The 55493-nt window shown below is 64.8% G+C and carries 58 protein-coding genes and 1 tRNA gene (2 of these 59 cut by a window edge); 27 read left to right on the top strand and 32 right to left on the bottom strand.

All coding sequences use genetic code 11. The features are described from left to right. The 4 genes in view from fba to L6637_RS09435 are tightly spaced (at most 28 nt apart) and all read right to left on the bottom strand, a layout consistent with a single transcriptional unit that may run on beyond the window. Nucleotides 1-312: the 5' portion of a class II fructose-bisphosphate aldolase gene (gene fba / locus L6637_RS09450; protein WP_237870263.1), read on the bottom strand. Its footprint begins 774 nt before the window's first position; only the first 312 of its 1086 coding nucleotides appear in the window; it begins with the start codon at nucleotides 310-312; the stop codon falls past the left edge of the window. A 14-nt stretch (nucleotides 313-326) separates the two neighbouring features. Then, the gene (gene tkt / locus L6637_RS09445) at nucleotides 327-2348 is read right to left on the bottom strand and encodes a transketolase (RefSeq protein WP_237863421.1); all 2022 of its coding nucleotides are present in this window, start codon (nucleotides 2346-2348) and stop codon (nucleotides 327-329) included. 28 nt (nucleotides 2349-2376) lie between these two features. Then, entirely contained in the window at nucleotides 2377-3252 is an 876-nt protein-coding gene (locus L6637_RS09440; RefSeq protein WP_237863420.1) for a phosphoribulokinase, read from the bottom strand. 12 nt (nucleotides 3253-3264) lie between these two features. Further along, complete coding sequence (locus tag L6637_RS09435; RefSeq protein ID WP_237870261.1) at nucleotides 3265-4302, bottom strand: class 1 fructose-bisphosphatase; 1038 nt, start codon at nucleotides 4300-4302, stop codon at nucleotides 3265-3267. Between the two features lie 119 nt (nucleotides 4303-4421). Between L6637_RS09435 and L6637_RS09430 the strand changes: the two genes are divergently transcribed. Continuing rightward, nucleotides 4422-5399: a LysR family transcriptional regulator gene (locus L6637_RS09430; RefSeq protein ID WP_237870259.1), complete on the top strand. Its 978-nt coding sequence runs from the start codon at nucleotides 4422-4424 to the stop codon at nucleotides 5397-5399. Nucleotides 5400-5617: 218 nt separating this feature from the next. Here the strand turns inward: L6637_RS09430 and L6637_RS09425 are convergent, their stop codons facing one another. The 5 genes from L6637_RS09425 to L6637_RS09405 form a co-directional block, all read right to left on the bottom strand. Beyond that, entirely contained in the window at nucleotides 5618-5815 is a 198-nt protein-coding gene (locus tag L6637_RS09425; RefSeq protein WP_237870257.1) for a hypothetical protein, read from the bottom strand. 136 nt (nucleotides 5816-5951) lie between these two features. After that, nucleotides 5952-6371, bottom strand: a complete 420-nt coding sequence (locus tag L6637_RS09420) for a DUF4118 domain-containing protein (protein ID WP_237863416.1) — start codon at nucleotides 6369-6371, stop codon at nucleotides 5952-5954. A 140-nt stretch (nucleotides 6372-6511) separates the two neighbouring features. Then, nucleotides 6512-7705 (bottom strand): MFS transporter, encoded by a 1194-nt coding sequence (locus L6637_RS09415; protein WP_237870255.1) that lies wholly within the window; start codon nucleotides 7703-7705, stop codon nucleotides 6512-6514. Between the two features lie 62 nt (nucleotides 7706-7767). Beyond that, complete coding sequence (locus tag L6637_RS09410) at nucleotides 7768-8322, bottom strand: TetR/AcrR family transcriptional regulator (protein ID WP_237870253.1); 555 nt, start codon at nucleotides 8320-8322, stop codon at nucleotides 7768-7770. Between the two features lie 215 nt (nucleotides 8323-8537). Beyond that, nucleotides 8538-9497 carry an N-carbamoyl-D-amino-acid hydrolase gene (locus tag L6637_RS09405; protein ID WP_237870251.1) on the bottom strand — a complete coding sequence of 320 codons (960 nt, stop codon included), beginning with the start codon at nucleotides 9495-9497 and terminating at the stop codon, nucleotides 8538-8540. A gap of 241 nt (nucleotides 9498-9738) precedes the next feature. On the opposite strand from L6637_RS09405, the gene L6637_RS09400 reads away from it, so the two are divergent. From L6637_RS09400 to L6637_RS09390, 3 genes are all read left to right on the top strand, one after another. Beyond that, nucleotides 9739-9963 (top strand): hypothetical protein, encoded by a 225-nt coding sequence (locus L6637_RS09400; RefSeq protein ID WP_237870249.1) that lies wholly within the window; start codon nucleotides 9739-9741, stop codon nucleotides 9961-9963. 211 nt (nucleotides 9964-10174) lie between these two features. Beyond that, nucleotides 10175-10501, top strand: a complete 327-nt coding sequence (locus tag L6637_RS09395) for a hypothetical protein (RefSeq protein WP_237863411.1) — start codon at nucleotides 10175-10177, stop codon at nucleotides 10499-10501. 133 nt (nucleotides 10502-10634) lie between these two features. Next, on the top strand, nucleotides 10635-10964 hold the full coding sequence (locus L6637_RS09390) for a hypothetical protein (protein ID WP_237870247.1): 330 nt from the start codon (nucleotides 10635-10637) through the stop codon (nucleotides 10962-10964). A 280-nt stretch (nucleotides 10965-11244) separates the two neighbouring features. Here the strand turns inward: L6637_RS09390 and L6637_RS09385 are convergent. After that, a tRNA-Pro gene (locus L6637_RS09385) sits at nucleotides 11245-11321 on the bottom strand. A 68-nt stretch (nucleotides 11322-11389) separates the two neighbouring features. On the opposite strand from L6637_RS09385, the gene L6637_RS09380 reads away from it, so the two are divergent. The 6 genes from L6637_RS09380 (at nucleotide 11390) to L6637_RS09355 (ending at nucleotide 17112) form a co-directional block, all read left to right on the top strand. Then, entirely contained in the window at nucleotides 11390-12379 is a 990-nt protein-coding gene (locus L6637_RS09380; RefSeq protein WP_237870245.1) for an L-threonylcarbamoyladenylate synthase, read from the top strand. A gap of 17 nt (nucleotides 12380-12396) precedes the next feature. Beyond that, nucleotides 12397-13824, top strand: coding sequence for an FAD-binding oxidoreductase (locus L6637_RS09375; protein ID WP_237870243.1), 1428 nt, complete (start codon nucleotides 12397-12399; stop codon nucleotides 13822-13824). A gap of 2 nt (nucleotides 13825-13826) precedes the next feature. Beyond that, nucleotides 13827-14258: a GNAT family acetyltransferase gene (locus tag L6637_RS09370; protein ID WP_237863407.1), complete on the top strand. Its 432-nt coding sequence runs from the start codon at nucleotides 13827-13829 to the stop codon at nucleotides 14256-14258. Nucleotides 14259-14267: 9 nt separating this feature from the next. Continuing rightward, nucleotides 14268-14849, top strand: a complete 582-nt coding sequence (locus L6637_RS09365; protein ID WP_237863406.1) for an NUDIX hydrolase — start codon at nucleotides 14268-14270, stop codon at nucleotides 14847-14849. Nucleotides 14850-14951: 102 nt separating this feature from the next. After that, nucleotides 14952-15881: a glycine reductase gene (locus tag L6637_RS09360; RefSeq protein ID WP_237863405.1), complete on the top strand. Its 930-nt coding sequence runs from the start codon at nucleotides 14952-14954 to the stop codon at nucleotides 15879-15881. 37 nt (nucleotides 15882-15918) lie between these two features. After that, nucleotides 15919-17112, top strand: a complete 1194-nt coding sequence (locus L6637_RS09355; RefSeq protein ID WP_237863404.1) for a CaiB/BaiF CoA transferase family protein — start codon at nucleotides 15919-15921, stop codon at nucleotides 17110-17112. Nucleotides 17113-17115: 3 nt separating this feature from the next. Here L6637_RS09355 and L6637_RS09350 read toward each other — a convergent pair whose 3' ends face one another. Next, on the bottom strand, nucleotides 17116-17676 hold the full coding sequence (locus tag L6637_RS09350; protein ID WP_237863403.1) for a TetR family transcriptional regulator: 561 nt from the start codon (nucleotides 17674-17676) through the stop codon (nucleotides 17116-17118). 105 nt (nucleotides 17677-17781) lie between these two features. Here L6637_RS09350 and L6637_RS09345 point away from each other — a divergent pair, with 105 nt between their 5' ends. Beyond that, nucleotides 17782-18198, top strand: a complete 417-nt coding sequence (locus tag L6637_RS09345) for a Tautomerase enzyme (protein ID WP_237863402.1) — start codon at nucleotides 17782-17784, stop codon at nucleotides 18196-18198. A 118-nt stretch (nucleotides 18199-18316) separates the two neighbouring features. Here L6637_RS09345 and L6637_RS09340 read toward each other — a convergent pair whose 3' ends face one another. Further along, nucleotides 18317-19081, bottom strand: coding sequence for an SOS response-associated peptidase (locus L6637_RS09340; protein ID WP_237870241.1), 765 nt, complete (start codon nucleotides 19079-19081; stop codon nucleotides 18317-18319). Nucleotides 19082-19142: 61 nt separating this feature from the next. Between L6637_RS09340 and L6637_RS09335 the strand changes: the two genes are divergently transcribed. From L6637_RS09335 to L6637_RS09320, 4 genes are all read left to right on the top strand, one after another. After that, entirely contained in the window at nucleotides 19143-19640 is a 498-nt protein-coding gene (locus tag L6637_RS09335; RefSeq protein WP_237863400.1) for a hypothetical protein, read from the top strand. Between the two features lie 17 nt (nucleotides 19641-19657). After that, nucleotides 19658-20092: an NUDIX hydrolase gene (locus L6637_RS09330; protein WP_237863399.1), complete on the top strand. Its 435-nt coding sequence runs from the start codon at nucleotides 19658-19660 to the stop codon at nucleotides 20090-20092. Nucleotides 20093-20138: 46 nt separating this feature from the next. Then, a complete protein-coding gene (locus L6637_RS09325) occupies nucleotides 20139-20516 on the top strand; it encodes a TIGR02301 family protein (protein WP_237863398.1) in 378 nt (125 codons plus the stop codon). Nucleotides 20517-20792: 276 nt separating this feature from the next. Then, complete coding sequence (locus L6637_RS09320) at nucleotides 20793-21059, top strand: hypothetical protein (RefSeq protein ID WP_057757219.1); 267 nt, start codon at nucleotides 20793-20795, stop codon at nucleotides 21057-21059. A 39-nt stretch (nucleotides 21060-21098) separates the two neighbouring features. Here the strand turns inward: L6637_RS09320 and L6637_RS09315 are convergent, their stop codons facing one another. From L6637_RS09315 to L6637_RS09295, 5 genes are all read right to left on the bottom strand, one after another. Next, the gene (locus L6637_RS09315) at nucleotides 21099-21413 is read right to left on the bottom strand and encodes a cupredoxin domain-containing protein (protein ID WP_237863397.1); all 315 of its coding nucleotides are present in this window, start codon (nucleotides 21411-21413) and stop codon (nucleotides 21099-21101) included. Between the two features lie 10 nt (nucleotides 21414-21423). Next, entirely contained in the window at nucleotides 21424-21957 is a 534-nt protein-coding gene (locus L6637_RS09310; RefSeq protein WP_237863396.1) for a DUF4142 domain-containing protein, read from the bottom strand. 85 nt (nucleotides 21958-22042) lie between these two features. Further along, nucleotides 22043-22732: an RNA polymerase sigma factor gene (locus tag L6637_RS09305; RefSeq protein WP_237863395.1), complete on the bottom strand. Its 690-nt coding sequence runs from the start codon at nucleotides 22730-22732 to the stop codon at nucleotides 22043-22045. Between the two features lie 97 nt (nucleotides 22733-22829). Further along, entirely contained in the window at nucleotides 22830-23699 is an 870-nt protein-coding gene (locus L6637_RS09300) for a sulfurtransferase (protein WP_237863394.1), read from the bottom strand. 155 nt (nucleotides 23700-23854) lie between these two features. Further along, nucleotides 23855-25189, bottom strand: coding sequence for a dihydroorotase (locus L6637_RS09295; protein ID WP_237863393.1), 1335 nt, complete (start codon nucleotides 25187-25189; stop codon nucleotides 23855-23857). Nucleotides 25190-25290: 101 nt separating this feature from the next. On the opposite strand from L6637_RS09295, the gene ygfZ reads away from it, so the two are divergent. The 6 genes from ygfZ to L6637_RS09265 all read left to right on the top strand — a co-directional run bounded on the left by ygfZ (nucleotide 25291) and on the right by L6637_RS09265 (nucleotide 31750). Beyond that, entirely contained in the window at nucleotides 25291-26166 is an 876-nt protein-coding gene (gene ygfZ, locus L6637_RS09290; RefSeq protein ID WP_237863392.1) for a CAF17-like 4Fe-4S cluster assembly/insertion protein YgfZ, read from the top strand. Further along, the gene (locus L6637_RS09285; RefSeq protein WP_237863391.1) at nucleotides 26163-26789 is read left to right on the top strand and encodes a DNA-3-methyladenine glycosylase I; all 627 of its coding nucleotides are present in this window, start codon (nucleotides 26163-26165) and stop codon (nucleotides 26787-26789) included. The genes ygfZ and L6637_RS09285 overlap by 4 nt, the downstream gene beginning before the upstream one ends. Further along, the gene (locus L6637_RS09280) at nucleotides 26786-27400 is read left to right on the top strand and encodes an HD family hydrolase (RefSeq protein WP_237863390.1); all 615 of its coding nucleotides are present in this window, start codon (nucleotides 26786-26788) and stop codon (nucleotides 27398-27400) included. The genes L6637_RS09285 and L6637_RS09280 overlap by 4 nt, the downstream gene beginning before the upstream one ends. Before the next feature lie 103 nt (nucleotides 27401-27503). Continuing rightward, entirely contained in the window at nucleotides 27504-28010 is a 507-nt protein-coding gene (locus L6637_RS09275; RefSeq protein ID WP_237863389.1) for a tyrosine phosphatase family protein, read from the top strand. A 16-nt stretch (nucleotides 28011-28026) separates the two neighbouring features. Next, a complete protein-coding gene (locus tag L6637_RS09270; protein WP_237863388.1) occupies nucleotides 28027-28989 on the top strand; it encodes an NUDIX hydrolase in 963 nt (320 codons plus the stop codon). A gap of 46 nt (nucleotides 28990-29035) precedes the next feature. Beyond that, nucleotides 29036-31750: a DUF2339 domain-containing protein gene (locus tag L6637_RS09265; protein ID WP_237870239.1), complete on the top strand. Its 2715-nt coding sequence runs from the start codon at nucleotides 29036-29038 to the stop codon at nucleotides 31748-31750. A 4-nt stretch (nucleotides 31751-31754) separates the two neighbouring features. On the opposite strand, the gene L6637_RS09260 is transcribed toward L6637_RS09265, so the two are convergent. The 6 genes from L6637_RS09260 to L6637_RS09235 form a co-directional block, all read right to left on the bottom strand. Further along, nucleotides 31755-33443: a methyl-accepting chemotaxis protein gene (locus L6637_RS09260; protein ID WP_237870237.1), complete on the bottom strand. Its 1689-nt coding sequence runs from the start codon at nucleotides 33441-33443 to the stop codon at nucleotides 31755-31757. Nucleotides 33444-33722: 279 nt separating this feature from the next. Then, the gene (locus tag L6637_RS09255) at nucleotides 33723-35828 is read right to left on the bottom strand and encodes a methyl-accepting chemotaxis protein (protein WP_237870235.1); all 2106 of its coding nucleotides are present in this window, start codon (nucleotides 35826-35828) and stop codon (nucleotides 33723-33725) included. A gap of 195 nt (nucleotides 35829-36023) precedes the next feature. Continuing rightward, nucleotides 36024-36275: a DUF6894 family protein gene (locus tag L6637_RS09250; protein ID WP_237863384.1), complete on the bottom strand. Its 252-nt coding sequence runs from the start codon at nucleotides 36273-36275 to the stop codon at nucleotides 36024-36026. Between the two features lie 165 nt (nucleotides 36276-36440). Further along, nucleotides 36441-37055 carry a hypothetical protein gene (locus tag L6637_RS09245; RefSeq protein ID WP_237863383.1) on the bottom strand — a complete coding sequence of 205 codons (615 nt, stop codon included), beginning with the start codon at nucleotides 37053-37055 and terminating at the stop codon, nucleotides 36441-36443. Between the two features lie 113 nt (nucleotides 37056-37168). Continuing rightward, nucleotides 37169-38155: an acrylyl-CoA reductase (NADPH) gene (gene acuI / locus L6637_RS09240; protein ID WP_237863382.1), complete on the bottom strand. Its 987-nt coding sequence runs from the start codon at nucleotides 38153-38155 to the stop codon at nucleotides 37169-37171. A gap of 40 nt (nucleotides 38156-38195) precedes the next feature. After that, entirely contained in the window at nucleotides 38196-39446 is a 1251-nt protein-coding gene (locus tag L6637_RS09235; RefSeq protein WP_237863381.1) for an MFS transporter, read from the bottom strand. A gap of 339 nt (nucleotides 39447-39785) precedes the next feature. Here L6637_RS09235 and nadA point away from each other — a divergent pair, with 339 nt between their 5' ends. The 3 genes from nadA to nadC all read left to right on the top strand — a co-directional run bounded on the left by nadA (nucleotide 39786) and on the right by nadC (nucleotide 43550). After that, on the top strand, nucleotides 39786-40886 hold the full coding sequence (nadA, locus tag L6637_RS09230; protein WP_237870233.1) for a quinolinate synthase NadA: 1101 nt from the start codon (nucleotides 39786-39788) through the stop codon (nucleotides 40884-40886). Nucleotides 40887-41055: 169 nt separating this feature from the next. Next, complete coding sequence (locus L6637_RS09225; RefSeq protein WP_237870231.1) at nucleotides 41056-42660, top strand: L-aspartate oxidase; 1605 nt, start codon at nucleotides 41056-41058, stop codon at nucleotides 42658-42660. A gap of 11 nt (nucleotides 42661-42671) precedes the next feature. Further along, nucleotides 42672-43550, top strand: a complete 879-nt coding sequence (gene nadC / locus L6637_RS09220) for a carboxylating nicotinate-nucleotide diphosphorylase (protein ID WP_237870229.1) — start codon at nucleotides 42672-42674, stop codon at nucleotides 43548-43550. Between the two features lie 8 nt (nucleotides 43551-43558). On the opposite strand, the gene L6637_RS09215 is transcribed toward nadC, so the two are convergent. Continuing rightward, on the bottom strand, nucleotides 43559-45019 hold the full coding sequence (locus L6637_RS09215; protein WP_237870227.1) for a cell wall hydrolase: 1461 nt from the start codon (nucleotides 45017-45019) through the stop codon (nucleotides 43559-43561). Nucleotides 45020-45233: 214 nt separating this feature from the next. On the opposite strand from L6637_RS09215, the gene L6637_RS09210 reads away from it, so the two are divergent. Continuing rightward, on the top strand, nucleotides 45234-45395 hold the full coding sequence (locus tag L6637_RS09210) for a hypothetical protein (RefSeq protein ID WP_237870225.1): 162 nt from the start codon (nucleotides 45234-45236) through the stop codon (nucleotides 45393-45395). A gap of 79 nt (nucleotides 45396-45474) precedes the next feature. On the opposite strand, the gene ppdK is transcribed toward L6637_RS09210, so the two are convergent. Both ppdK and L6637_RS09200 read right to left on the bottom strand, forming a co-directional pair. Then, nucleotides 45475-48402, bottom strand: coding sequence for a pyruvate, phosphate dikinase (gene ppdK, locus L6637_RS09205; RefSeq protein ID WP_237870223.1), 2928 nt, complete (start codon nucleotides 48400-48402; stop codon nucleotides 45475-45477). Nucleotides 48403-48497: 95 nt separating this feature from the next. Continuing rightward, the gene (locus L6637_RS09200) at nucleotides 48498-48653 is read right to left on the bottom strand and encodes a DUF3096 domain-containing protein (RefSeq protein ID WP_128953280.1); all 156 of its coding nucleotides are present in this window, start codon (nucleotides 48651-48653) and stop codon (nucleotides 48498-48500) included. A 223-nt stretch (nucleotides 48654-48876) separates the two neighbouring features. Between L6637_RS09200 and L6637_RS09195 the strand changes: the two genes are divergently transcribed. Further along, nucleotides 48877-49230 (top strand): DUF1236 domain-containing protein, encoded by a 354-nt coding sequence (locus tag L6637_RS09195; RefSeq protein WP_237863374.1) that lies wholly within the window; start codon nucleotides 48877-48879, stop codon nucleotides 49228-49230. 250 nt (nucleotides 49231-49480) lie between these two features. On the opposite strand, the gene glyS is transcribed toward L6637_RS09195, so the two are convergent. The 6 genes from glyS to L6637_RS09165 all read right to left on the bottom strand — a co-directional run bounded on the left by glyS (nucleotide 49481) and on the right by L6637_RS09165 (nucleotide 55121). Further along, complete coding sequence (gene glyS, locus L6637_RS09190) at nucleotides 49481-51580, bottom strand: glycine--tRNA ligase subunit beta (RefSeq protein WP_237870221.1); 2100 nt, start codon at nucleotides 51578-51580, stop codon at nucleotides 49481-49483. Beyond that, nucleotides 51580-52527: a glycine--tRNA ligase subunit alpha gene (locus L6637_RS09185; RefSeq protein WP_237863372.1), complete on the bottom strand. Its 948-nt coding sequence runs from the start codon at nucleotides 52525-52527 to the stop codon at nucleotides 51580-51582. Before L6637_RS09185 ends, glyS begins: the two co-directional genes overlap by 1 nt. Nucleotides 52528-52712: 185 nt before the next feature. Beyond that, nucleotides 52713-52904: a hypothetical protein gene (locus L6637_RS09180; RefSeq protein WP_212297600.1), complete on the bottom strand. Its 192-nt coding sequence runs from the start codon at nucleotides 52902-52904 to the stop codon at nucleotides 52713-52715. A 104-nt stretch (nucleotides 52905-53008) separates the two neighbouring features. Then, nucleotides 53009-53917 (bottom strand): S49 family peptidase, encoded by a 909-nt coding sequence (locus L6637_RS09175; protein WP_237870220.1) that lies wholly within the window; start codon nucleotides 53915-53917, stop codon nucleotides 53009-53011. Between the two features lie 216 nt (nucleotides 53918-54133). Further along, the gene (locus L6637_RS09170) at nucleotides 54134-54901 is read right to left on the bottom strand and encodes a tRNA1(Val) (adenine(37)-N6)-methyltransferase (protein WP_237870218.1); all 768 of its coding nucleotides are present in this window, start codon (nucleotides 54899-54901) and stop codon (nucleotides 54134-54136) included. Continuing rightward, a complete protein-coding gene (locus L6637_RS09165) occupies nucleotides 54894-55121 on the bottom strand; it encodes a putative signal transducing protein (RefSeq protein WP_057757173.1) in 228 nt (75 codons plus the stop codon). The genes L6637_RS09170 and L6637_RS09165 overlap by 8 nt, the downstream gene beginning before the upstream one ends. A 131-nt stretch (nucleotides 55122-55252) precedes the next feature. On the opposite strand from L6637_RS09165, the gene L6637_RS09160 reads away from it, so the two are divergent. Then, on the top strand, nucleotides 55253-55493 hold the 5' portion of the coding sequence (locus L6637_RS09160; protein WP_237870216.1) for a polyprenyl synthetase family protein. Its footprint extends 767 nt past the window's final position; 241 of the gene's 1008 nt are visible here — the first part of the coding sequence; its start codon is at nucleotides 55253-55255; its stop codon lies off the right edge, out of view.

The raw sequence follows: 55493 nt of genomic DNA, 5'->3' as shown, positions 1-55493 counted from the left end.
CATCATCACCGAGGTGAAGCCGTGCGCGATGGCGGAGGCGCAGGTCGCCTCGTCATTGCCGTGGTCCTGATGCATGCAGAGCGGGATGTCCGGATAGGTCCGCTCCAGCGCGTCGATCATATGCGAAAGCATGAGATCGCCGGCATAGCTGCGCGCGCCGCGCGAGGCCTGGATGATGACGGGCGCATCGACCTCGGCCGCCGCCTGCATGATCGCGATGCCCTGCTCCATGTTGTTGATGTTGAACGCCGGCACCGCGTAGCCGTGGGACGCGGCGTGGTCGAGCAATTGGCGAAGGGTGATACGGGCCACGGGACTTCCTCCTGTTATGGCTTGCTGACGCGGGCAATCGCCCGGCGGGCAGCTTCGGCGACGCTCTGCGGCGTGATGCCGAACTCGCGGTAGAGCACCGGTGCCGGCGCCGAGGCGCCGAAGCCGCGCATGCCGACGAACTCGCCGTCAGCGCCGATCCAGCGAAACCAATCACCGGCGACCGCCGCCTCGACGCCGACACGTGGCGCGGTGCCGAGAACGGCGGCGCGATAGTCATCCGGCTGCTCCTCGAACAGAGCGAAGCAAGGTGCGGAGACCACGGCCGCGCGGACGTACTCGGTCGCGAGCAGCCGGGCAGCCTCCAGCGCGATCGAGACTTCCGAGCCTGTGGCCATCAACGTCACGTCACGGCCGCCGTCCGGCGAAACGATCACATAAGCACCGCGTGCCACGCGGTTTCGGCCGCGGACATCGCTGCGGAAGGTCGGCAGAGCTTGCCGCGACAAGCACAGCACGGACGGACGATCTTCGCTCGCAAGCGCGCAGTCCCAGGCTTCCAGCGTCTCGACCGCGTCGGCGGGGCGGAACACGAGCAAGTTCGGAATGACGCGCAGCGCGGCGAGATGCTCGACCGGCTGATGCGTCGGCCCATCCTCGCCGAGCCCGATGGAGTCGTGCGTCATCACATGGATGACACGCAGCCGCATCAGGGCCGCAAGGCGGATTGCCGGCCGGCTGTAATCGGAAAACGCGAGGAATGTGCCGCCATAGGGAATGAAGCCGCCGTGCAGCGCGAGACCATTCATCGCAGCGGCCATACCGTGCTCGCGGATGCCGTAGTGGATGTAGTTGCCGGCGAACGCATCGCGCTTGACGGGCGTCTGGGCCTTGGCATGCGTCAGGTTTGAATGCGTCAGGTCTGCCGAGCCACCGACGAAGCCAGGGATGGTCCCCGCGATGCCATCGAGCACCTGTTGCGAGGCTTGCCGCGTCGCGAGCTTGGGACGCTCGGTGGCAAAGCGCTCGCGCAATTTCGCCGAGGCCTGGGCATAGGCGTTCGGCAGGGCAACCGACTTGCCCTCAATGAAGAGGTCGCGCTGGTCGGGCGTCGCGTCTTCGTAGCGGTCGAGCCAGGCGAGGCGTTCGACCTGCCCGCGCTGCCCGATCATCCGCCACGCCTTTGCGACAGGGATCGGCACCACGAAGGGCTGATAATCCCAGCCAAGCGTTCGCCTTGCTGCCGCGGCCTGCTCGGTGCCGAGCGGCGCGCCATGCGCCTTCTCGGTGCCCTGACGGTCCGGTGCGCCATAGCCGATGATGGTGCGGCAGGCGATCAGCGACGGCTTTCCGGTTTCGCGCTCTTCCGCGATCGCCTGAGCAACGGCTTCGGGATCGTGGCCATCAACGCGGCGCACCGACCAGCCTGAAGCCGCGAAACGTGCCAGCTGGTCATCCGAGGTCGCGAGCGACGTCGGCCCATCGATCGAAATGCCGTTGTCGTCGAACAGCACGATCAGGCGGCCGAGCCCAAGATGTCCTGCGAGCGAGATCGCCTCCTGACTGATGCCCTCCATGAGACAGCCGTCGCCTGCGATCACATAGGTGAAGTGGTCCACAAGACCATCACCATGCCGCGCATTGGCCATACGCTCGGCGAGCGCCATACCCACGGCAGTCGCGATCCCCTGCCCCAGCGGACCCGTCGTGGTCTCGACGCCGGGCGTGTGGCCATATTCCGGATGTCCCGGTGTCTTCGAGCCCCACTGCCTGAAGGCCTTGATGTCGTCGAGGCTGACATCACCGCCAGTGAGATGCAGCAACGCGTACAGCAGCATCGAGCCATGGCCCGCCGAGAGGACAAAACGATCGCGATCCGGCCAGTTCGGATGCGCCGAGTCGAATTTGAGGAAGCGCGAGAACAACACTGTCGCGACATCGGCCATGCCCATGGGCAGGCCGGGATGACCGGACTGCGAGGTCTCGATGGCATCGACCGCGAGGAAGCGGACGGCGTTGGCGAGATCGCTGTGCGCGACGGCCGTGAGGTCGGCGTCGGCATGAACCGAAATGTTCATCAGATCCTCCAATTGTTGATCTTGCAGATCACTTCAGGCTGCGCTTGCGCTCGATCAGCTGCATGATCAGCGGCGTCAGGATCAGCTGCATGGCGAGGTCGAGTTTCGCACCCGGACACACGATCGAATTCGCCCGCGACATCCAGCTGTGCGGCAGCATCGACAGCAGATAGGGAAAGTCGATGCCGCGTGGATTCTTGAAGCGGATCACGACCATCGATTCGTCAGGCGTCGGGATCCAGCGCGCGATGAACGGATTTGACGTGTCCACCGTCGGCACGCGCTGGAAATTGATGTCGGTCTCGGTGAATTGCGGGCAGATGTAGTGGATGTAATCAGGCATCCGCCGCAGGATCGTGTCGGTCACGGCCTCGGTCGAATAGCCCCGCGCGCTGCGGTCGCGGTGCAGCTTCTGGATCCACTCGAGATTGATGACGGGCACGACGCCGATCTTGAGGTCGGCATAGCGCGCGACATTGACCCTGTCGGTGACGACGGCCCCGTGCAGGCCCTCGTAGAACAAGAGGTCCGAGTTCTCCGCCAGTCGTTCCCATTCGGTGAAGGTGCCGGGCGCGGCGCCGTGCAGCGCGGACTCCTCCTCGTCGTGCACGTAGTGCCGCGTCACCGCCGTGCCGGTCTCGCCATAATCGCGGAAGGCACGCTCCAGCTCCTCGAACAGATTGGTCTCGGGGCTGAAATGGCTGAAATGCTTGTTGCCGCGTTCGGCCTCCGTCGCCATCTGCGCACGCATCTCGGCGCGGTCATAGCGATGGAACGCATCGCCCTCGATGTAGACGGCGTTGACCTTCTCGCGGAAGAAGATCTGCTCAAAGGTCTTCTTGACCGAGGTGGTGCCGGCACCGGACGAGCCGGTAATGGAGATGATGGGATGCTTCCTGGACATGGGTCACCTCGCTCACAGCCGGAAAAAGCCGCGCCGCGCGAACAGCGGTGCGGAGACGCTGGCGACCAGCAGCGGATCGCAGTGCAGCTCAGCGACGCGCCGCACCTCGTTGCTTGAGCCCATGATCAGGGGCACGCGCTGGTGCAGGCTTTGCGCTGACAGATCGAGGATGCGCTCGCGCCCGGTCGAGGCCGAGCCGCCGGCCTGCTCGATGATCATGGCCATCGGGTGGGCCTCGTAGACGAGGCGCAGGCGGCCGTCGCCATAACCAGGCCGCGCGTCCGAAGGATAGAGGAACACGCCGCCGCGGGTCAGGATGCGATAGGCTTCAGCAACCAGCGAGCCGATCCAGCGCATGTTGAAATTGTGGTTCGCGGGCCCGTCGATGCCGGCGAGACATTCGTCGATGAAGGCGCGCACCGGCGGGTCCCAATGGCGACGGTTGGAGACGTTGATCGCGAACTCCTCGCAAGTTTCGGAGATCTGTACGGCGCTCCGCGCGAGACGGAAGCAGCCGGCCTTGCGATCGAGGGTGAAGATGTCAACGCCATCGCCGAGCGTTAGCACCAGTGACACTTGCGGCCCGTAGGTGACGAAGCCTGCCGCCAGCTGCGCCGAGCCGCGCTGATGGAAGGCGAGGCCGAGATCGTCGGGTGCCGGCAGGATCGAGAAGATCGTGCCGACGGTCATGTTCAGGTCGATGTTGGAGGAGCCGTCGAGCGGATCGATCGCGACACAAATCTTGGCTGCGCGGTCGCCGATCTGCGGCTCGCGCATCTCTTCCGACGCCAGCGCCGCGATCGGCAGCTTGCCGAGGCAGCGGCGCAGGATCGCATCGGCCTGCACGTCGAGGTCGCGCTGGATGTCGCCGTCACTGTTGCAGCCGGTGGTCAGGCCGGAGGCGTCGGCGAGAGCGCCTGTGGCGATGAGGTCCGCGATCTCGATCGCGGCGGTTGCGATGGCGTCGACTGCGGCCGCGACGGCCAGCGCGTGCGGCGCCGTCTCGGAATAGCGTTGAAGGTGGTCGTCCAGCCTGAGTTGCCCGGTCATCTGCGTCCATCCCCTTGTGGGCATCGCATCCAGTTCCCTCCCTTCCGGAGGTCGGTGCGGTCTGTCCCAGCACGATGAGATTGACAGGGGCGGCTTAATAAGGAAAATTTCTAATCATAATGAGTGTCAAAGAATTTCCTTATAATGGTTCCAGCCATGCGGCGACCCAACTCCGGCATCTGACGATCCGGCAGTTGCGCTCGCTTGCCGCGCTCTCGGCCAAGGGCAGCGTGACGGCGGCCTCGACCCAGCTCGGGCTGACGCAACCGGCGGTGACGCAGCAACTCCGGCAACTTCAGGACCTTGCGGGTTTGCCGCTGGTGCAGCGGACCGGGGACGGCATGCTACTGACCGAGGCAGGTCGGGAGGTGCTGGCGCTCGCCGAACGCGTCGAAGCCGCGATCGCCGACTGCCAGGGTGCGCTCGACCTGCTCGCCGGCAAGACCGGCGGAACGGTGCACCTTGGGGCGGTCTCGACCGCGAAATATTTCGTGCCGCACGCGATCGCGGCGTTCTCCAAGCGCTCGCCGAAGATCGAGATCAAGCTCACCATCGGCAACCGCGAGGAGATCCGCGAGGCCATGCACGGCTACGAGCTCGATTTCGCCGTGATGGGTCGGCCACCGGCCGACGTCAGCGTCGACGTGCGCCAGCTCGGGCGCAATCCGCACATCATCGTCGCGCGCAAGGGACACTGGCTGGAGAAGGATTCAGGCCTGAGCCTGACTGACCTCGTGCACGAGACTTTCCTTACGCGCGAGCCGGGATCAGGCACCCGCACGCTGATGGAGGGGATGTTTCAGAAGTCGGACCTCGAGCCGATCATCGGCATGGAGATGAGCAGCAACGAGACCATCAAGCAGGCTGTCATCGCCGGGCTCGGCATCGCCTTCATCTCGGCGCACACCGTGGCGCATGAGCTCGCCGAGGGCCGCCTCGTCGTGCTCGACGTCGCGGGCCTGCCGATCGTCCGGCAATGGTACGTGATCCGCCGCAGCGACAAGGTGCTGCTGCCGCCGGCGCAGGCGATGTTCGATTTCCTGGGCTCGGAGGGCGCGAATTATCTGCCTGAAGTGCCCGATTTCGGCGAGCGATAGCGCCGCATTCAGCCCATCAGCTTCATTGCGATCGTCGCCGCCAGAATGACGATGATCTGGAGCAGACGCTCTGTCGTGAAGATGCGGTTGAAGGTGGTCATCGCGTGCCCGGTCGTCGTGACGGAATTGGTCGGCGAATTGCTAGCATACGGGGTCGGCGGCGTAACTCCGTATGGCCCACGTATCCTGCCGGCACGCATACTCGCGATGGTTAACCATCAGGCGGCGCGCGGCGTGGCGAAATCGGCGTGCGCGGCGAAATAGGCTTCCAGCTCCGATAGCGCGCGGGCTTCCCACTCGCTGGCCTGCTCCAGCAGCGACCAGCGCTGGCTCGGACGAAACGCCGCGGTCTGGCGATAGAGCGATGCGATGCCGCGGTAGCGGCGCACGTTCTCGAAAATGGCGTGCCCGTTCATGACCAAAACTCCCTCGTAATCCCGCGGGAGAAACTGCGGCCAAATCTTTTTCGAAAAGTTAGCGGCGCGATCCGGCTGCACGGATGGTTGCCGGACTGTTGCGCGCGCGCAACGGCCTGATCGCAACACCCTCCGTCTATTGCGAATTCGTTGCCGCGCTCTCGCCTGACGCCTTCAATCCGCCGCGGCTGACGATCGCCATGGCCTTGCGGCAGAGATCGGCCAGGCCGATCAGGAGGACGGCAAGCAGGAAGAACAGGTTGATGGAATCAGCGTCAGCAGCGGTCAGCGGGGTGATCTCGAAGACCGGCGGCATGAACGCAAACCACACCACCGGAATGGTGAGCAGAGCTGCGAAGATGGCCGCAGGCGCGCCCGCGACAAGGCCGAGCACGAACAGGCCGGGCAGGAAGGTTGCGAAATAGAGCTTGGCGCCGAGCGCGACGCAGACGCCTTGAAGCGCAGCCGACACCGCGACCGAAACAAATCCGAGCAGAAATGCCTGCCACGACCATGGCCGTACTCGCGGTACGCCAACCAGTCCCGCACGCCTCATAGGGCCTCCCCCTGCCGCCGTTAGCCAGGCCGCTTGCGACCAAAGTACTACAGCTGCAGGGACTCTGCGAAGCGGAAATTACGCCCTGTGCGCCCGACTATCCGAGCCTTGGTAAACGGTCCCGGCACACAATCGTACCGCTATTCGGTTGCAGCGTAGATCAGGCTGGCGACGGGCAGCGCAAGGCCAATGGCAGAAGCCAGCGTCCAGCCGCCTTGCGCGAACGCCCAGGCTCCGACCGCGGATCCGGCCGCGCCGGCGGCGAAGAACGTCGCCATGTAGAGGCCGTTGAGACGGCTGCGATGCTCGTGGCCGAGCACGAAGATGGCGCGGAAGCCCAGCACGACATTGCCCTGCACGCCGAAATCGATCGCGATTGCGGCAACGACCAGACAGGCAAGATTGAGCACCGATCCGGCCGCACCGACATGCGTGACGAGGAAGCCGACGGCGACGAACAGCATCGCAGCAAGCGTGGCGATGCGGCTGTGGCCGCGATCGGCGAGCCGCCCTGCGATCGGCGCCGCGAACACGCCTGACACGCCGGCGAGCGCGAACAGCGCGATGCCGCTCTGGGTGAAGCCGAATTGGCTGGCAAGCTGCAGCGGAACGACCGTCCAGAACAGGGCGAAGGCACCGAACAGGCCGGCCTGGTAGAGCGCGCGGCGCCGCAGCAGCGGCATGGTCCGCACCAGATGCGGCATCGACAGCAACAACGCGCCGTAGTGCATCCGCGCCACCGGCTTGCGCTGCGGCAGCGTCAGGCGAAGCACGACGATGAGCGCGATCATCAACGCCGCCGAGCAGAAGAACACCGCATGCCACGACAGCGCCGCGGTGATGAAGCTCGAGGCCGGCCGCGCCAGCATGATGCCGAGCATCAATCCGGTCGAGACGTTGCCGACGACCCGGCCGCGAATGGCTTCCGGCGCCAGATGGGCGGCATAGGGAACGATGATCTGCACCGCGACCGAGCCGAGGCCGATGAACAGCGCCGCGATCAGAAACGGCAGCGCATGGGTCGCAAAGCCGGCCGCCACCAGTGCCGCCGCACCGAGCGCGATGACGGTGCAGATCAGCGTGCGGTTCTCGACGAGATCGCCGAGCGGCACGATAAACAGCAGCCCCGTGCCATAGCCGATCTGCGTCATGGTTACGATCAGGCCGGCCGCCGCATGCGACAGGCCGAGCGCGGCGCTGATCGGGGCGATCAGCGGCTGAGCGTAGTAGATGTTGGCGGCGACCATGCCACAGGCCGCGGCTAGCACGAAGGTCAGTCGTTGCGACACCGCATCCGTCTCCGGCGCGGTCTCGATCGTGGCATTCATCGTCATTCCAAGCTCTCCAGGACTCTCTCAATATATAGGAAACGTTCGTTCCCTAATTCGACAACAATTCAGGCAAGCAGCCTCATCGCGACGCCGACCAGGCGCTCGCCGTCGAGCGGCAGGCGCGCCTTGCCGACGACGCGCAGCCCCTGCGTCATGCAGATCATCAGCCGTGCGGTATCGTGGGCGTCGACATGGTCCGGGATCGAGCCGTCGGCCTGTCCCTGGCGAATGAGGCCGGCGATGAAGCTTTCGTTGGTCTTGAGCTGCGTTGTGACGCGCGCACGCATCACCGGATCGACCGCCGACAGCTCGACCGCGCTGCCGACCACGATGCAGCCGCGGCGCCCCTCTGCGCCTTGCGAGTGCTCGACATAGGAAAGCAGCACGTTGCGCACCCGCTCGCGGCCATTGGCGCCGCGCGCGGCTGCATTGCGGGTCTGCTCGCTCCGCACCGCCACGTAGCGCTCGAAGGCGGCAAGGAAGACGGCATGCTTGTCGCGAAACGCCTTGTAGACGCTGCCGGTGGCAAGCCGCATGGCCGCCGTGAGCTCTCCGATCGAGGTCGCATGATAGCCGCGCTCGCAGAACACCCTGATGGCGCCGTCGAGCGCTGTGTCCATGTCGAACTCCCGGGGACGACCGGGAGGATGGGCTGATGGCTCGGATTTTCGGGCGGCCTTTTGCATCGCGATATATTAGGGAATGATTGTTCCCAAATAAAGGCACGTGTTTGTGATTGTTGGGGACGCGACAACGGCCCCACCCTGGCGTCATCCTGGCCTTCGCCAGAACGACGATGAGGAGACAGAATGGCAACCCGACACGCGAAGAGCGATCACCCCTTCCGCCGCACCGGCGTGCCGTCCGCCATGGTCGTCACGCCCTTCCGCTCCACGATCATCCCGTAGGCCTGCGGCTGGCGGTGAACATCGAAATTGAACGTCGTGCGCTTGTAGGAGTTGCAGAGGTCGAGATCGCAGCGGGCAAACGCGAGCTCGTCGCCCTTGGTGGTGCATCGCGCGATGATCTCGCCTGATGGCGCGATGATGCAGCTGCCGCCGATATGGTCGACGCCCTCTTCAACACCGGCCTTGGCGACGCCGACGACGAAGGTGCCGTTCTGATAGGCGCCAGACTGCATCACCAGATGGTTGTGGAACAGCGAGAGATCGTCGTGCTCGGGCGCCGGCGGATTGTGCACCGGCGTGTTGTAGCCGATCATCACCATCTCGACGCCCTGCAAGCCCATCACCCGATAGGTCTCGCTCCAGCGGCGATCGTTGCAGATCGCCATTCCCATCACGCCGCCGAAGGCGTCAACGACACCGAAGCCGGAGCCGGGCTCGAAATAGCGCTTCTCCAGATGCTGAAACTTGCGCCATGGCTCATGCTCGGCATGACCGGGCAGATGGACCTTACGGTACTTCGCAACCGTCGCGCCGCTTTTGTCGATGAGGATCGACGTGTTGTAACGATGGACGATGCCAGTCTCGAGCGTGAGCTCCGCATAGCCGAGGCAAAAGCCGATGCCGCTCTCGCGCGCGAGGTCGAACAGCGCTTGCGTCTCCGGCCCCGGCATCTCGAGTTCAAAGAAGCCGTCAATCTCGGCCTGATCCTCAAAATACCAGCGCGGAAAGAACGTGGTCAGCGCGAGCTCGGGATAGACGATCAGATCGCAGCCATTGGCCTTGGCCTGGCGCATCAACGCCATCAGCCGCCCGACGACCTCAGTCCGCGTCTCGCTTCTCGCGATCGGGCCGAGCTGGCCGGCCGCAACAGTCAAAAATCTCGCCACGCCTTTGCCCTCATACGCGCCCCGGATTTCCCGAGAGCCGCCGCACTATCCAGCCGCGCCTATGCAGATTCCGCGCCTGTCGGGCCGGATGCAGCAAGGAATTTTGGCGAAATCAGGCATTCCAGGAACTTTCGTTGCCAATCTGCAACGGTTCCCGACGATCTAAGACCGGACAAAAGAAACGCCCATTGCGGCCACGAACCCTGCTCACAACGCCGTGAGACAAGTCAGGGGAACGACGATGCGTGCACAACGCGTTTGGAACGTGAATGGAGCCGCCAGCATCGGGCAGCTTCAATCCAGATTGGATGATCTGAACAAGCGGCTAAGCCAGCTCGAGAGCCAGCATCCCGAAAGCTGGAAGGTGGAACAGCTGAAATCGAGCGCGCTCAACCTGTCCAGGGAGATCGACGACATCCGCTGCGCCGAGGCGACGGCGGCGCTGCGCGAGTTGCTGCGGAAGTAGTCGCGCCTGCGCGCAGGACGATTCGGCACAGCGCCTCGGAACCAACGCTCCGCCCCGCCATTTCCATGGGGAGCATGGAGCAAAATCATGACCAGGCATCTGACGCGAGCCCTTTTCGCGCGTGGTGTGGCCGGCGCGGTTTCCACGCTGGTTTTGTGCGCGACGGTGGCCTTCACCATCGCGCGCCACTTCGCGCTGTGAGGATTTTTGCATGACGTCCGAACCCGAGGAGTCGGTGAGGCTGCAAGGCTTTGGCGAGATGACGCTGCGCACGGCAATCGCAACCGTGATGCTGCTCGCCCCGCGCGAGCGCGCGGAGGCCGCGATCTTCCGCGTGCGTGATGGCGTACGTCTGGCTTCAAGCGAGATCGCCGAGCTTGCGACGGAGTGGGAGATCGCGCCGGCGGCCGAGATCAGATCGCCAGGACTCGTCCCCGATCAGCACTGGTCAGACATCGTCCGCGGCATGGTCCGCGAGGCCCCGCTGCCGTCACTGATCGTGGCGTTTCTGGTGGGTGTGCTGGTAGCGCGGCGGTGATGACGCACGCTCGAAAGGACAAGCTCGTGTGAGTGAATCGCGCCGTGCCGCGAAATCCGGAAGAAATCTTTTGCGCTCGCGAAATCGCGATCCGTCGGCAAGGAACGGCCGAAGGCAGCAGGGATTGGCCCCCGTGTCGAAACCTGACATGGAGACAACCATGACACGCATGAAACTTGTGAGCGCGGCCGCACTGATGGCCGCGATTTTGCCACTCGCGACTCTAAGCCCCAGCCTCGCCGCGGGACGCGGTCCGGGCGAGTGTACCCCTCCGGCCGGAGCGGCTGTCGGCGCCGCGGGTCCAGCCATGAGCGGCGGCCAGCTGATGGCCGGCGTCGGTCAGTGCCGTCCCGTCGGCGGCTGGAGTCAAACCAACACCTATGGCTATCGCGAGCCCGGTTACGGATATGACGAGCCCGGCTGGGGCACGCCGGCTTACGGACCGGCACCGTACGCGTACTGAGGCACAGTCCTGAAAGATTACAACGGCGCGGTCGATCTCGGCCGCGCCGTTTGTGTTGGATGAATACCGATTGAAGCCAGGGGTCTGGGCCGCGCGATCCGCAAGACGTCATTGACCGCCAGCGTTGGATTATCCTCGGGCCAGCCATGCCGCTGCGGCAACCGCCCCTGCGCGAACCAAATCGGCCGTGGACCCGCCCTCAAAATCGTTGCACAAAGGCGTCTCGAGACGCTGGCGGCCGGTCCGCCAAGCCTTTGGAAAACGTCAACTTTTGGAAGAATGGTCGGAGTGGCAGGATTCGAACCTGCGACCCCTGCGTCCCGAACGCAGTGCTCTACCGGGCTGAGCCACACTCCGACAAGAGGCCGGCTTATAGCGTCGGGTTTGGCGCACCGCAAGCGGCCGAGCTGAGGAATTTTGTCCCTGTGAAAACGGGTCTTGAAACGCTGATTTTGCCAGCCGGTGAGGCCGGCGCACAAGCCGCCGCCCGGACCCTGGCCGCCGGCGGGCTGGTCGCGTTTCCAACCGAGACGGTCTATGGGCTCGGCGCCGATGCCGCCAATGCCACTGCGGTCGCCCACATCTACAGCGCCAAGGGCCGGCCGGCGTTCAATCCGCTGATCGCCCATGTCCCCGACCTCGCGGCGGCACGGCGGATCGGCCGGTTCGATGCGCGCGCGCTCAGGCTTGCGGAGGCCTTCTGGCCGGGACCGCTGACGCTGGTGGTGCCGAAGACGGATGATTGTCCGGTCTCTGATCTCGCCACGGCAGGCCTCGACACCGTCGCGATCCGCATTCCCGCCCACCCGGTGGCGGAGGCGATCCTGCGCACCTTTGGCGGGGCGGTGGTGGCACCGTCCGCAAATATCTCCGGCCACGTCTCGCCGACGCTGGCGGCCCACGTGGAGAGCGATCTTGCGGGACGGATCGACCTGATCATCGACGGCGGGCCGGTTGCGGTCGGCGTCGAATCGACCATCGTCGGCTGCTTCGAGGCGCCGATGCTGCTCCGCCCCGGCGGACTGTCGCGCGAGCGGATCGAGGCCGTGCTCGGCGCGCCGCTGGCGCGGCCACCCGTCGAGGCCGACAGCGACGACAGCCAGCCGCTGGCGCCGGGCATGCTGGCCTCGCATTACGCGCCGCGCGCCACCGTGCGACTTCACGCGCAGGACGTTGCGCCCGGCGAGGCGCTGCTGGCTTTCGGCCCTGGTCGCCTGCCCGGCGTGGAGGCCGCCGCCGCCGTCATGAATCTGTCGTTTACGGGCGATCTCGATGAAGCCGCGGCCAATCTGTTCGGCTATCTTCGCAGCCTCGATGCGAAGGCACCGCGAGCGATCGCCGTGATGACGATTCCGGAAGAAGGCTTGGGCGAAGCGATCAACGACCGGCTGCGGCGCGCTGCGGTGGCACGATAAGAGTGGAACAAGACACGATGAACATCAATCAATCCGCCTTCCCGCCGCTTGCGCCCGAGCTGATCGACCAATTCCGCAAGATCGTCGGCGATCGCCATGCGATCACCGATGCGGCCGATATCGAGGCTTACGTCACCGAGGAGCGCAACCTGTTCCACGGCCGCTCGCCGCTGGTGCTGCGCCCGGGTTCGACGGCGGAAGTGTCCGCGATCTGCAAGCTCGCTTCCGAACAAAAAATCGCGCTGGTGCCGCAGGGCGGCAATACCGGGCTCGTCGGAGGCCAGACGCCGCATAATGGCGAGGTCGTTGTGTCGCTGCGCCGCCTGGACAAGATCCGCGAGGTCGACACCGCTTCCAACACCATGACGTGTGAGGCCGGCGTGATATTGCAGATCGCGCAGCAGAAGGCGTCCGATGTGGACCGACTGTTTCCGCTGTCGCTGGGCGCGGAAGGCAGCTGCACCATCGGCGGAAATCTCTCGACCAACGCCGGCGGCACCGCGGCGCTCGCCTATGGCGTCGCGCGCGAGATGGTGCTGGGCCTCGAGGTGGTGCTGGCTGACGGGCGCGTGCTCAACCTGCTGTCGAAGCTGAAGAAGGACAACACCGGCTACAATCTGCACAACCTCTTCATCGGCGCCGAAGGCACGCTAGGCATCATCACCGCGGCCACGCTCAAGCTGTTTCCGAAGCCGCGGGCGATCGAGACCGCCTATGTCGGGCTGAAATCGCCGGCGGCGGCACTCAAGCTGCTGACGATCGCGCAGGGCGAGGCCGCGAATGCGCTGACGAGCTTTGAGCTACTCTCGGAGATGGCGGTCGATTTCTCGGTGCGGCACGGCATCGACGTGCGTGATCCGCTCAGCGAGAAGCACCCCTGGTATGTGCTGATGGAATTGTCCTCCCCCGGCGACGACGCCCGTACGCCGCTGGAGACGATCCTCGGGCGCGCCATGGAGGAAGAGATCGTCGACGACGCCGTGATCGCGGCCAACCTCACCCAGCGCAGCAATTTCTGGAAGCTGCGCGAGGAGATGTCGGCGGCGCAGAAGCCGGAGGGCGGCTCGATCAAGCACGACATCTCCGTTCCCGTCGTTGCGGTGCCGGCCTTCATCGAGGAGGCCAATGCCGCTGTGGTCAAACTGATCCCCGGTGCACGGCCGGTGCCGTTCGGCCATCTCGGCGACGGCAATTTGCATTACAATGTCAGCGAGCCGATCGGCGCCAACACCGCTGACTTTCTCGCACGCTGGCATGAGATGAACGCCGTGGTGTTCGAGATCGTGCTGCGCATGGGCGGCTCGATCTCGGCCGAGCACGGCATCGGCGTGCTCAAGCGCGACGAGCTGCCTGACGTCAAAGACAAGACCGCGATCGAGCTGATGCGGTCGATCAAGGCGATGCTCGATCCACTGGGCATCATGAATCCGGGGAAAGTGCTGTAGGCATGTCTGCTCTCAAGATCGATGCCATCAACGACACCGATGTCGAGCCGGTGGTGGCGCTGTGGCAGCGCTGCGGCCTGACGCGCCCCTGGAACGATCCGCATACCGATATCGCGCTGGCACGGCGGCGCGAGAACTCGACGGTGCTTGTTGGCCGCGACAATAGCGCGATCGTGGCGACCGTCATGGTCGGCCATGACGGTCATCGCGGCTGGGTCTATTACGTCGCGGTCGACCCCGATGGCCGCAAGCGCGGCTATGGCCGGGCGATCATGGCGGCCGCCGAGGACTGGCTGCGCAATGCCGGCATCGCCAAGCTGCAGCTGCTGGTTCGCCGCGAGAATGCGCAGGCGAGTGCGTTCTATCAATCGCTCCGCTTCGAGGAATCGACCTCGGTGATGTTCCAGAAGTGGCTCGACGGCCGCGAACACTGAAAGACAGTCATGACCATTTCCGACCGCGTCCGCATCAAGGACGTTCGCGTGCTCTCGGACGGCTGGACCACGCTGAAGAGCACCACGTTCGACTACCGGCGCGCCAATGGCGAGTGGCAGACGCAGAAGCGCGAGACCTATGAGCGCGACAACGCGGCCGCCATCCTGCCCTACAATCGCGCGCAGCGCAGCGTGATCCTGGTGCGCCAGTTCCGCCTGCCGGCTTTCATCCGCGGCTACGACGATCTACTGATCGAAGCGGCCGCCGGCGTGCTGGACAATGCCTCGCCGGAGGAGCGCATCCGTGCCGAGGCCGAGGAAGAAACCGGCTATCGCCTGCACCACGTGCACAAGGTGTTCGAAGCCTTCATGAGCCCGGGCGCCATCACCGAAAAGCTGCATTTCTTCGTCGCCGAGTACGCGCCGCACATGCGGGTCAGCGACGGCGGCGGCCTCGAGCACGAGGGCGAGGACATCGAGGTGCTGGAGCTCGGCATCGACGAGGCACTGGCGATGATCGCCGACGGCAGGATCATCGACGGCAAGGCGATCATGCTGCTGCAATACGCCGCGCTCCATATCTTTCGCTAGACCGCTGCGGTGGCAATTCTGGCCTGCGCGGCCCTGGCCCCTGTTGAGCAACCCGAAAACTATCTCTAGTCTGCCTCTCAACAAGAACCAGGAGACGCGCCCATGTCCGCTCCGCGCGACGACGAATTCGGTTTTGCGCCCGACTATGATTCCCCGATCCCTTATATGCAGCGCACGCGGGATTATTACAGCGCGATCGGCTACACCACGCCGTATCGCTGGGCGCATTACACCGCGGCGCCGTTCCAGAAGCTGACGAAACCGCTGGCGGAGTCGCGTGTCACCATCATCACGACGGCCGCGCCCTACGATCCCGCCAAGGGTGATCAAGGCCCGGGCGCGGCGTATAATGGCAGCGCCAAATTCTACCAAGTCTATGACGGCGACACCTCGCAACAGCACGATTTGCGCATCTCGCATATCGGTTACGACCGCAAACACACCACGGCGACCGACAACGGCACCTGGTTTCCACTGCCGCAGCTTTTGAAGGCAAGCGCTACGGGCCGCATCGGCGGGGTCGCGCCGCGCTTCTTCGGCGCGCCGACCAATCGCAGCCATCGCGTCACGCTCGACACCGACGCGCCGGAGATTCTGGCGCGCTGCCTTGCCGACAAGGTCGATGTCGCCGTGCTGGTGCCGAACTGCCCGGTCTGCCATCAGACCACGGCGCTGGTCGCAAGGCACCTCGAAGCCAACGGCATTGCGACCGTGATCATGGGCTGTGCCAAGGACATCATCGAACAAGCGGCCGTGCCGCGCTTTTTGTTCAGCGACTTCCCGCTCGGCAATTCCGCCGGCAAGCCGCAGGACATCGCCTCGCAGGCGCAAACGCTGGAGCTCGCGCTCAAACTATTGGAGACCGCGAGCGGGCCGCAGACCACGATGCAGTCGCCGCTGCGCTGGAACGAAGACGCCTCCTGGAAGCTCGACTACAACAACGTCGCGCAGCTTTCACCGGAGGAGCTCGCCCGCCGCCGCGCCGAATTCGACAAGCAGAAGGAGATCGCGCGCGGCAACCGCGCCGCCTGACGTCCTTCCAATAACGACAATAAGCAGGGAGAGAGACGTGACGCGACCGTTCGAAGGCGTGAAGATTCTGGACTTCACGCAAGTGCTGGCCGGGCCCTATGCGAGCTACCAGCTCGCACTTCTGGGAGCCGACGTCATCAAGGTCGAGCGGCGCGAGGGCGAGGACATGCGTCGCACGCCACTCAGCCGCGAATGGGCAGAGCGCGGACTGGCACCGGCGTTCCAGGCCATCAACGGCAACAAGCGCAGCCTGACGCTCGATCTGCAAAAGCCTGACGCGATCGCGATCGTGAAGAAGCTTGCCGCGACAGTCGACGTCGTCATGGAAAATTTCCGCCCGGGCGTGATGGACAAGCTCGGCATCGGCTATGAGGCGCTCTCGGCGATCAATCCAAATCTGATCTATTGCGCGGTGTCGGGTTTCGGCCAGACCGGCCCGGACCGTCTGCGGCCCGGCTATGACGGCAAGATCCAGGCGCTGTCGGGCATCATGGCGATCACCGGTCACCCCGAGACGGGCCCGACGCGGGCGGGCTTTGCCGTGTGCGACGTGCTGTCGGGCGCAACGGCCGCATTTGCGGTGTCGAGCGCGCTCTACCAGCGCGACCGCACCGGCAAGGGCCAGCTCGTCGACGTCTCCATGCTGGAGGCGACGATGGCGTTTCTGTCAGGGCAGATTGCGGATTGGTCGGTCGCCGGCCATCGCCAGCAGCTCTCAGGCAACCAGGCAGTCAGCCGCAAGACCACCGCGAACCTGTTTAGGGCGGGCGACGGTTACATCCTGCTCGCGGTCAACAACGAGAAGCAGTACCGCGCGCTGATGACCACGCTCGGCCGCGAGGACACGCTGAGCGATCCGCGCTTTGCCGACTGGTTTTCGCGCAACGAGAACGAGCCGGCGCTGCGCGCCATCATCGAAGGGGCACTTGCGGCAAAGCCCGCGCGTGAATGGGAGACGATCCTCGAGGACGCCGGGGCGCCCTGCGCCAGCATCTGGAAGATCGAAGAGGTGATCGACCATCCGCAGATCAAGGCGCGCGGTGCGATCCAGGAGCTCGACACGCCTTACGGCCGCCTGCGCTTTGCCGGCAGCGGCTTCAAGCTCGCCCATGGCGGCGGCAAGCTCGACAGGATGGCGCCGGAACTCGGGGCGGATACGGATGCGGTGCTGGCCGAGCTGGGCTTTGACGCGGCGGAGATCGCGGCGCTGAGAGCGCGGGAGATCGTCTGAGAGCTAGATCGCCTTGGCCGCGACCTTGGCCGCGGCGAGGATCTCGCGCCTGATGGAATCGTCCTTCACCGCGCGCGCCATGTCGGCGGCACCTGTCAGGATCGCCAGCAGCGCCAGCGCGCGCTGGCGCGCATGCGTGCCGCGAAAGCCTTGCGCGACGAGATCCGCGAGGCGCTCCAGCTCTGCCTGGTAGACAGTGCGCGTCGCCGCGTCCGAGCGCGCGACATCGGAGGAAAAGCTCGGAAGCGCGCAGGCCTCATCCAGGCCAACCTCCATTCGCTCACCGAGATAGAAATCGATGAACGGCTCACGCCAGGCGTTGCCGTATTGCGCCTGAAACTGCGCGATGCCGCCGCGCAGGAAGGCGAGCCCATCCGCGACCGCCAGCCGAAATGCATCCGCCTTGGAGTCGAAATGGGCGTAGAACGCGCCCGAGGTGAGGCCCGCCCCCTTTGCGAGCGCGTCCACCCCGGCGCCGCCGAATCCGCCGGTGCGGAAGCCGCGCCCGACCGCATCCGCCAGCCGCGCACGTGCGTCACCATCGCTCTTCTTCGGTCGTGCCATCAAAGCTCACCTCTCGATAGCGATCGTTATATTAGACTTGACGAGATAACGATCGTTATGTTCTATATAACGACCGTTATGTTACGGTTCAAAGGGAGACCTCACATGCCTATCCAGATCATCGTTCCCGAAGGCGCGCTGACGCCATCAGGCGAAGCCGAGGCGTTCGGCAAGCTGACCGAGTTGCTGCTCCGCCTGCACGGCTTGACCGGCAACCGCTTCATGACGCCGAACGTCATCGGCGAGGTCACCGTAGTGCCGAAGCGGCGCACCTATTCCGGCGGCAAGCCTGCCGACATCGCCGTGTTCGAGCTCAAGGTGCCGTCCTTCGTGCTGCCGACACAGGAGCTGAAGGACGCCTGGATCTCCGAGGGAACCGCCATCATCGAGAAGGCCGCCGAGGGACGCATCAGGCGCGAGCACATTTTTGCAAATGTCAGCTACGCTGTGGATGGTGGCTGGGGGATCGGCGGCGAGGCGTTCAGCAACGCCGCGCTCGGATCGGCGGTCGCTGCGGCCTGAGGCGAACAAGTCAAGCTCTTGTAGGGTGGGCAAAGCGAAGCGTGCCCACCATCGCGTATTGAAGCGAGAGGTGGTGGGCACTGCGCGTTGCGCCTTTGCCTACCCTACGGCAGCGCGCCTAGAACAACGAGCCCTGCCCATCATCCGGTGACGCAGCAGCAACCTTCCGCACCGCCTTCTTGGGCTTCGCAACCTCTGCCTCCGCCTCCATCTCCTCCGCGCTGATCGGCAGGAGCAGTTGCTCGTCGTCATTGGCAACGCGGTTGACGCGGGTGGAGACCGGGTGCCAGGCGAATTCGCCGACGCGCGGCGCCGTCATCAGCGGCAGAACCGAATCGATCTCGTCGCCGCGGCAATCGAGCCAGCGCTCGAAATCGCGCGGGCTGATGGTGACGGGCACGCGGTCATGCAGCGTGGCCAAGTCTTCGCCCGCAGCGGCCGTCACGATCGCGACCGTGTCGAGCTCCTCGCCGTTCGGCCCGATCCAGGTTTCGAACAATGCGGCGAAACCGAGCGGCGCACCGTCGGCGTGATGGATGAAGAACGGCTGCTTGCGGCCGCCTTCCGATTTCCATTCGTAATAGCCATCAGCCGGGATCAGGCCGCGTCGCCGGCGAATTGCTTTTTTGAACGCGGGCTTCTCCAGCACCGTCTCCGAGCGGGCGTTGATGAGAAGCGTAAAGCCCTTCGGGTCCTTGACCCAACTCGGCAGCAGGCCCCAGCGCATCAGGCGGAAATGGCGCGCGCCATTCTCGACCAACACCACCGGAATCGGTTGTGTCGGGGCGACATTGTACCGGGGCGGGAAATTCGGCTGGTCGATATAGCCGAACAGTTGCCGTAAGGCCGCGGGGGCCGAAGTTATGACGAAGCGTCCACACATCCTTGCGCCAATATAGGGTCCGTTGAGGTCCTTTTAACCCCGAACGTTAACACTGCGGCCGATGAGCTCAATGGCCTCCCAACCCGCAACGCGCGCACAGACGGGCCCCGAGGCCGCGGCCTGGGCTGAGCGGCTGCGCGTGGCCAACATCAACCCGCGAACCGGGCTTGCCACGGACTATCTCAACCATTTCAATGAAGCGGTCATGCTCCTGGAGATGGTCCCGGACATGCCCGAATGCGCCGAGGATTTCCTGACCTGGTCGCCGCTGTCCTATGCCGAACATTTTACGGCCTCGAACTTCAAGGCGCGGGATCTCGCCATCGAAGCCTATGAGAAGGCCGAACCGAGCGTGCGCGCCCAATTCGACCACATCACCGACACCATGACCTCGATTCTATCAGCGGTCGGCTCGGCCATGCGCGAGGTCGAGAAGGACACGACCCGCGTTCGGCTGGCCGAGCAGGCGACGGCTTGGGTCAAGCCGCTGATCGCGGCTTGCGGCGGCATCATCAATGGCGGTGCGGAAGCCGACGTCGATACCATCATGGCGAACTGAGCCAGGTCGTCAAAAGCATGGCATCCGTCGTCCAGCCGACCCATCCCCAGATCGCGGTCAGTGCCGCGATTTTCCGCGACGGCAAGGTGCTGCTGACGCGACGCGCCCGCTCCCCCGCCAAGGGCTTCTATTCGCTGCCCGGCGGGCGGGTCGAATTCGGCGAATCGCTGCACCAGGCCCTGAGCCGTGAGGTCGACGAGGAGACCGGGCTCGCTATCGAGATCGTCGGCCTTGCTGGCTGGCGCGAGGTGCTGCCGGCCGCACCCGGTGCCGGCCATTACCTGATCATGTCCTTTGCCGCCCGCTGGGTGGCCCGGGAACCGGCCCTGAACGACGAACTCGACGATTTCAGGTGGATCGCCCCTGACGCGCTCGGCAGCCTCAGCGACCTCAAGCTGACCGGGGGACTGGAGGAGATCATCCAGTCCGCCGCGCGCCTGATCGGCCCCTGAGCGCCCGCCTTGCGTCATCAGCCCTGAGGGGGCATACACGCCGCCGATGTTCCCGCGATTTCTGGCCATTTTTGCCCTGATCCTCGCCTGCGCTTCCGCGCCCGCCCGGGCCCAGGACGTGGCTGCGCCGTTCGACGCCGATTTGCAGCGGCTGGCCGAGATTTTGGGCGGGCTGCACTACCTGCGCGGCATCTGCGGCTCCAACGAGGGCAACAAATGGCGCAGCGAGATGCAGGCGCTGATCGATGCCGAGACCCCCGCCGGCGAGCGGCGCACCCGCATGATCGCCGCGTTCAACCGCGGCTATAACGGCTTCCAGCAGACCTACCGAAGCTGCACGCCGGCGGCGACGGTGGCGATTCGCCGCTACATCGAGGAAGGCTCGAAGATCTCGCGGGATCTGACGGCGCGTTACGCGAACTGAAACCCTCCATTCGTCATTCCGGGGCGCGCGTAGCGCGAACCCGGGAGCCACCTCACCACCAACTCGGCGGCCTGATGGATTCTCAGATGCGCAATTGCGCATCATAGCTCGCGACTTCGTCGCGCCCCGGAATAACAGCGACTGGAACCCTGTCATCGACTTTGTTCACAGCCGTTAACCGTTCTTAAAGATGTGGCCTAGCGGTCGTTAATGCGCGTGCTACACCTCCCGCACAGCGCATCGCCGTGGATCGCGCCCCAGCCCTGATCGAGTTTCATGAGCCAGCCGATTTCCTACGCCCCCGCCCGCGCGCCGCTGCCCGATCACGAGCAGAAACAGGCCGCCCTGAGCTATCTGAACGAGGCCTGGGCCGAAGCACGCCATGACGGCGTCGACGGCGATTGCCTGGCGCAGGCGAGCCTGTTTGCGGCGCTGGCCGAACTCGTGGGCACCTATGGCGAGGACGCGGTGGCGAAATTCGTCGAGGGTTTTCCCGCGCGCATCCGCAATGGCGAGTTCTCCGTCAGCCTCGCACGGCAGTAAGCCCTCCCTGACAAAGCCCCCCCGCAGGCAGGGTCTTCATCAAGGCTCGATCTTGAGCGTCGCTTTCATGTTGGGATGAAAGCGACAGTAATAGTCGACGGTTCCCGCCTTCTTCAGAACCAACGTCGCCGACTTCTTCGGCGGCAGCGTCACGTCGAAATCGCCGTTCGTCGCGGTGGCAGTGTGGGCGAAGACGTCCCTGTTGATCCAGGTGATGGTGTCGCCGACTTTCGCCGACACCTCCGCCGGCGAGATCACGAGATTTTCCATCGTGATCTCGATCGTTGCGGCGTGCGCCGGGACGACCGTCGCCGCAAAGACAAGGGCGATCGAAAACAGTCGTCCCGGCTTCATCGCACGCTCCCTATTTCAGTTCCGACGCGACGTGCTCGGCATGCTGCTGGTGGCCCTGAAAGATCTTCAGGCCGGTCTGCAGCAGGCTCTTCAGTTCGGCATTACCAGCGGACGGAATGAGCTGCGTCTCCAGCGCGCCGTTGACCGTCTTGTGATAGGCGACCTCATTGGCGACATAGGCCTTGTCGAAGGCGGCGCCGTCGAGTTTGTCGAGCTCGGCCAGCTTGTCGCTGGCCTGCTTGGCCAGTGCCTTGCTGGTGTCGTTATCCTCGGGCGTGACGTTCAGCTTCTTGACCAGCGCGAGCGCCTGTTTGTTGACCGCCTCGTGGTCGCGCAACATGTCGTCGGCGAATGCCTTGACGTCCTTGTTCTTCGCTTTCTTCTGCGCCTGCTTTGCCGCGTTGATGTCGATTACGCCCGCGGTGTAAGCGATGTGGGCGATCTGCGGATCGGTAAGCTTATCGGCCGCGCGTGCACCTTGCATCAGCACGGGGCTGGACAACAGAATGGTGGCGGCGATCGCCGCGCTCCAACGAACGAGCATGGTCTGACACTCCTGTGCTGGCGGTTTGCCGGCGTTGCTTCACAGGAATTGGATGGGTGCTTCGCGCAAACGTTCCCGAAAAAAATCAACCGCCGATTCCGAGGCGCTTAAGCACTGCTTCCGTCAGCCGCTCGCAGCGCCAGCCGGCGAACGGAAACGCGTCCATCATCACCGGGCCGATCTCCTTCTCGACATTCTCACGCAGCATGGTGCGGGCGCGGTGCAGCCGCGTCTTCACGGTTTCGGGTTTCACGCCGAGCAGATCGGCGGTCTCCTCGATGTTCATGCCCTCCATGACGCGTGCGACGAAAACCATGCGGAAGGCGTCCGGTAATTCGTCGATGGCGCGTTCCACGACGCGCTGGATTTCACGTTGAGCCATGGTCCTTTCCGGATCGCCTGCGGGAGAAACGGGAAACCTGATGATCTGCGCTTCAAGCGCCTCCTCCGGCACTGAGTCGAGCTCGACATGCGGTTTTGCACTTCGGGCCCGGCCAAGTGCCTCGTTGATGGCGATACGCGACAACCAGGTCGACAACGCGGACTCGCCCTTGAAGCCGTCGAGATGGGTGAAGGCGCGGACATAGGTTTCCTGCACCACATCCTCGGCCTCGCTATCGCTGCGCAAGATTCCGCGCGCGAGGCGGTAGAGCCGGCGGTTATTGGCCTGCATGATCTCGCGGAGCGCGGCCTCGTCCCGGCTGCGCGCCCGATCGATCAGCTCGGCTTCCGATACCCTGAGTCCGGCGGACAGGCCGGCTGCGCTCCGTTGCATGGCGGTCACCTGTCTCCGTTGGTTCCAGGTATTGGATGCAGGCCGGCAGAAAAGGTTCCCAACTTTCTTACCCTCTACCGGAAGGCAAGATTCGTCCCTAATCCGTCTCGATCGGCAGTGTCGGGTCCCTTGCCCACTCGCCCATGGAAGCATCGTAGAGCGTCAGCCTGTCGTAGCCGAGCTGCGTCAGCATGAGCAGGTCGATCGTCGCCGAGATTCCGCCGCCGCAATAGAGGATCACGCTCTTGTCGCGCGTGACGCCAGCGGAGGTGAACTTGACTTCGGCATCGGCGAGCGTCGTCAGCGTCTTGTCGGCATTGACGAGGGTTGCAGCCGACACGTTGACGCTACCGGGCACGCGGCCTGGCCGGCCATAGCGGCTCGGCTCGAGCCCCCTATGAAATTGTGGTCCGAGCGCGTTGACAGTGACTGTCGCGGGATCGCCGATCCGCGCCTTCACAAAATCCTTGTCGACGAAGAAGCCGGTACGCGGCGCGGCTTTGAAGCTCGTCGCCGGATAGCCCTTCGGCGCACCGGTCTCGACCGCCCGCCCCTCGTCCTTCCATTTGTCAAAACCGCCGTCGAGCACGCGCGCATCGACGCCGAGCGAACGCAGCATCCACCAGAACCGCGTCGACCACATCATGGTGCCGATGCTGTAGAGCACGACGGTCTTGCTAGCATCGAGCCCGTGGCGGCCGAAGGCGGCCTCTAACTGGGCCACATCAGGCATCATGAAGAATTGTTGCGCGGAAGCGTCGGAGAACTCGCCCTGCAGATCGAGGAAATCGGCGCCGGGGATGTGGCCGGCCGCGAAGGTCTTGTCGCCGGGGACGGCCCGATACGGCACGTCGCTGCCTGGTGGCACCGGCTCGTTGTAGGTCGTGCAATCGTAGAGGCGGAGATGGGGGTCGCCGAGGATCGCGGCGAGTTGCGCGGTGGTGATGAGGGCGGTGGGCTGGGACATTGACTGCACTCCCGTTCGCGCGGAAGTGTAGACCTCCCCCCTCGTCATTGCGAGCGCAGCGAAGCCATCCAGACTGCCGCCGTGGAGGGATTCTGGATTGCTTCGCTACGCTCGCAATGACGGCTGGGGAAACACTGCGCGTCCCTGCACATCGGCTACTGCTTCAACGTCTCCAGAAACCGCACCGCCTCGCCCTGCGACGGCGTCACCAGTTCGCCCTGCCACATCACGCGGCGGCCGCGGATGAAGGTACCGACGGGCCAGCCCGTGACGCGCACGCCGTCATACGGGGTCCAGCCGGCCTTCGACGCCACCCATTTGTTGGTGATGGTTTCGCTGCGCTTGAGGTCCACCACCGTGAGGTCGGCGTCGTAGCCGGCGGCGATGCGGCCCTTGCAGGCCATGTTGTAGAGACGCGCGGGCCCGGCGCTGGTGAGATCGACGAAGCGCGCGAGAGAAAGCCGGCCCGCGTTGACGTGGTCGAGCATCAGCGGCACCAGCGTCTGCACGCCGGTCATGCCGGAGGGCGAAGCGGGATAGGTCTTCTGCTTCTCTTCCAGCGTGTGCGGCGCGTGGTCGGACCCGAGCACGTCGATGATGCCCTGCTCGATGCCGCGCCAGATGCCGGCACGGTGGTCGGCGCCGCGCACCGGCGGGTTCATCTGCGCCAGCGTGCCGAGCCGCTCGTAGCATTCCGGCGCGACCAGCGTGAGATGGTGCGGCGTCGCCTCGCAGGACGCGACGTCCTTGTGGTCGCGCAGGAACTCGATCTCTTCCTTGGTCGAGATGTGCAACACGTGGATGCGTTTTCCCGTCTCATGCGCGATCTTGACCAGTCGCTGGGTCGCCATCAGAGCCGCGGTCTCGTCGCGCCAGACCGGATGCGAGCGCGGATCGCCCTCGATGCGGAGCGACTTGCGGTCGTTGAGGCGATACTCGTCCTCGGCATGGAAGGCGGCGCGGCGTTGGATCACCTGGAAGATTCGGCGCAGGCTCTCGTCGTCCTCCACCAGCAGCGCGCCGGTCGACGAGCCGATGAAGACCTTGACGCCGGCGCAACCCGGGGCACGCTCCAGCACCGGCAGGTCCTGCACGTTCTCGCGGGTGCCGCCGATGAAGAAGGCGAAATCGCAATGCATGCGGTGATGGGCGCGCTTCACCTTGTCGGTGAAGGTGGCCTCGGTCACCGTGAGCGGCGACGTGTTCGGCATCTCGAACACGGCGGTGACGCCGCCCATCACGGCGCTGCGCGAGCCGGTCTCGAGATCTTCCTTGTGCTCCAGCCCGGGCTCGCGGAAATGCACCTGCGTATCCATCACGCCGGGCAGGATGTGCAGGCCCTTGCAATCGATCACCTCGGCGGCGGAGCCTTGCGACCGCGGGCCCAGCTCGGCGATGCGGCCATTGGCGATGCCGATGTCGCGAACGGCCTCGCCGTCCTGATTGACGACGGTGCCGCCTTTGAGGATCACGTCGAAGCGCTGGGTCATGGCTGAAGGCCCCTCTCATCCCCAAGCGCAGGGCTCGAGGTCTTGTCGTTTATGCCTTGCGGGCTTACGTTCCGAAGCAACATGTCGCAAGAGATTTTCGCATGAAATCAGCGTTTCTTCCCGACCGGGGCGTGATCAAGGTCGCCGGCGAGGACGCACGCAACTTCCTCAACGGCCTCATCACGACCGATGTCGACAGGCTCAAGCCGGGGTTGGGGCGATTCGGCGCGCTGCTGACGCCGCAGGGCAAGATCATCGTGGATTTCCTGATCACGGAAGCCCCTGGCGGCCATGGCGGCGGGTTCCTGATCGACTGTCCGAAGCCGCTGGCCGATGGCCTCGCCACCAAGCTGAAATTCTACAAGCTGCGCGCCAAGGTGACGGTGGACATCCTCGATCTCGGCGTGCTCGCGGCCTGGGATGGCCAGCTTGCTGCGCAACCGGACCTAGCCTTTGCCGATCCCCGCAATGCCGAGCTTGGCTCGCGCATTCTGATCCCCGAGGATCTCAAGCAGAAGCTCTCGGACCTGATCGGCGCGGAGCTGGTCGATGCCAGCGAATACGAGGCGCACCGGATCGCGCTCGGCGTGCCGCGCGGCGGGCTCGATTTCATATACAGCGACGCTTTCCCGCACGAGACCAACATGGATCGCCTTGCCGGCGTCGATTTCGACAAGGGCTGCTATGTCGGCCAGGAAGTCGTCTCGCGCATGCAGCATCGCGGCACCGCGCGCACCCGCAGCGTGAAGGTGCTGCTCGAGGACTCCTCGCCGGAAGTTGGCGTCAGTGTCATGGTCGGCGACAGGTCCGTCGGCACCATGGGCTCATCGGCGAAGGGCAAGGGCATTGCGCTGGTGCGCATCGACCGCGTTGCGGATGCGCTCGATGCCGGCCAGCCGCTGACGGCTGGCGGACTCACGCTGAAGCTGGCAGAACCCGAAATCGTTCGCATTCCCGCAAAGCAGCCCATCGCATGAGCCGTGCTCCCCGCCTGCATCCCGACGGAAAGACCCGCTGCCCCTGGCCCGGCGAAGACCCGCTCTATGTCGCCTATCACGACACCGAATGGGGTGTGCCTGAATATGACGACCGCGCACTCTATGAAAAGCTGATCCTCGACGGCTTTCAGGCCGGCTTGTCCTGGATCACGATCCTGCGCAAGCGCGATAATTTCCGCAAAGCCTTCGACGATTTCCAGCCGGAGAAGATCGCGCGCTACAACGAGAAGAAAGTGCACGCGCTGATGAACGATGCCGGCATCGTGCGCAACAAGGCCAAAATCGACGGCGCGATCCTGAGTGCGAAGTCGTATCTCGACATCATGGAAAACGGACCCGGCTTCTCGAAGCTGCTGTGGGACTTCATGGACGGCCGGCCCAAGGTCAACAACTTCAAGACCACGGCGAGCGTGCCGGCGTCGACGCCGCTGTCGGTTCAGATCTCCAAGGAGCTGTCCTCGCGCGGCTTCAAATTCGTCGGCCCGACCATCGTCTATGCCTTCATGCAGGCGACCGGCATGGTCAACGATCATCTCGTCGACTGCCATTGCCACGCCACCTGCAGCAAGATGCAGCGCAAGCCGCGCCTCAAGGCCAAATGACCGCCAAGAAGACCGCGCGCGCAGTGGAGTTGCGCGCCTGGCAGCGGATGCTGTCGGGCCGGCGGCTCGATCTGCTCGATCCCTCCCCGCTCGATATCGAGATCGCCGACATCGCACATGGGCTGGCGCGCGTCGCCCGCTGGAACGGGCAGACCACAGGGGCGCATATCTTTTCGGTGGCACAGCACACGCTACTGGTCGAGACCGTGCTGCGGCACGAGATGCCGCGCGTCGACCAGCGCATGCGGCTCGCAGCCCTGCTGCACGATGCGCCCGAATATGTGATCGGCGACATGATCTCGCCGTTCAAGGCCGTGCTCGACGGCCATTACAAGGCAGTGGAGAAGCGCCTGCTCGGCGCCATCCACATCCGCTTCGGCCTGCCGCCAGTGCTCCCTGACGAGATCACGCAGGCGATCAAGGCCGCCGATCGCGGCGCGGCTTACCTCGAGGCGACCGAGCTTGCCGGCTTCAGCGAGAGCGAGGCCAAGCGCCTGTTCGGCAGGGATCCCGGCCTCTCCGACAATATCAGGCGCGACTATCTGACGCCCTGGACGGCGGCGCGGGCCGAAAAGCAGTTTCTGGAGCGATTTGGCGCCGTGTTTGCGTGAGCACGTATTGGGTTGGTGCCGCCTCACGCTTCGCCGGAACGACGATGTTGAGGCGCTTTGCCCACTCTACGGCACCGGCTATAATCGCCCAAAAAGGTCCGCCATGATCCACGTCTGCTCGCTCGCCGCCCTTCCCGAAACCGTTCGCCGCACCGGGGCCAGCCATGTGCTGACCGTGATGGCCAATGTCGAACAGGTGGCGCGGCCGGTGTCGGTGCTGCCGGCCAATCATCTCAAGGTGTCGATGGACGACATCACCGAGGAGATGGACGGCTTTGTCGCGCCGTCCAAGACCCACATCGAGCAGGTGCTGAATTTCGTGCGCGGCTGGGACCGCGCTGCGCCGCTCGTGGTGCATTGCTATGCCGGCATCAGCCGCTCCACGGCGAGCGCGTTCGCCGCCGTCTGCGCGCTCAATCCTGATCGCGACGAGATCGAGATCGCGAAGAAGATCCGCGCGGCCTCCCCGATCGCCTCGCCGAACCGGCGCATCGTCGATCTCGCCGACCGTGCGTTGGGGCGCAACGGCCGCATGCTGCGCGCGCTCGACGAGATGGGGCCGGGCGAGATGCTGGTCGAAGGCCGCCCCTTCGTGATCGAGCTCGAATGACATCAGCGATCTTGGGATGAGCGACAAGCTGCTGACGCCGATCGAGATCGGCCTGACTGCCGCGATCGTCGCGATCGAGGATCACGAGCCGCTGGTGCTGACTGCGCGCGGCGCTGACGGGCTCGCCGGCCTGCCGTTCGGTCCATTCGATGCGCCGAGCCATCGCACCTTCGAGATCGGCCTGCGCGCCTGGGTCGAGGAACAGGCGGGATTGCGGCTCGGCTATGTCGAGCAGCTCTATACGTTTGGCGATCGCGGCCGTCATGCCGAGGCCGGCGACACCGGCGCGCATATGGTGTCGATCGGCTATCTCGCGCTGACACGCGGCGCCGAGGGTGCCGCGAATGCCGCGAGCTTCGAGCCCTGGTATCGCTTCTTCCCCTGGGAGGACTGGCGCGAGGCGCCACCGGCGATCATCGCCCGTGACATCATTCCGGCGCTGACGGCATGGGCCGAGGAAGAGACGCCCGAGACGACGCGCGCGCTGCCGCGCAAGGATCGCGTGCGGTTCTATTTCGGCCTCGAGGGTGCTTCCTGGGACGAGGAGCGCGTGCTCGACCGCTACGAGCTGCTCTATGAGGCCGGCCTCGTCGAGGAAGCCCGGCGCGACGGCCGGCCTGCGGCACTGGCGCGCAAGTCCCTGCCCGTGCTCGGCACGTCCATGCGCTTCGACCACCGCCGGATCCTCGCCACCGCGATTGCCAGGCTGCGCGCAAAGCTGAAGTATCGTCCTGTGGTGTTTGAACTTTTGCCCGCCGAGTTCACACTCACTGAGTTGCAGTATACGGTGGAGGCGATCTCCGGCCGGCATCTGCACAAACAGAATTTCCGTCGTCTAGTCGAAACCGAGGCGCTGGTCGAACCGACCGGCGTGATGTCGACACAGACGGGCGGGAGACCGGCGGCCCTCTATCGCTTCCGCCGCGACGTGCTCCAGGAACGGCCGGCGCCCGGCTTGCGGGTACGCTCCCGGCGCTAGATCAAGATTGCGGTCGGCCCCCGCCCGCCGATTGCCAGGAGGCCCCATGTTCGACGCCCCGTTCGACGTCTTTGCAGTGATGATTGCGATCGCCGCGTTCCTGATCGCGCTGAAAGCGTCGAACCAGGCGACCGAACTGCGCCGTCGGCTGGGCTCGCTGGAGGCCGCGCTGCAGGCGCAGCGACAGGTTCAGCCACCGCCACCGCTGCCCGTGCAGGAGCAGCCAAGCACGCCCACGACAAATGCGGCAGAGCCGCCGCCGCTTGCGCCGGAAGCCGAGACCGCGCCGCCGCTCGTCACCGAAGAGGCTTCGCCGCCTCCGCCCGAAGCAAGTCCTGAGGCCAGCCCCGCAGCCGACGCACCGCCGCCACCTTTGCCCGCCCCCGCCCCCGGTTTCGAGGAACGGCTCGGCACCCGCTGGGTGGTATGGATCGGCGGCCTGGCGCTTGCGCTCGGTGGCTTCTTCATGGTGCGCTATTCGATCGAGGCTGGCCTTGTCGGCCCCGGCGTACGCGTGTTCCTCGGCGGCCTGTTCGCGGCCGCGCTTTTGGGTGCCGGCGAATGGACGCGGCGCAAAGAAAGCATCTCGAGCATTGCAGCGCTGCCGATTGCCAACATCCCCGCGATCCTCACCGCGGCCGGAACGGCGGTGGCTTTCGCAACCGTGTATGCGGCCTACGCGCTCTATGGCTTCCTCGTGCCTGCCACCGCTTTCGTGCTGCTCGGCATCGTGGCGTTGGCCACGCTCGCGGCAGCATTGCTGCACGGACCGGCGCTCGCGGGCCTCGGCGTCGTCGGCGCCTTCGCGACGCCGGTGCTCGTCTCCAGCGGCAAGCCGGACTATTGGGCATTGTACATCTATCTTGCCGTCGTCACCGCCGCGAGCTTTGGCCTCGCCCGCATCCGGCTGTGGCGCTGGCTCGCGGTCACGACGATCGTCTTCGCCGTGCTCTGGACTTTCCCGGGTCTCGACACCGGTGACCTGCACGTCGCGCCGCACGCATTCCACGTGATCGCCGGCTTCGTGCTCGCTGCACTGCTGGTCGTCTGCGGCTTCATGTTCGGCCCGGCCATCGAAGGCGGACAGATCGAACCGGTCTCGTCGAGCACGCTGGGCGCCTATCTGTTCGGCGCGATGCTGATCGTGCTGTCGAGCGCGCATGCCGACCTGTCGCTGATCGCCTTCACGCTGCTTGTTGCGGCGACGCTGTTCGTCGCCTGGCGCGCGGAGGCCGCCGTCGGCGCGCTGGGCGCGGCCGCTGCAACCGTGTTCATCGTGTTCGCCGAATGGGCGGTGCGCGCCAATCCTGACATGCTGGTGCTGCCGGGCGGCCCAATGCCCGGCATCACGCCGACCGCGATCGATAGCGCGGTGACGCAGCATCTGGTGATGGCCGCGATCTTTGCCGCCGGCTTCGGCATCGCCGGCTTCTTCGCGCAAGGACGCTCCCATTCGGCCATCATTCCCGTGGTGTGGTCGGCAGCAGGTGTCGCGACGCCAATCGCGATCCTCATCGCGCTCTACGCCCGCATTGCCCATCTCGACCGCTCGATCCCGTTCGCGATCCTCGCGGTGCTGCTCGCCGCCGCCTTTGGCTTTGCGACGGAAACGCTGACCCGTCGGGAGAGCCGGCCGGGCCTTGCGATCTCGACGGCGCTGTTTGCGACCGGCACGCTCGGCGCGCTGGCGCTGGCGCTGACCTTCGCGCTGGAGAAGGGCTGGCTGACCATCGCGCTGGCGCTGATGTCGCTCGGCACCGCCTGGATCGCGCTGCAGCGGCCGATCCCATTCCTGCGCTGGCTTGCCGCCATCTTCGCCGGCATCGTCACCGCGCGCATCCTCTATGATCCGCGCATCGTCGGAGATGCCGTCGGTACCACGCCGATCTTCAACTGGCTGCTGTGGGGCTATGGCCTGCCGGCCGCCTCGTTCTGGGCGGCGAGCCACTTCCTGCGCCGCAGGGGCGACGATGCGCCGCTGCGCATGGTGGAAGCGGCCGCGATCCTGTTCACCGCGCTGCTCGCCTTCATGGAGGTCCGCCACTTCGCGACCGGCGGCGACATGATCGCATCGCCCTCGCTGCTCGAAGCCGCGCTGCAGGTCTGCGTGGCGCTGGCGATGGCGATCGGACTGGAGCGGCTGCGGCTGCGCAGCCACAGCATCGTGCACAATGTCGGCGCGATCGTGCTCACGGCGATCGCAGGCTTCGTCAGCGTGTTCGGCCTGCTGTTCCTGGAGAACCCGCTGCTGTGGCACATTGATGTCGGCGGCGCCTTGTTCAACCTGCTGCTGCTCGGCTACGCATTGCCGGCGGTGCTGATGCTGCTGCTCGCTTATGCGGTGGCTGACGCGCGGGGCAAGATCTATGCGAATACGATTGCGGGTGCGGCGCTGGTGTTTGCGCTTGTCTACCTGACGCTGGAGATCCGACGCTTCTATCACGGCCCGTTCCTCACCACCGGCGAGACCACGGGGGCCGAGCAATACACCTATTCGATCGGCTGGCTCGCCTTCGGCGTCATGCTGCTCGGCATCGGCATTCTCGCCAACTCCGAGCGGGCACGGCTGGCGTCCGCCGCCGTCATCGCGCTGACGATCCTGAAGGCCTTCGTCATCGACATGTCGACGCTGACAGGCGTCTATCGGGCCCTGTCGTTCATGGGCCTCGGCATCGTGCTGGTCGCGATCGGCTGGCTCTACCAGCGCATCCTGTTCCGGCGGCAGGCAGCGCCACCGCCGGCTCCGCAGACGGGCAGCTAAAGGATCAGGCCGCGCGGACCGACTCCAGGAACTGCGCGACCTCGACCTTGAGGCGTGTGCTGTCGGACGCGAGCGACTTCGCCGCCGACAGGACTTCGACTGACGCCTCGCCGGTCTCGATCGCACCGCGCTGCACGTCGGTAATGTTCGACGACACCTCCTGGGTGCCAACCGAGGCCTGCTGGACGTTTCGCGATATCTCCTGCGTCGCCGCGCCCTGCTCCTCGACCGCGGCGGCGATCGCCGCCGACACTTCCGACAGCCGCTCGATGGTGCCGCCAATCTCCTGGATGGCGTTGACGGATTCTTGCGTTGCGGCCTGAATACCCGAGACCTGCGCCCCGATCTCGCCGGTTGCCTTCGCGGTCTGTTCGGCCAGCGCCTTCACCTCGGAGGCGACGACGGCAAAGCCGCGGCCGGCCTCGCCCGCGCGCGCCGCCTCGATGGTGGCGTTCAAGGCCAGCAGATTGGTCTGGCCCGCGATTGTGTTGATCAGCTCGACGACGTCGCCGATGCGGGCGGCCGCCTGCGACAGCTCGTTGACGCGCTCGTTGGTCCGCGACGCCTGCTCGACGGCTTCCGCCGCCATCCGTGCCGAGTCCTGCACACGGCGGCTGATCTCGGTGATGGAAGACGAGAGCTCCTCGGAAGCGGAAGCCACCGCCTGCACGTTGGTGGATGCTTCCTCGGAAGCCGCGGCGACGACAGTCGCCAGTTCCTGTCCGCGCTGGGCAGTATTGGTCAGCGTCGACGCGGAAGCCTCGAGCTCGGTCGAGGCCGACGACACGGTGCCAACGACTTCGCCGATCATGGTCTCGAACTTGCGGGTGATGGCGTCGACGCGGCGACCACGCTCGATCTTGGCCTCGGCGTCGAGCCTCGCCGCCTCGTCGGCGGCCCGCTTGGCGATCAGCGCTTCCTTGAAGATCTGCAGCGCATCCGCCATCGATCCGATCTCGGTCTTCTCGCCACGGTGCGGCACCTCTGCCGACAGATCGCCTTCACCGAGCGACTGCATCGGCTTGATGATCGAGGCAATGCCGCGCGACACGTCGCGCACGAGATAGTAAGCCGCGCCAATCGCGATCGCGACCGAAGCAATGATGATGCCGACCAGCACGCGGAAGATCATGGCGTAGCTGTCGGCCGCCTGCTTCGTCTCCAGCTCGGCGCCGTGATTGTTCAGCTCAATGCCCTTCTGAAGCAGCGGATCGGCCGCCTGGGCCATCTTCGCGACCTTGGTCTGCAACATCTCGTTGGCGTCAGTCGGGAACTTTCCGGGGCTCTTGCGCGACAGCGCCATCACATCCTGCACGCCCGTCAGGTAATCGGCCCACGCCTTGGTCCATTGCTGGTAGAGCGAGCGCTCTTCGGCCGAGGTAATCAGCGGCTCGTAGACCTTGCGGGTGGTCTCGATGCGCGCCTGCAGCGAGGCCAGCCGCTTCTCGGCGGCCTCCTTGCCCTCGATTGTGTCCTGCATCAGGTGCAGGCGAAGCGCGACGCGCAGCTCGTTAATGTCAGCCCGCATCGAGCCCAGCGCACGCACGCTCGGCAGCCAGCTCTCCGCGATCTCGACTGTGTGGGAATTGATGTTCTGCATCGTGCCGATTGCCACGACGCCGACGCCGGCGAGCGAGAGCACGAGGACCGACAACACGGTCAGAAGCTTGAAGACGATCGACAATTTCGACATCACGACAAATCCCGATGAGACCTAAACGCACACGTCACCTGCGCCATGACCGTCAGACGCACGGCAGGGCGGGTCATTCCAACAATGCTGGCTGGTTCTTATCCGGCAAGATTGCGCACATAGTTGCAACCAGCCGTTAACAGAGACCTACGTGGAACTACGGATAGTGACATTGTGGCCGTTATTTCTTCCACAACCATTTGTTGCAGCGTCGCGAACGTTCCATCGCGCCACACCGGTGCGCCGCGGCCGGCGCGCCGTGAACGGGGCAGGCCTGGATCAGGCGGCGCGAACGGTACCCAAGAACTTGCCGACCTCGAGCTTGAGACGGTTGCTGTCGCCGGACAGCGACTGCGCCGCCGAGAGCACCTGCGCGGAGGCGGAGCCGGTCTCGCTCGCGCCGCGCTGTACGTCGGTGATGTTGGCCGAAACCTGATGGGTGCCTTCAGCCGCCTGCTGTACGTTGCGGGAAATCTCCTGCGTCGCGGCGCCCTGCTCCTCGACGGCGGCTGCGATTGTCGAGGAAATTTCCGACAGTTTCTCGATGGTGTCGCTGATGTCCTTGATGGCACCGACCGAGAATTCCGTCGCGGTCTGAATGCTGGCGATCTGTTGGCCGATCTCGCCGGTCGCCTTCGCGGTCTGCTCGGCGAGGGCCTTGACCTCGGAGGCCACCACAGCAAAGCCGCGGCCGGCCTCACCGGCGCGCGCGGCCTCGATGGTGGCATTGAGTGCCAGCAGGTTGGTCTGGCCGGCAATGGTGTTGATCAGCTCGACCACGTCGCCGATCCGCGTCGCGGCCGCGGAGAGTTCGCTGACGCGATCGGTCGTGGTGCGGGCCTGGTCGACCGCATCGCCGGCGACGCGGGCGGATTCCTGCACCTGCCGGCTGATCTCTGTGATCGACGACGACAGCTCCTCGGTCGCCGACGCCACCGACTGCACGTTGGTGGATGCTTCCTCGGAAGCGGCAGCGACCATGGTGGTGAGCTTTTGTGCGCGCTCCGCCGTCGAGGTCAGCGTGGAGGCCGACGCTTCGAGCTCGGTCGAGGCGGAAGACACCGTCTCGATGATTTCGCCGACCGCCGCTTCGAACCCGTCGGCAAGCTTGTGCATCTCGGCCTTGCGCTGCTCGGCGGCAACCCGAGCCGCGTCGGCCTGCTCTGCCCTCATCCGGTCGACCGCAAGGCCGTTCTGCTTGAACACCTCCACTGCTCGCGCCATCTCTCCTATTTCAACAGGCTGGCCCGCGCACGGCACTTCGACCTCGAAATCTCGATCAGCCAATCCTCTCATCGCGGCCGTGATCGCGGAAAGCGGCTTGAGAATGCGCGAGAAGGTAATCCAGAAGCTCAGCCCTGCCAGAACCAGCGAGATGCCGAGAAACGCAAGCGTGATGATGAAATTCCGGAGACTGGACGTCGCCTCCAGATTTGCTTCTTGCTCGGCAGCTGATCCGATGGACCCTGCAAGCTTCAGTACGGCATTGATACCTGCAGTCGCGCGAGCGAAGTAGTCGGCCCCGCTGATCGTATAAGCCCCGGAGTCCCCGGCCGAAAGCACAAGCGCACGAGTCTCTCCGTAGCTGCCGAAATAGGTCCTCTCCACTTCGGCCATGGACTCGCCGATCCCCGTCGGCAAATCCGGGCGGAGCCGCAGCGGCACCACCGCCTCCCATGCGAGCTCGACCTTGGACCGCAGCCCGGCGAGACGCTGGAGTTCGCCAGCGCCAAGCTTGGCGCGAGCGCCGACAGCACCGGCGAGCAGCGCACGCTCTCTCCCCGCGTTCTCGGCCATTTGGGCCGTCAGGTGCCGCACGCCAATGAGCTGGGCGAGTTTTGCGGCGGGAGGACTGGTCAAAGTCTCGAGCGTTAACCGCAACCGGTTGCTCGCGATCTCGATCACGTCGGTGATCGCGGCGGCGAAGCCGTCGACCACCTCAGGAGCCCGTTCGGAGCGTGGCCGTGAGAGATTGGTGGCGGCGTTCGCTCGGAGGCCGCGCAGCGACTCGAATCTGGCCTGGGCTTCCGCAATTTGCGACTGCGCCAGCGCCATTTCAGGAATGGACCGGATCTCGACGATAGCTGCTTGGAACGCCGCGTCCGCCGATCCTTGGGCCTTGTCGATCTCGGCAGCGCGTTCGTAAGCAAGTGGATCGGCGGATTTCAGCGCGCCGTTGGTCAGTCCGCGTTCGATCGCCCATTGTCCTGCGCTCTGGAGCAGCAGTTGGGCGGCGCGATTGACCTTCAGGAACGCATCGGCATCCTGCCGCTTGCCGATGGCGTGGAAGGCAATCAAACTAGCCGATCCCACACCCAGTAGCACCAGCGCCGCGATGATCGCCGGCAGCGCAATTCCTATGCGCAATCTGATGTGGCTCAACATTCCCGCTTCCTCAGAAACGCGAGCAGCCATGTCATTGCCGGCCGCTTGGACGTTGATCGCCCTTACCCGGAAGGCTATCGGCCAGAGCTCCATCTGCGGTTAACGGCGAGATCCGCAGAAGTACTGATTTTTTGCGCTACATAATTGAAATCGAAGGAATTTGATCTCGTCATAGTTGTAAATTGCAGCCTCAAGTCAACGCGGGGTCATTTTGCATCCGACGGCTTCGCCGGCCAAGCTGATGCGAAACACCGGCTGCTTGTTCTCGTCGAGCAGCTCCATGCTCCATTTCGCATTCGGCTTCAGATTGCGGGCGATGCTGCCGAGCAGATTGGCGCAGACCTCGGTCATCTCGGTCCAGGCCGCAGCACGATCCTCGAACTCGTACGGCTGATCAGCGGCGCCGGAATATCGGCCGGTGCTGATGCGAAAGAAATACAGCGACATTATCGAACTCTTGCGTAGGGCCGCCTCCCGGCCGTTGCGCAGGCTGGGGCGACAGTCGCTACCAAGGCATAAAAACCGCGGGCCGTATGACTACGGCGCCACGGCTTCGCGTGCGATGCATTCGTCAAAAGCGGGTAAATTGAGCGCGCAGGCTTGCGCCTGACATCACTCGGTCGAGCGGCGCAGTTCCAGCGGACCTTCGTTCTTCGATTCCGACTTTGGCTCGGACCTCGCGTCCGACCTCACCGGCTCGATCCGGCTGCTCTCGACCCTCGGCGTCTCGACCCGCGCGGCAACCTCGGTGCTCGACGTATTGACCGAACCGGTCTGCTCCGGTGCATGCAGCGAGCGCGGCCGTGCGACGGCACGCGCCATCAGCATCTGGTTGCCGCCCTGGTGGTGGAAGTCGCAATAGGCAAAGCCCATGCCTGAGACCGAGCCGCGGAAGCTGCGGTCGTCGGTCTTCTCAAGGTTGAAACAAGGCTCGAACGGAATGCCCTTAATCGAGGCGCAAACGTTCTGGCCGCGGATCTGGAGAGTGTTGCCCGGCAGGCGGAGATGGCGCACCGGGCCCGAGCCCGAGAACTGCACCGCGCCGGCAGCACCGAGATCGTCAAGGATCCGGCCTGCGCCGCGGGTACCGTCGAAACAGGTGAAGGCGAAGACCTTGCCGGCGACGAAGCGGCGTGCCTCGTCGGCGTTCATACTCCCAGCCAAGGCGATGGCCGGTGCAAACGTCACGACTGCCGTGACAGCCCCCAACACAATACGCGCAAGCATGCTCTACTCCGAACCGACCCCGCAGCGGGCGATGCCTTTATCTCTTTACCCGCTGCTTACCATACTAACCATGGCGACATTGAAGCAGCTTGGTTGGTAAAGTCTGAACGTCGTTAGAGAATTTTTACCACGATGCGGCCGCGGACCTGGCCGGCCAGGATTTTCGCACCCCATTCCGGAGCCTGATCGAGCGAAATTTCCGTAGTGATTTCAGATAGTTTCGCCCTGTCCAGATCGGAGGCGAGGCGCTGCCAGGCGGCTTTTCGCGGTTCGATCGGACACATCACGGAATCGATGCCGAGAAGGCACACCCCGCGCAAAATGAAGGGTGCGACAGAAGACGGCAGGTCCATGCCAGCCGCGAGACCGCAGGCGGCGATGGCGCCACCGTACCTGGTCATCGACAGCAGATTCGCCAGCGTGGTCGAGCCGACGCTATCGACGCCGCCCGCCCAGCGCTCCTTGGCCAGCGGCTTTGCCGGTGCGGACAATTCACTGCGGTCGATCACCTCGGCGGCACCCAGGTTCTTCAGGTAATCGGCCTCGGAGGCGCGGCCGGTCGAGGCGATGACGTGGTAGCCGAGCCGGGACAGCACGGCGATGGCGACCGAGCCGACACCGCCTGCCGCGCCGGTCACGACCACAGGGCCACTCTTCGGCGACAGGCCGTGCTTCTCCAGCGCCAGCACCGAGAGCATCGCGGTGAAGCCGGCGGTGCCGATCGCCATGGCATCGCGCGCCGACAGGCCCTGCGGCAGGGCGACCAGCCAGTCGCCCTTGACCCGCGCCTTCTCGGCATAGGCGCCGAGATGGGTCTCGCCCATGCCCCAGCCGGTGCAGACGACCTTGTCGCCGGCCTTCCACTGCGGATGGGAGGAGGCTTCGACCGTGCCTGCGAAATCGATGCCGGCGATCATTGGGAAGCGGCGCACCACCGGCGCTTTGCCTGTCAGCGCGAGGCCATCCTTGTAGTTCAGCGTCGACCATTCAACGCGGACGGTGACGTCGCCGTCCATCAGCTCGGCTTCGTCGAACTGCGTGAGCGCGACGGTAGTGCCTTTGTCCGCCTTGTCGATCCGGATCGCCTTGAACGTGGCCACAGCAAACTCCCTGACTTGTTTGACCGGGATGTTTAGCCGATCAGGCAGGCTGCGCAACCACTCGCTGAACCGGCTTCTCCACGATCGGGAGATTGATCAGCGCCGAGAGCACACCGAATAGGATCGAGAGCCACCAGATCGGCGTATAGGAACCGAACTTCTCGAAGACGATGCCACCTAACCAGACGCCGAGGAAACCGCCGACCTGATGGCTGACGAAGGCGAAGCCATAGAGCGTCGCCAGCCAGCGCGTGCCGAACATCAGCGCCACCAGCGCCGAGGTCGGCGGCACCGTCGACAGCCAGGTGAGGCCGGAGATTGCACCGAACGCGATCGCGGAGAACGGCGTGATCGGAAACGAGATGAAGGCGAGCGTCGCGAGCGCACGGGTGAAATAGATCGCCGAGAGGATGTAGCGCTTCGGCAAGCTATTCTGGAGATAGCCGACGCTGAGCGAGCCCATGATGTTGAACAGGCCGATAGCCGCGATCACCCAGCCGCCGGTTTGCGTCGAGATGCCGCGATCGACCAGGAACGCCGGCAGATGCACGGTGATGAAAGCGAGCTGGAAGCCGCAGGTGAAGAAGCCGAGCACCAACAGCACGTAGGAGCGATGACCAAAAGCCTCGGCAAGCGCCCTGGTGATGGTCTGCTCATCCGCGGGCGCCGCGTTGGCCGTGGTTGCGACCGGCGGCGTCGAGATCGCCAGCGCAAGGGGGATGATCAGGAGCATCAGGAAGCCGAACACGGTGAGCGCCTGCTGCCAGCCGAAATTGTCGATCAGGGCGACGCCGATCGGCGCGAACAGGAACTGGCCGAGCGAGCCCGCCGCAGTGCCGGCGCCGAGCGCAAGCCCGCGCTTCTCGGCTGGCAATAGTTTCGTGAACGCCGACAGCACCAGATTGAACGAGCAACCGGCGAGGCCGAAACCGACCATCACGCCCGCACCGATGTTGAGCGACAGCGGCGTCGACGAATAGCGCATCAAGAGAAGCCCGCCGGCATAGAGCAGCGCGCCGACGCACATCACACGGAACAGGCCGAAGCGATCGGCGACCGCGCCGGCGAACGGCTGGCCCAACCCCCACAACAGATTCTGGAAAGCGATGGCGAGGCCGAACACGTCGCGCCCCCAGGCGAACTCATGGCTCATCGGCTGCACGAAGAAGCCCAGCGCCGAGCGCGGACCGAAGCCGAGCATGCCGATCGCGCAGCCGCAGAGGATGATGACCGCCGGGGTGCGCCAATTGGAGGAACGAGAGGGAGCGAGCTCGCCCGCTGGGATCGACATGGTGTTCCTCATTCGGCGTTGGCGGTTCGCAAATCGGCGGCCGCGAGTCAGCCGTTTAATGCAGATGCATGAAAATCGAAAGTCAAAAATGATTGCGTTCCATGAAGGGCTTTTGCGGGAGCATTGCGTTTGATCGCTGCCTGGGTCGGCGCACGGAGCACGAGTTGACGGAAATGTGTGCGACTCGGCCTAGCGGATCGCCGAAGGGCGTGCTATTTCAGATTTACTCAGATTGAGTATATGTAAGCTCTGGCGAAATCCCACCGGCCGCTTCGGCCGGATTTCTCAGGGTCCGTATATACTCAAATAGAGCATAATTGACCTGCACGGGAGGCTTCGATGCCGATTGCTGAAATTTACGGCCCTGATGATTTCGCCGACCGGCCGAAGGGCCAAGCCACCCCCACTCCGGTCGCGCCGGCACGATCAGGGACGCTGCCGCGCCCTTTGCTGGAATGGACCGGCGAGGTGGAACGCGCGACCGCGCCGATCTACGAGCGCGTCAAACATGTGATCCCGGCGATCGAGTGGCCGCTGATGGCGCCGACGATTCACGCGATCAACCAGCTCAAGCGCGAGCGCAACGCGGTGATCCTCGCGCACAATTACCAGGCGCCGGAGATCTTTCACGGCGTTGCCGACATCGGCGGCGACTCGCTCCAGCTCGCCGTCGAGGCCACCAAGGTGAAGGCCGACATCATCGTCCAGTGCGGCGTGCACTTCATGGCGGAGACGTCGAAGCTGCTTAATCCGGACAAGACGGTGCTAATCCCTGATACACGCGCCGGCTGCTCGCTCGCCGCCAGCATCACCGGCGCAGACGTCCGGCTGCTCCGCGAGAAGTTTCCCGGCGTGCCTGTCGTTGCCTATGTCAATACGTCGGCGGAAGTGAAGGCGGAGGTCGACATCTGCTGCACCTCGTCAAACGCGGTGCAGGTGGTCGAGAGCCTGAACGCACCGCGCGTGATCTTCCTGCCCGACCGCTATCTCGCAACTTACGTGGCCTCGAAGACCGACGTGAAGATCATCGCCTGGAAGGGCGCGTGCGAGGTGCATGAGCGCTTCACCGGCGAGGAGCTGCGCGCCTTCCGCGATGCCGACCCCTCCGTGCAGATCATCGCGCATCCCGAATGTCCGCCTGATGTGCTGGCGGAAGCCGACTTCACCGGCTCGACCGCGCACATGATCAATTGGGTGCGCGAACGGCGGCCGAAGCGCCTCGTGATGATCACGGAATGCTCGATGGCCGACAATGTCCGCGCCGAGCTGCCTGATGTCGAGATGCTGCGCCCCTGCAATCTCTGCCCGCACATGAAGCGCATCACGCTGGCCAACATCCTGGAGAGCCTGCTGACGCTTGGCGAGGAAGTGACGATCGATCCCGCGCTTGCAGGACGCGCGCGGCGTTCGGTCGAGCGGATGATCAATTTGAAGAACTGACAACACATTCGGTGTCGTCCCGGACAGGCGAAGCGCAGATCCGGGACCCAAAACCACAGGAAGATGTGGTTGCGAAGAACGACGTTGCAGAGCTTCGCCAGACAACTTCCGCCGCGGCGTATGGGTCCCAGCTTTCGCTGGGACGACAGTTGAGTGAAAGGAAAGAGCCATGACAAACATCCACAACCTCACCCGCTCCACCGACGATGTCGTGATCGTCGGCGGCGGCCTCGCCGGATTGTTCTGCGCACTGAAACTCGCGCCGCGGCCGGTGACGCTGATCTCGGCGGCGCCGCTCGGACAGGGCGCCTCATCCGCGTGGGCGCAAGGCGGCATCGCGGCTGCCGTCGCCGATGGCGACAGTCCCGAGGCACATGCCGCGGATACGATTGCGGTCGGCGGCGGCATCGTCGATGAAGCGATCGCGCTCGGTATCGCGCGCGAGGCCGGCCCGCGGATTCACGATCTGCTCGCCTATGGCGTGCCGTTCGACCGCGATCTCGAAGGCCGGCTTGCAGTGGGGCGGGAAGCCGCGCATTCGGCGCGGCGGATCGTGCACGTCCGCGGCGATGGCGCGGGCGCAGCCATCATCGCGGCACTGAGCGAGGCTGTACGCCGCACGCCGTCGATCCGCCTGATCGAAGGTTTTGTCGCCGAAGCGCTGCTCACCGACGATGGCGCCGTCACCGGCCTTCAACTGCGCGAGGCCGGCAATTTTGCGGCAAGACCCGTGATGATCGCCTCGCGCGCAGTCGTGCTCGCGACCGGCGGCATCGGCCATCTCTATGCCGTCACCACCAATCCGGCTGAGGCCCATGGATCTGGCCTCGCGATCGCCGCTCGCGCCGGCGCTGTGATCGCCGATCCGGAATTCGTGCAATTCCACCCGACCGCCATCATGGTCGGGCGTGATCCGGCGCCGCTTGCGACCGAGGCGCTCCGCGGCGAAGGCGCGACCTTGATCAACAGCGAGGGTGAGCGCTTCATGGCGGCGCAACATCCCCTTGCCGAACTCGCGCCGCGCGACATCGTGGCCCGCGGCGTGTTCGCCGAGATCGCGGCGGGCCGCGGCGCCTTCCTCGATGCGCGGCAGGCACTGGGCGCCCATTTCGCTGAAAGATTCCCGACAGTGCATGCAAGCTGCATCGCCGGCGGCATCGATCCAGCGATTCAAGTCATCCCGATCGCGCCGGCCGTGCACTATCACATGGGCGGCATCGCGGTCGACGCGCGCGGCCGCAGCTCGATCGACGGGCTCTGGGCCAGCGGCGAAGTCTCGTCAACGGGCATGCATGGCGCCAACCGGCTTGCGTCAAATTCGCTGCTGGAGGCCGTGGTCTACGCCGCGCGCATCGCCGACGACATCGCCGGCCAGGCGATCCCCTCACCTGCCGGCCTCCCCGAAACACTGGTGACGCCACGCGGCAGCGCGCCGGATGCAAGCGCCGCGAAGCGGCTGCGCGCGATGATGAGCACAAATGTCGGCGTGATCCGCGAGCACTACGGGCTCGCAGAAGCCGTACGCAGTTTTGGTGCACTGGAACGCTCAGCAACAAGCACCGCGGTCCGCCACATGGCAACGGCGGCCTTGCTCGTTGCTTCCGCGGCCTGGAGCCGGCGCGAGAGCCGTGGCGCGCATTTCCGCTCTGACCATCCCGAGGAGGCGCCTGCGCTGGCGCAGAGAACGATGACGACGCTCGCTCAAGCACGCGAGATCGCGGACGGGCTCAGCGCGCATTCACTTCCACGCATCGCTCAATCCATGATCGCCTGACGGAGTTTGTCATGATCACCCCCACCTCCCTGCTCTATCCCGACGCCTTCCTCTCTCCACTCGCCATCGATGATGCCGTGCATCGCGCACTCGACGAGGATCTCGGCCGCGCCGGCGACATCACCTCGCTCGCAACGATCCCCGAAGCGACCAAGGCGCAAGCCGTCCTGATCGCACGCCAGTCCGGTGTCATCGCCGGCCTGCCGCTGGCGCTGGCGACGCTGCAAAAGCTATCGACCGACATCGAGGTCCACGCGCATGTCCGCGACGCCGCGCGCGTCGCCCGCGGGCAACAGGTGTTGACGATCTCCGGTCCGGCCCGTGCGATCCTCACCGCGGAACGGACTGCACTGAACTTCGTCGGCCGTCTCTCCGGTGTCGCGACACTCACGGCCGACTATGTCGCGCGTACCGAAGGCACGAAAATGCGCATCTGCTGCACGCGAAAGACCACGCCCGGATTGCGGGCGCTGGAGAAATACGCGGTGCGTTGCGGCGGCGGCTTCAACCACCGTTTCGGCCTCGACGATGCCATCCTGATCAAGGACAACCACATCGCAGTCGCCGGCGGCATCCGTCCCGTGCTGGAGCGCGCTCGGGCCCATGCCGGCCATCTCGTCAAGATCGAGATCGAGGTGGATACGCTGGCGCAGCTCCGCGAGGTGCTCGACACTGGGCTGGCCGAGGCCGTGCTGCTCGACAACATGGACATCGCGACGCTGCGCGAGGCTGTCAGGATGACGGAAGGCCGCGTGAAGCTGGAAGCCTCCGGCGGCGTCACGCCGGACTCGATTGCGGCGATCGCGACCACCGGCGTCGATTACGCCTCGTCAGGCGCGCTGACGCATTCGGCGCCGAATCTCGACTGCGCGTTGGATATCGAGATGTGAGACGCGCTTTAGCGCCGCTCCGTCACGCCCATCTCGGCTGAGCTCTTCGCCTCCTGGACGAGCTCGGCCGAGAGCGCGGCGGTCTGCGCCGGCGTGCCCCAGCTCGGCTCCTCGCTGCCGTCGCCCCAATTGCGCGGCCGGTAGAAAGTGTGCACGCCTGTCTTGTACATCTTCTTCATCTCGGCGACCCAGGACGGACGCACCCAATAGGCGTGGTAATGCGTCGACTTGCCCACTTCAGGCAGCCAGATCTGGCCGTCGAGCATGGCCTTCGAAATCTTCTTGGCGCGCTCCCACATCTCGGGCTCGCGGATCACGTCGGGATTGTTGTCGCAGGCAAAGGTGAACTGGCAGGCGAAGTGGCGGTACTTGTTCTGATAGACCACGCCGCACACCGTATCAGGATATTTGCCTGAAAATACGCGGTTCATCACAACTTGCGCGACCGCGATCTGGCCGCGCACTGCCTCCCCGCGGGATTCGAAATAGACGGCTTCTGCAAGACACTTTTCCGACTTCGCGCGTGATTTCTCGTCGAGGGCCAGCCGCTCGGCCGGAGATTTTGCGCGCTGGTTGTCGGCATTGACCTCACCCTTCGGCGCGACGCTCTCGCCGCTCTCGGTGGCGCTCGCGGCGTCCTCGTTCGCCGGCGACAGCGAGGCCAGCTTCATATCAGGGTCGGGCATCACGATCAGCGGCTCAGCGCCGGGCTGCCAGCTCTCGATGCTCTCGAGGTTACCGCCCAGTGAAGAGCTGCCGAAGAACAGGTTCGAGGTCTTGATGCTGAAGGGATCGCGCGGCGGAGCTTCGACCGTCGCCTGCTTCAGCGTGTTGAGTGGCTGTGCTGCAAACGACAGGGCGTTGTCGTCGGCCCTCGGCGGATTTGTATATTGGGCCAACGGCGGCGCACGCATCGCCTCCTGCAGCTCGGGATCGAGCGCCGCCGCGGACTCCGGCGACATCGCTTGCGGCTGTGCGGCGGGCAGCTCGGCAGTTTTCGCGCCGAACACGGAGCTGTTCGAGGTCGCGGGATTTTCCTGCGCGGGCATCGCGGCGGGTGCGGCTGGCTCAGGCGCTGGCGCAGGCGTTACGGTGGCGAGACGATCGCCCTTCAGCGCACGGTCAACCCTGGGAAAATCGGAGGCCTGATAGCGCGCAGGCGCTTGCAGCACCGGGTTGCGCGAAATGGAACCGGTGACATCGCGGCCATCGAGACTGGCGAGACGCACCATCGCGCTCTGCGGCGCGGATGTGCCGATGGGGCGCGAGAAGCTGTAAGTGGCAAGCTGAATGGACGAGGCCGCAGAGAACACCTGCTTCTGCCAGCGCTCGGCAACGCCGGGCTGACGCGCCAGCAGCGAGCCTATGTCCTGATATCCGATCTCTCTCGGCATCAATGCGAAGATGCAGAGACCGAGTCCGAAGGATGCGAACCGCGCACCCTTCGGATGGTTACGCAACACTAACATCGATACGCTCACGCTACGCTTACGCCCATTCTGATCGAACTCAGTACATCCGTGCAATTCGATCTTTATCGTGAGTATCTAATTTAGGTTGCCGGGGCGTTAATCCACGTTGCGCGCAAGGCACACTCAAGCAATGTCAGGTGTTTCCACGGGGCGATGCTGCGCATTGGTAAACGTCGCGTCGCGAGAAGCGGTAAACAATCGGTCAATGCGAATGGTGAAGGAACTCTTTCTGATGATTCTTGCGCGCGCGTATCATTACGGGACGCGTGATGAACTCGCGCTGCCGCAACACACTCGTCATTGCGAGCGCAGCGAAGCAATCCAGCGTCTTTCCGCGGAGGGATTCTGGATTGCTTCGCTGCGCTCGCAATGACGTGGAGAGAGCAAGGGCTCAAATGAAAAGAGGCGGAGCCGAAGCCCCGCCTCTTCGCATTCAACAACTCAACTCGTCCTTACGCTTGGCTCGCAACCGCCTTGCCGAGCGCGGCCTGCGCGGCAGCCAGGCGCGCGATCGGCACGCGATACGGTGAGCACGACACATAGTCGAGACCGATGTTGTGGCAGAACGCGACGGAGGCCGGATCGCCGCCGTGCTCGCCGCAGATGCCCATCTTGAGCTTCGGGCGCGCCTTGCGGCCGCGCGCGACGCCGATCTTGACCAGCTCGCCCACTCCTTGCTGGTCGAGCGAGATGAAGGGATCGATCGAGAGGATGCCCTTGGTCACGTAGGGACCGAGGAAGCTCGCGGCGTCGTCGCGGCTGATGCCGTAGGTCGTCTGCGTCAGGTCGTTGGTGCCGAACGAGAAGAACTCGGCGCTCTCGGCGATCTCTTCCGCGAGCAGGCAGGCGCGCGGCAGCTCGATCATGGTGCCGACCTGATAGGCGATCTTGGTGTTGGTCTCTCGCATCACCGACTTCGCGGTGGCGTCGATGCGGGCCTTGACTAGGTCGAGCTCGGCCTTGGTCGCGATCAGCGGCACCATCACCTCGAGGCCGACAGCCTTGCCGGTGCGCTTCTCGGCCTCGACCGCGGCCTCGAAGATGGCGCGCGCCTGCATCTCGGCGATCTCGGGATAGGCGATCGCGATACGGCAGCCGCGGAAGCCGAGCATCGGATTGAACTCCGACAGCTCGCGCGCGCGGTCAGCCAGACGCCGCGGATCGGTGTTCATGGCGCGCGCCACCTCCTCGACCTCGGCATGGGTGTGCGGCAGGAACTCGTGCAGCGGCGGATCGAGCAAGCGGATCGTGACGGGCAGGCCTTTCATGATCTCGAACAGCTCGACGAAATCGGCGCGCTGCATCGGCAAGAGTTTTGCCAGCGCCGCGCGGCGCGACTGCTCATCCTCGGAGAGGATCATCTCGCGCACAGTGCGGATGCGGGTCTCCTCGAAGAACATGTGCTCGGTGCGGCAGAGGCCGATGCCTTCCGCGCCGAACTTGATCGCGGTGCGGGCGTCGTCAGGCGTGTCGCCGTTGACGCGGACACCGATCTTGCGGACCTGGTCGGCCCAATTCATCAGCGTGCCGAACTCGCCAGACAGTTCCGGCTCGATCATCGGCATGCGGCCGGCCAGCACCTGGCCGAGCGAACCGTCGATGGTGATGACGTCGCCGGCCTTGAAGGTGCGCGAGCCGATGCTCATGGTGCCGCGGCCGTAATCGACGCGGATGGTGCCGCAGCCGGAGACGCAGGGCTTGCCCATGCCGCGCGCGACGACCGCCGCGTGCGAGGTCATGCCGCCGCGGGTGGTCAGGATGCCTTCGGCGGCGTGCATGCCGTGGATGTCTTCGGGGCTGGTCTCGATGCGGACCAGAATTACCTTGCGTCCGTCGCCCTGGAGCTTGGCCGCTTCGTCCGACGAGAACACGATCTCGCCGGAGGCAGCACCCGGGGATGCCGGCAGGCCGGTCGCGATCACGTCGCGCTTGGCGTTGGGATCGATGGTCGGATGCAGGAGCTGGTCGAGCGAAGCGGGATCGATCCGCATCACCGCTTCCTTCTTGGTGATCAGGCCCTCATTGGCGAGTTCGACCGCGATGCGCAGCGCGGCCTTCGCGGTGCGCTTGCCGCCGCGGGTCTGCAGCATCCACAGCTTGCCCTGCTCGACCGTGAACTCCATGTCCTGCATGTCACGGTAGTGCTTCTCGAGCAGCGTGTAGATCCGCGTCAGCTCCTTGAAGGCCTCAGGCATCGCCGCTTCCATCGATGCCTTGTCGGAGCCGGACTCCTTGCGCGCTTCCTCGGTGATGTCCTGCGGCGTGCGGATGCCCGCCACCACGTCCTCGCCCTGCGCGTTGATCAGGAACTCGCCGTAGAGCTTGCTCTCGCCGGTCGAGGGGTTGCGGGTGAAGGCAACGCCGGTTGCCGAGGTCTCGCCCATATTGCCGAACACCATGGCCTGCACGTTGACCGCGGTGCCCCAGGATTCCGGAATGTCGTGCAGCTTGCGGTAGGTCACCGCGCGCGCATTCATCCAGGACGAAAACACCGCGCCGACCGCGCCCCAGAGCTGGTCATGCGGATCCTGCGGGAAATCCTTGCCCGTCTCGCGCGCGACCGCGTCCTTGTACTTGCCGACCAGGTCGACCCAGTCCTCGGCGGTGAGGTCGGTGTCGAGCGTATAGCCCTGGCTGTCCTTGAAGGTGTCGAGGATTTCCTCGAAGTGATGATGCTCGAAGCCGAGCACCACGTCGGAATACATGGTGATGAAGCGGCGGTAGCTGTCATAGGCGAAACGGCGGTCGCCGGAGAGCTCGGACAGCGCTTCCACCGTCTGGTCGTTGAGGCCGAGATTGAGCACGGTGTCCATCATGCCCGGCATCGAGGCGCGCGCGCCTGAACGTACGGACACCAGCAGCGGGTTCTTGGTGTCGCCGAACACCTTGCCGGTCAACTTACCGATATAGTCGAGCGCCTTCTCAACCTGCGACTGCAGCTCCTTCGGATAGGATTTGTCGTGGGCGTAGAAATAGGTGCAGACCGAGGTCGGGATGGTGAAGCCCGGAGGCACCGGCAGGCCGAGATTGGCCATCTCGGCGAGATTGGCGCCCTTGCCGCCGAGCAGGTCGCGCATCTCCGTCCGGCCCTCGGCCTTGCCGTCGCCGAAGGTGAAGACCCACTTGTTGGCCGGGATCTTTGCCGGCGCGCTCTTGGCTGGAGCAGCCTTGGCAGCGACCTTCGGTGCAGCCGCCTTGGTCGCAGCCTTAGCGGCCGGCTTGGCCGCAGCCTTCGCGGCAACCTTGGCGACCGGCTTTGGGGCGCTCTTCACAGAGCTGCTCTTGGGGAGCGCCTTGCGGGCGGCCGGCGCGGCTTTCGCCTTGGCGGAAGGCTTTGATTTCGCTGGGAGTTTCTTAGGCTTCGAGGCGGCTTTGGCCATAGCTTGCACACAACCTTCGAGAGGAATGGGAAATCGCGCGCCTTACACCACTTTGGGCAGGCCTGCGCAAGTCGAACAGTTCCGAAAAGTGAAGCCTAGAGATGGAGCCACTTCAACAAACCGAGCCCGATCGCACCATTGAGGATGAGAAAGATCGCCACGATGAAGTTGAGCAGGCGCGGCATGATCAGGATGAGAACGCCCGCAAGCAGCGACAGGAGCGGCGAGATGTGGGCGACGGTGAGGTGCATGAACTATCTTTCCGTGGGATGAGGCGAATCGCGGCGGGATCATAGCGGACCGGGTTTCGCCCGTAGAGACGCACAAGGACTGATCCCGGTTCCAGGCTTCGCGAAAACTGCCCGAAATTGCCGCGTATGCGGCAAGGCTTTTTCCGGAACATCACGCGCGGCGCAGCATTGGCAACCGGTCGCGCCACTGGCGCGGGCTGAAATCGATTCGAAGGAGTTGCCCATGCGGAACAGGATTCTCGCCCTCGCAGCGCTTGGCATCGCGCTCAGCGCGCCGATCGCGGCGCAGGCGCAAACCGGGATCACAGTGGGACGCGCGCCCGTTGTCGTTGACAGCGGCCCAACGATTGCGGTCGAGCAGCGGCCGGCTTTCCGGGACTATGTCGTCGAGCAACGTGTGCCGGCATTCAGCATTCCCGATCGCGTCGTGGTCGGTGCCACCTTACCTGAAACCGGCATCACTTATTATGACGTGCCGCAACGTTTCGGTGCGACGACGTATCGCTACACGGTCGTGAACGGCGAGACGGTGCTGGTCGAGCCGCGCTCGCGGCGCATCGTCGAGGTGATGAACTAGCGCTTCCAGAAATCAACTAGATGTCCGTCGCGTCACATCAATCAGGCTGGCGCGAGCAGTGTAATCGGACATCAGGCCCCGCCCGGTCTTCCCCCCGCCGGGTGGGGCATTTTTTCTCTCGTCATTCCGGGGCGCGCGGAGCGCGAACCCGGAATCCATCATGCAGCGCATGACGAGGAGAAATGGATTCCGGGCTCGCGCCAAGTGGCGCGCCCCGGAATGACAGTAGTTCCTATCGCCCGACCGCGCCTCAATCCTGGATCTTCGAGAAATCCGCCACTCCGCGCGTGGCGCTGCGGATCTCGTTCAGCAGTTTCAAACGATTCTCGCGCACCTTGGCATCGTCGTCGTTGACGCGCACCTTGTCGAAGAACGCATCGACCGGCGGACGCAACTTTGCCATCGCGCTCATCGCGGCGGCGAAGTCTTCCTTGGCGACGGCGGCACTTGCTTCCGCCCTCACCTCGCCGATCGCCTTGGCCAGCGCCTTTTCCTCATCGAGGCCGTAGAGCGCGGCATCCGGCGCACCGTCGAACGTGCGCTTGTCCTTCTTCTCCTCGATCGAGAGGATGTTGCTGGCACGCTTGGTGCCAGCGAGCAGATTCTTGCCGTCGTCGGACTCCAGGAACTTGCCGAGTGCATCGACGCGGCGGACGATCATGAGGAGATCATCCTGGCCGCCGAGCGCAAACACGGCGTCGACGAGATCGTGACGCGCGCCCTGCTCGCGAAGCTGGACTTTCAAGCGGTCGGCGAAGAAAGCGAGAAGATCGCTCGGAAGCTTCTCCGCATCGGCGGGCTTCACCGACAAGCCGGCGAGCGCGGACGCGGCCACCTTCATGAGCGACAAGCGCAGCGCGTTCTCGGCGATCAACCTGATCACACCCAGCGCCGCACGACGCAGCGCATAAGGGTCCTTCGATCCCGTCGGCTTCTCGTCGATCGCCCAGAACCCAACGAGCGTATCGATCTTGTCCGCGAGCGCCACCGCAACGCTGACCGGATCGGTCGGCACGCGGTCGGCAGGCCCCTGCGGCTTGTAGTGCTCCTCGCAGGCCGCCGCGACCGAGGCGTCCTCACCCTGGGCCAGCGCGTAGTACTTGCCCATCAGGCCCTGCACCTCAGGGAATTCGCCGACGACTTCGGTCAGCAGATCCGCCTTGGCGAGATGCGCGGCACGCGTCGCCTTGACGACATCGGCGCCGACCAGCGGCGCGATCTCGGCGGCGAGACGCTCGATCCGCTTGATGCGTGCGGCCTGCGTGCCGAGCTTCTCGTGGAACACGATCTGCTCGAACTTCGGCAGACGATCCTCGAGCTTGGTCTTCAGGTCGGTCTCGTAAAAGAACTTCGCATCCGACAGCCGCGCGCGGATCACGCGCTCGTTGCCTGACACGATGACCTTGCCGCCGTCGGTGGCCTCGATATTCGCCGTGAGGACGAACTTGTTGGTCAGCCTCCCGGTCTTGGGATCCCTGACCACGAAGCATTTCTGGTTGTTACGGATGGTGGCGCGGATCACCTCGTCGGGAGTCTTCAAGAACTCCTGCTCGAACGAGCCCATCAGCACGACCGGCCATTCGACGAGGCCCGAGACCTCGTCGAGCAGGTTTTGGTCCTCGACGAGCTCGAACCCTTGCGCGAAGGCAAGCTGCTTGGCATCGGTGAGGATCGCGTCCTTACGCCGCTCAGCGTCGAGCACGACCTTCGCGTCCAGGAGCTTGGCTTCGTAGTCCTCGAAGCGGCGGACGGAAATAGCCGACGGCGCGAGGAAGCGATGACCGTAGGTGGTCTGGCCGGCCTCGATGCCGTCCACGGAAAACTTCACGACATCGGGCTCTTCGGTCTCGAGGCCGAAGGTCGCGGTGATCGCGTGCAGCGGACGCACCCAGCTCAGCGCGCCCGGCTTGGCCGAGCGCGCGCCCCAGCGCATCGATTTCGGCCAGGGGAAGGTGCGGATCATCACGGGCAGGATTTCCGCGAGCACGTCGATGGCGTCGCGGCCGGGCTTCTCGATCAATCCGATGTAGAAATCGCCCTTCGGGTCGCGCTGGATCTTGGCCTCATCCAGTGACTTCAAGCCTGTGGCCTTCAGAAAGCCCTGCACGGCCGCATCGGGGGCGCCGACTTTGGGCCCGCGGCGTTCGGTTTTCAGGTCAGGCTGACGCGCGGGGATGCCGTGCACGGTGAGCGCAAGACGGCGCGGCGTCGCGAAGGCTTTCGTGCCTTCGTAGACCAGGCCCTCGGCGACGAGCTTGTCGGTGACCAGGCGGCGCAAATCGTCGGCCGCCTTGGCCTGCATGCGCGCGGGGATTTCTTCGGAAAACAGTTCAAGCAAAAGATCGGGCATCAGGCCGCTCCACCGGCTTCGGTGTGCACCCAGGCTTCGCCGCAGGCTTTCGCCAACTCGCGAACCCGGAAGATGTAGCTCTGTCGCTCCGTCACCGAAATCACGCCGCGCGCATCGAGCAGGTTGAAGACATGGCTCGCCTTGATGCACTGGTCATAGGCGGGGAGCGCCATCAGATGGGCCTCGCGCTTGCCGGATTCCGAGTTTTTCTGCCAGCCAGCCTCGAGGTATTTCTTGCAGGCCGCTTCGGCCATCTTGAACTGCTCGAAAAGCATCGCCGTATCGGCATATTCGAAATTGTGCCGCGAATATTCCTGCTCGGCCTGGAAGAACACATCGCGGTAGCTGACCTTCTCTGCGCCTTCGCGGCCGTTGAAGTTCAGGTCCATGATGCGATCGACGCCCTGCAGATAACAGGCGAGGCGTTCGAGGCCGTAGGTGAGCTCACCCGCAACCGGTGCGCATTCGACGCCGGCGACCTGCTGGAAATAGGTGAACTGGCTGACTTCCATGCCGTCGCACCAGCACTCCCAGCCAAGGCCCCAGGCGCCCAGCGTCGGGCTCTCCCAATCGTCCTCGACGAAGCGGATGTCGTGGACGGCGGAGTCGATGCCGATCGCGGCGAGCGACTTCAGGTACAGCTCCTGAAGGTTCGGCGGCGACGGCTTGAGGATGACCTGGAACTGGTAATAGTGCTGGAGCCGGTTCGGGTTTTCGCCGTAGCGGCCGTCCTTGGGCCGACGCGAGGGCTGCACATAGGCGGCATTCCACGGCCGCGGTCCGAGCGCACGCAAGGTCGTCCCAGGATGGAAGGTGCCGGCGCCGACTTCCATGTCGTAGGGCTGCAGGATCACGCAGCCGTAATCCGCCCAGTAGCGCTGCAGGGCCAGGATCAGGCCCTGGAACGAGCGGTCCGGGCGCATATGGGCGGGCAATGAGGCGTCCATCGTCAGATCAGGCTCTCGCGGGGGTTTTGAATCGCGCGGGACCGTATCGACGGCGGCCATGGGAATCAAGGCAAAGGGGGTAAACAACCTCATTCCGGGGCGCCCGAAGGGCGAACCCGGAATCTCGAGATTCCGGGTTCGATGCTTTGCATCGCCCCGGAACGACGGTGGGCCTGAAAAGGGTACTAACCCGGCCTATACGCCCCGGTCACGGGGTCACGCTTCAGCGTCTGGATGGTCCCCATATGGGCGGCCTCCGCGACGCGCGACAGGCGCATCTCCTCCAACTCCTCGTTGATCCTGAGTGCGGTCTTGTAGGCCCAGCGGACCACGGCAAGCCCACCCAGAACGCCCGCAAATGCGACGAACGGCGGCATCGGTCGATCCTCGTGTAGTGCTCAGCCCCCACACACATTCTCGCGCAGTCCGGGCCGCGCCGCAATTGGCTCAGCACGGACCAAATGGCGCGGGGGAGCCGAACCTAGAACCCGAATTTCGCCCAAATCGCCCGCGTCTCGACGGCCGAGATCAGCTCATCCGGTAGCCCAGCCATTGATTCCATGGCCGAAAGCTGGCCCGCGCCGGGCGATTTCCGCCCCAACAGGCCGGACAGCAGCCCGGAGGGCTGCGCGATCACGGGGGTGAGAACCTTCTCGCCATAGCGGGCACGAAGAGTTGAGCGGATATCGCCGATCCCGTCGGCGAGCCCCAGCGCGATCGAGCTCTCACCGGCCCAGTATTCGCCCGTAAACAGGACGTCGTCCGTGCCCTTCAGCCTCGCGCCGCGGCTGTCCTTCACCAGCGCGATGAAGATCTGGTGGATCTCGCGCTGGAGAGCCTTCAGCTTGGCGACGTCATCGGGGTTTTCGGGCAGGAACGGATCGAGCATCGCCTTGTGGGCGCCTGCCGTGTAGAGGCGCCGCTCGATGCCGAGCCGCTTGATCGCATCCTGGAAACCGAAGCTGCCGCCGACCACGCCGATCGATCCGAGGATCGACGACGGATCGCAGAAGATCTCGTCGCCGGCGCAGGCGATCATGTAACCGCCCGAGGCCGCGACGTCCTCGACGAACACCAGCACAGGCAGCTTCTTCTCCGCCGCGAGCTGCTTGATGCGCAGATAGATCTGGCGCGACTGCACCGGCGAGCCGCCCGGCGAATTGATCACAAGCGCGACCGCCTTGGCGTTCCGGTATGAAAACGCCCGCTCCAGCACGCGGGCGAGGCCCGCCAGCGTCATGCCCGGACGCAGCGGCGTGACCGCGCCGATGACGCCCGACAGCCGCACCACCGGTACGACCGCGGCACCGGGGCGCAAGCGCGCCGGCAGATATTGCATGAGCTTGTCGGCCAGGCCGGAATTCTCGCGATCGTTCAATTGTTCGGCCATGCCGTCACCTCTGGTTAACCCTTATTTATCACGCGACTGTCATTGCTGGTGCCTGGAACGTGTTTTGCAGAATCCCAGTTGGGAAGCTGCAATGAGGCAGCGGAGGAAACGACATGAAGATCTATCTGCTGTTGATGCTGATGGGCGCGCTCTTTACGGCGATTCGCTTTACGTCCCAGCCAGAACAGCAGTCGGAATCGCTTCCCCAGTAAGCCGTCACGGCTCCGCCAGCGGCAAGACCGCTCTCCCTTCCAGAATATTCCGCACCTCTTTTTTGGGCACGCCTGACTCATCATTGAGCATGAGGCCCGGCAGCAATCGCATCGGCGCCCGTCCGCCCTTCACCGCGCGCACCAGCACGCGGATCGCTGGACGTCCCGCTTCGCCATGAACCGGCAGGATCGACAGGCTGCCGAAGCCGCGTGACAGCGCTGCCAAGACATCTGCGATTCCATCTGCGCGCCAGATCAGCGTGAGCACACCGTTCGTTCGCAGGATACGCCGCGCTGCATGCACCCAGGCATGCAGCGTCTCGTCCGTGGCGACATGCGCGGTGTGACGCGCCTGGTCCGGCGAGCCGCGGTGCCGCGCGGGATCGTTGAAGGGCGGGTTCATCAACACGCAATCCGCACTATCAGGCGTGAGCCCATGGGCTGCAAAAGCCTGCGCGTCCGCGGTGACGTCGAGCACGATCACATCAGCGGCAATCGCATTCGCGGCCGCATTGGCGCGCGCGAGTTCGGCCAGCTCCGGATCGATTTCGACGAGGCAAAGCTTGATCCCGCCAACGCGCCGGGCCAGCGCGAGGCCAGCCGTGCCGACGCCGGCGCCGAGATCGACCACACGGTCGCCGTCGCGGGCCTCGGCCGCAGCGGCAAGCAGGATGGCGTCATGCCCTGCCCGGTGGCCGGATCGCTTCTGCTTGAGCAGCAGCTGGCCGCCGAGAAAGGCGTCCTCGGTGAGATCTGTGACGACGTCAATCATCGCCGCGCAGTTCGTGGCTAAGGCCGGCGTCGGTCAGCAATTGCCGGGCCTCGCTGGCATCGTCCTCATGGACCAGGATCCGCCTGGGCAGCACGCCGAGCGAGCCCTCGATGATGCTCATGTTCTGGTCCAGCACCAGATGATGGATGTTGGCGCCGTCGAGCAGCGCGCCGATCGCCGACACCAGCACGATATCGTTGGTCCGAACCAATTCACGCAAGACGAGCCTCCTGCCTGAAAGGGGTGAAAGCGGCAAATGTCAATGGTTCCACAGGCCTTGCCGCATCCCCGTCCAGTTTCTATTGTCTTTCCATCAGAATAGCCCCTCCGGGGCAAATATTGGAGACCGGCGTGGCCGTCATCGTACCTTTCGAAACTCCCGGCGCGTCGATCGAAGAGCTGGTTGCCCTTGTGGCCCCCGACATGGAGCGCGTCAACGCCACGATCCTGTCGCGGACCGGGTCTGACGTGACCATGATCCCTGAAGTCGCCAACCATTTGATCTCCTCCGGCGGCAAGCGGCTGCGGCCGATGCTGACGCTGGCGATGGCGAACCTCGCCGGCTACACCGGCGACGGCCACATCAAGCTCG

The sequence above is a fragment of the Bradyrhizobium zhengyangense genome (assembly GCF_022012435.1).
GTDB classification, from domain to species: domain Bacteria; phylum Pseudomonadota; class Alphaproteobacteria; order Rhizobiales; family Xanthobacteraceae; genus Bradyrhizobium; species Bradyrhizobium zhengyangense.
The sequence above is the reverse complement of the archived record's forward strand: the minus strand, read 5'-3'. Positions and strand labels throughout refer to the sequence as shown.

Coding starts and splice junctions, on each gene's coding strand:
- L6637_RS09320 (WP_057757219.1), top strand. CDS start 20,793: ATGAGCCAGCCGATTTCCTACGCCCCCGCCCGCGCGCCGCTGCCCGAT.
- L6637_RS09310 (WP_237863396.1), bottom strand. CDS start 21,957: ATGCTCGTTCGTTGGAGCGCGGCGATCGCCGCCACCATTCTGTTGTCC.
- L6637_RS09170 (WP_237870218.1), bottom strand. CDS start 54,901: ATGATTGACGTCGTCACAGATCTCACCGAGGACGCCTTTCTCGGCGGC.
- L6637_RS09245 (WP_237863383.1), bottom strand. CDS start 37,055: ATGCTTGCGCGTATTGTGTTGGGGGCTGTCACGGCAGTCGTGACGTTT.
- L6637_RS09340 (WP_237870241.1), bottom strand. CDS start 19,081: ATGTGTGGACGCTTCGTCATAACTTCGGCCCCCGCGGCCTTACGGCAA.
- L6637_RS09420 (WP_237863416.1), bottom strand. CDS start 6,371: ATGAGGCGTGCGGGACTGGTTGGCGTACCGCGAGTACGGCCATGGTCG.
- L6637_RS09260 (WP_237870237.1), bottom strand. CDS start 33,443: ATGTCGAAATTGTCGATCGTCTTCAAGCTTCTGACCGTGTTGTCGGTC.
- L6637_RS09180 (WP_212297600.1), bottom strand. CDS start 52,904: ATGCCGCCGTTCGTCGCATTTGCGGGCGTTCTGGGTGGGCTTGCCGTG.
- L6637_RS09440 (WP_237863420.1), bottom strand. CDS start 3,252: ATGTCCAGGAAGCATCCCATCATCTCCATTACCGGCTCGTCCGGTGCC.
- L6637_RS09185 (WP_237863372.1), bottom strand. CDS start 52,527: ATGGACGCCTCATTGCCCGCCCATATGCGCCCGGACCGCTCGTTCCAG.
- L6637_RS09425 (WP_237870257.1), bottom strand. CDS start 5,815: ATGAACGGGCACGCCATTTTCGAGAACGTGCGCCGCTACCGCGGCATC.
- L6637_RS09225 (WP_237870231.1), top strand. CDS start 41,056: ATGACAAACATCCACAACCTCACCCGCTCCACCGACGATGTCGTGATC.
- L6637_RS09265 (WP_237870239.1), top strand. CDS start 29,036: ATGTTCGACGCCCCGTTCGACGTCTTTGCAGTGATGATTGCGATCGCC.
- L6637_RS09370 (WP_237863407.1), top strand. CDS start 13,827: ATGTCTGCTCTCAAGATCGATGCCATCAACGACACCGATGTCGAGCCG.
- L6637_RS09280 (WP_237863390.1), top strand. CDS start 26,786: ATGACCGCCAAGAAGACCGCGCGCGCAGTGGAGTTGCGCGCCTGGCAG.
- L6637_RS09275 (WP_237863389.1), top strand. CDS start 27,504: ATGATCCACGTCTGCTCGCTCGCCGCCCTTCCCGAAACCGTTCGCCGC.
- L6637_RS09335 (WP_237863400.1), top strand. CDS start 19,143: ATGAGCTCAATGGCCTCCCAACCCGCAACGCGCGCACAGACGGGCCCC.
- nadC (WP_237870229.1), top strand. CDS start 42,672: ATGATCACCCCCACCTCCCTGCTCTATCCCGACGCCTTCCTCTCTCCA.
- L6637_RS09360 (WP_237863405.1), top strand. CDS start 14,952: ATGTCCGCTCCGCGCGACGACGAATTCGGTTTTGCGCCCGACTATGAT.
- L6637_RS09395 (WP_237863411.1), top strand. CDS start 10,175: ATGACGTCCGAACCCGAGGAGTCGGTGAGGCTGCAAGGCTTTGGCGAG.
- L6637_RS09210 (WP_237870225.1), top strand. CDS start 45,234: ATGGTGAAGGAACTCTTTCTGATGATTCTTGCGCGCGCGTATCATTAC.
- L6637_RS09315 (WP_237863397.1), bottom strand. CDS start 21,413: ATGAAGCCGGGACGACTGTTTTCGATCGCCCTTGTCTTTGCGGCGACG.
- L6637_RS09270 (WP_237863388.1), top strand. CDS start 28,027: ATGAGCGACAAGCTGCTGACGCCGATCGAGATCGGCCTGACTGCCGCG.
- L6637_RS09285 (WP_237863391.1), top strand. CDS start 26,163: ATGAGCCGTGCTCCCCGCCTGCATCCCGACGGAAAGACCCGCTGCCCC.
- L6637_RS09295 (WP_237863393.1), bottom strand. CDS start 25,189: ATGACCCAGCGCTTCGACGTGATCCTCAAAGGCGGCACCGTCGTCAAT.
- L6637_RS09305 (WP_237863395.1), bottom strand. CDS start 22,732: ATGCAACGGAGCGCAGCCGGCCTGTCCGCCGGACTCAGGGTATCGGAA.
- L6637_RS09300 (WP_237863394.1), bottom strand. CDS start 23,699: ATGTCCCAGCCCACCGCCCTCATCACCACCGCGCAACTCGCCGCGATC.
- nadA (WP_237870233.1), top strand. CDS start 39,786: ATGCCGATTGCTGAAATTTACGGCCCTGATGATTTCGCCGACCGGCCG.
- L6637_RS09430 (WP_237870259.1), top strand. CDS start 4,422: ATGAGTGTCAAAGAATTTCCTTATAATGGTTCCAGCCATGCGGCGACC.
- L6637_RS09415 (WP_237870255.1), bottom strand. CDS start 7,705: ATGACGATGAATGCCACGATCGAGACCGCGCCGGAGACGGATGCGGTG.
- L6637_RS09235 (WP_237863381.1), bottom strand. CDS start 39,446: ATGTCGATCCCAGCGGGCGAGCTCGCTCCCTCTCGTTCCTCCAATTGG.
- L6637_RS09435 (WP_237870261.1), bottom strand. CDS start 4,302: ATGACCGGGCAACTCAGGCTGGACGACCACCTTCAACGCTATTCCGAG.
- L6637_RS09365 (WP_237863406.1), top strand. CDS start 14,268: ATGACCATTTCCGACCGCGTCCGCATCAAGGACGTTCGCGTGCTCTCG.
- ygfZ (WP_237863392.1), top strand. CDS start 25,291: ATGAAATCAGCGTTTCTTCCCGACCGGGGCGTGATCAAGGTCGCCGGC.
- L6637_RS09215 (WP_237870227.1), bottom strand. CDS start 45,019: ATGTTAGTGTTGCGTAACCATCCGAAGGGTGCGCGGTTCGCATCCTTC.
- tkt (WP_237863421.1), bottom strand. CDS start 2,348: ATGAACATTTCGGTTCATGCCGACGCCGACCTCACGGCCGTCGCGCAC.
- L6637_RS09250 (WP_237863384.1), bottom strand. CDS start 36,275: ATGTCGCTGTATTTCTTTCGCATCAGCACCGGCCGATATTCCGGCGCC.
- L6637_RS09350 (WP_237863403.1), bottom strand. CDS start 17,676: ATGGCACGACCGAAGAAGAGCGATGGTGACGCACGTGCGCGGCTGGCG.
- L6637_RS09175 (WP_237870220.1), bottom strand. CDS start 53,917: ATGGCCGAACAATTGAACGATCGCGAGAATTCCGGCCTGGCCGACAAG.
- L6637_RS09255 (WP_237870235.1), bottom strand. CDS start 35,828: ATGTTGAGCCACATCAGATTGCGCATAGGAATTGCGCTGCCGGCGATC.
- glyS (WP_237870221.1), bottom strand. CDS start 51,580: ATGCCCGATCTTTTGCTTGAACTGTTTTCCGAAGAAATCCCCGCGCGC.
- L6637_RS09410 (WP_237870253.1), bottom strand. CDS start 8,322: ATGGACACAGCGCTCGACGGCGCCATCAGGGTGTTCTGCGAGCGCGGC.
- L6637_RS09330 (WP_237863399.1), top strand. CDS start 19,658: ATGGCATCCGTCGTCCAGCCGACCCATCCCCAGATCGCGGTCAGTGCC.
- L6637_RS09195 (WP_237863374.1), top strand. CDS start 48,877: ATGCGGAACAGGATTCTCGCCCTCGCAGCGCTTGGCATCGCGCTCAGC.
- L6637_RS09345 (WP_237863402.1), top strand. CDS start 17,782: ATGCCTATCCAGATCATCGTTCCCGAAGGCGCGCTGACGCCATCAGGC.
- L6637_RS09375 (WP_237870243.1), top strand. CDS start 12,397: ATGAACATCAATCAATCCGCCTTCCCGCCGCTTGCGCCCGAGCTGATC.
- L6637_RS09325 (WP_237863398.1), top strand. CDS start 20,139: ATGTTCCCGCGATTTCTGGCCATTTTTGCCCTGATCCTCGCCTGCGCT.
- L6637_RS09200 (WP_128953280.1), bottom strand. CDS start 48,653: ATGCACCTCACCGTCGCCCACATCTCGCCGCTCCTGTCGCTGCTTGCG.
- L6637_RS09400 (WP_237870249.1), top strand. CDS start 9,739: ATGCGTGCACAACGCGTTTGGAACGTGAATGGAGCCGCCAGCATCGGG.
- ppdK (WP_237870223.1), bottom strand. CDS start 48,402: ATGGCCAAAGCCGCCTCGAAGCCTAAGAAACTCCCAGCGAAATCAAAG.